This window comes from Phytomonospora sp. NPDC050363, from assembly GCF_040655735.1.
In the GTDB taxonomy this organism is placed as follows: Bacteria; Actinomycetota; Actinomycetes; order Mycobacteriales; family Micromonosporaceae; genus Phytomonospora.
On record NZ_JBFAKK010000014.1, the window covers coordinates 1 to 55720 of the forward strand.

The following is a 55720-nucleotide window of genomic DNA, read 5'->3' on the forward strand; positions in this document are numbered from 1 at the left end:
CCCCACCAGGAACTCCGTCCCTGGACCCGGTTCTCTCGCCTGGGTTGCGGGCCGTTTGGTCGGCTCTTGTGTGCGGCCGGCTTCGCCTCGGCCGCAGGCCCGCAGGCCGCAGGCCGCTGGCCGTCGGCCCGCCAACCCTCTGCCGGGCACCCGCCAGGGGGTCGTGCGGTGACGGTCGGGTGAGTTGCTCAAGCAAGAGGACCCGCGCATTTGCGCGGGTCCTCTTCAAACCTCTATCGAACCAGCCGCACGAGCGGGCGGGCGGGGGGAGCGAGGCGAACCGGTCAGGCCTCCCGGCCTGACCTTCGATCCGATCCCCGGCCGCTACTCCTCGTCATCCCTTAAAACCGCCGCGGCGTGGTGCTGCTGCGGTACCTCGGAACCGTTCCCCGCGAATCCCGCCTTCCCGAGCAGGTCCCCGCGCACGGCGTCGAGGAAGCCGTTGACGTACGTGCCCGGGAAGTCCCCGAGGTAGTACGTCTTCATGTCCCGGCGGCGGTCGGCGAGGGGGTCGAGCTTCAGGAGGCGATCCAGCACGTCGGGGACGTTGGAGGCGTTGGACTTCACCACGTAGGCGGCCTGCGAGAGCGGGAAGCTCTTGTGGAAGCGTTCGCCTTCGTCGAGCATGTCGGTGATCGCGAAGGGCTTCTCGGAGTACAGCCAGTCGGAGGCGACGGCGGTGACGTCGGAGACCATCGCGTCGCAGGCGTTCATGCACTCGAACAGCGACATGTCCTTGGTCGTCGTCTTCCCCCACTTGTGGGCGCGGCCGGTCTTGGCGGCGTCCTCGGCCAGCAGCTGCTCGACGCGCGCCATCTGGCGGGCCGAGGCGGGGTTGCGGGCCGTGTAGGGGTGGGGGCGGAAGACGATCGTCGCGCCGCGTTCGATGAGCCCGGTGAGGATCTTCTCGGCGATGGACAGGGAGCAGTAGTTGGTGTCGGTGAACCAGCCCGACCAGGTGGGGGCGTAGAACACCGTGGGCGAGGCGACGTCGGCGATCGGCGTGCGGACGATCTCCACTTCGGACACCTGAGGGCGCCCGACGATGGTGAACTTCTCCTCGGGGATGAGGACGTTGTTGTCCCTGTAGCGGTCGATGCCCGCCTGGCCGGCCACGTAGATCTTGTCGAACATGGCGGTGACCGGGTTGTAGCTGGAGGCCTTGTCGGAGTCGCCGTGCAGCAGCTGGATGTGCGTCAGGTGCGAGAAGCGGATCGACTGGACGTTCTTCATGCCGTTGTTGACGTAGAAGGCGGCCTTCAGCGAGGGCACGATGACCTGTTCGAGCTGGCCCATGCTGGGGGCGACGACGACGGGCGCCTTCGTCAGCCGGGCCATGGCGGCGATGCCGCGGTTCTCGCGCAGCACCACCATGTAGGGGACTTTCAGCGCTTCCAGGTACGGCAGCCACATGCCCACGTGGTACTCGGTGCCGGCGGGCGCGGAGTAGTGGACCATGAACTGCGGCGCGTGCTTCTCCAGCGCGTCCCAGACGGCCTGGTCGCCGTTGTGGCCGTGGGTGCTGGAGCGGCGTTCGCGCCAGGCGTTGAGGACGGCGCTGAAGTTGACGATCGCGACGACGGCCAGCCCGGCGATGACCGGCCACGCCGTTCCGCCGATGGCGACGCTGACGGCGTAGAGGACCAGCAGCCCGAGGTGGGCCAGGTATGGCCACTTCGGGGCGAGGAACTTCTCCCGCTTGGAGCGCGCGACCTTGAGGTTGCGCGACTCCAGGCGACCGACGTTGAGCGCTTCCCGCAGGAGCGGCTCATAGAGCGTGACCAGCAGCAGGAGGACGCCGCACAGAAGGTTGATGAGCTCACCGGCGCCGTTCTCCGACTTCACCGCCCAGACCATGAGCGCCGCGGTGATCAGCGCGCGGTCGGGGAGGGACTTCGCGAGTCCTTCGGAGCGGTGGTTGAACCACAGGTATCCCAGGGCGAGGGCGGTGACGCCGAAGCCGAGCCATGGCAGGTCGGTGAGCGCGAAGGCGGCGAGGGCGAAGACGCCCAGGCCGGCCGGGGCGAGTTTCCCGGTGACCTTCTTCAGTGTGGCTTTGTCCATTGTGGATTGTCCCGGTTGTCGTATCGGTCAACTGTCTTCGGGAGGGGGGGACGGCCCGTCTACATCCTGACGACGAGGTTGCGGCTGTCGACGAAGCGGCCGACGTCGGACTGCAGCATCTCGATGACGCCGGCGACGTGCTCCGGCTGCATGATCGTCGTCGGGTCCTCGTCCGGAGCCAGGGTCTTGCGCAGATCGGTGGCGCAGCGGCCGGGTGAGATGCAGACCACGCGGGTGCCGTAGATGGCCAGCTCCTCCTTCATCACCTCGCTCATGGTGATGACGGCGGCCTTCGACGCCGAGTAGGTCAGCCAGCCCGGGCGCCCGTTCATGCCGGCCGTCGAGGCGATGTTCACGATCAGCTCGAAGGTGTTGCCGTTGTGCAGCAGCTCCTGGACGATCGTGAACGGCGCGTACAGGTTGACGCCGATGGTCCGCTCGAAGTCGGCGAACTCGATCTGCTGGATCGACATGGGCGAGGTGTAGCCGGCGTTGTTGACCAGCAGGTCGACCTTGCCGTGCTCGGCCATGACGTCCTTCATCAGCCCGACGGTCCGCGCGCGGTCGGCCAGGTCGATGTTGTACGAGTGCACCTTCTTGCCGTGCGGGTTGTCGGCGGCCAGTTTGTCGAGGAACGCCGAGAACGCCTCCGATTCCCGCGCCAGCAGGATGAAGTCGTTGACGTCGTTGTCGCCGTAGAAGAAGCGCTCGATGGTGGCCGCCCCGATCCCCTTAGAGGCTCCGGTGACCAGTAGTGACTTACTCATCGTCGTCTTCTCCTCCCAGCAAGAAGCCGGCCAGTCGTACGTCGGTGGGGGTGGTGACCTTGAAGTTGCGGTCGGTGCCGTCGAGGAAGTACACGTCGTAACCGGCCTCGGTCGCCAGGGTGCCGTCCTCGTTGAAGACGACGCCCTCGCGCACGGCCCACTCGTGGGCACCGGCGAGGTCGGCCTTGCGGTACTTCTGCGGCAGCTGCACGTTGCGCAGCTTGTCGCGGTCGAGCGAACCGGTCACCTTGTTGGCGGCCGGGTCGACCGGCGCGACGGTGAACGGGATCGGCAGCATGTAGCTGACGTTGTCGTGCGGGTCGGCGATGAGCCGGCGGATGTCTCCGGCGCTGATCAGCGGCCGGGCCGTCTCGTGCAGGACGATGTGCTCGTTCTTGCAGTGCGGCAGGAGGTTGCGGACCGACTCGTGGCGGGTGGCGCCGGCCGGGACGTAGGTGACCGGCTTCTTGATCGCGTAGTCGATGACGAGCTTCTCGACGTCCTCGCGCCACCCCTCGGGGTAGTTGACGACGATCTCGTCGATCTCGGCGACCGCGTCGGCGGCGACGAGGGAGTAGACGATGATCGGGATCCCGTTGACCCGGATGAACTGCTTCGGCTGGCCCGCCGCGACCCGGCTGCCGATACCGCCATTGAGAAGAACCAGGCTATACATCAATTACCCCTTGTGAACAGCGTTACGGTCATTGAACTGCATATATACGTATACGGCGCGGTAAGCAGCATGTGACGGTAACGCTCTCCGGTGGTTGTGGTCGACGACGACACCCGCTCCGGAGCGGCCGAGGAGGTCTCGGCTGTCCGGGAGGTGAATGGCGAATGACGCCACGGTTAGCCTACGTCGTCGAGTTGGCCACGGATGTTACCCCATTACGACCTGCCCGCAGCCTGCGAGGTTACCTGGGGTTTCACCGCATCCGAGCGCAAGGTGGGACCTGGAAAGCCGCATCGGTAACATGTGCCACTGATTCCCCACCGCCCCGCCGAGGAGCCCGTGTGAGCAAGCCGATCATCGAGGCCAGAGACCTCGGTATCCGGTTCGTACGCAGTCGCAAGCGCAAGCTGAAACTGCGGGACATGATCATCCATCGCGGCGGCCGCCAGCCGAGCGCCGAATACTTCTGGCCCCTGCGCAACGTCACCTTCGGCATCGGTGAAGGCGAGGCCGTCGGCGTCATCGGTTCCAACGGCACCGGCAAGTCGACCCTCCTGAGGCTGATCTCCGGCGCCCTCGTCCCCGACGAGGGCAGCGTCCACTGCCGCGGCAAGGTCGCCCCCCTCCTACAGCTGTCGGCCGGCTTCTCCGGCGACCTCACCGGCCGCGAGAACGTGTACATGGTCGCCGGCATGCACGGCATGACCCGCAAGCAGATCCGGGCGAAGTTCGACGAGATCGTGGCCTTCTCGGAGATCGAGAAGTTCATCGACACCCCCGTCACGCACTACTCCTCGGGCATGAAGGTGCGCCTCGGCTTCTCCGTGGTCACCCAGCTCGGGCACCCGATCCTGCTCGTCGACGAGGCCCTGGCCGTCGGCGACAAGCGTTTCCGCGCCAAGTGCTACAAGAAGATGGAGTCGATGCTGGCCGAGGGCCGCACCCTCTTCCTCGTCTCCCACAGCGAAGGCGACCTCAAGCGCTTCTGCACCCGCGGCCTCTACCTGGACGCCGGGCAGCTGGAGGTCGACGGCACCCTCGACGAGGCCCTGGACGCCTACAACCTGGCGACCGGCTCATGACGCGGGTGGCCCTGCTCGCCACTACCCCAGGCGCCCTCGCGGTCGTCAACGGCGAGCTGCTAGCCGCCCGCCTCGACCGCCAGCTCTCCGCACTCGGCGCACGCATCGTCATCGTCGCGCGCCCGGCACTCGCCGGGCCGCTGCGCGACCTGGATCGCCGGGTGATCGTCTCGGAGGACGTCGACTCCGACCTCGCCGCCCTGGCCGACCTCGCCGCACACTCTGTGGCCGACGGCATACCTCTTGTTATATGTGCCGCCGACCTGTTGACCCCCGACTCGGCGCTGCGCGGCGTCCTGGGCGACTCGATTCCGCGCGTCGGGGCGCTCGTCGGCCCCTACGACGCGGGTGAGCACCTTCGCCTGGAACGCGGGCGCGTGGTCGCGGTCGCCACCTCCTTCCATGAGCTCGACGAGCCCAACGCCGGGCTGCGCGGACTCGTGCGCGTCGGCGAGCCGTTCTGCGCCGACTTCATCACCACCCTGGAGGCGCTGCGCGCCGAGGGCGTCCCCGCCCTGGCGCCCGACGCCGACGCGATCGTGCTGGCGGCTCTCGGCCTGGCGCGCTCCGGCGAGTCGGTCACGGCCTACCAGGTCAAGGGCCTGCCCTACCGGCGCGTCGACGGCGACGAGGACGCCGCCCAGGCGTGGGCGTACACGTCGAGCGTCGACGAGAAGGCGCTGCGCTACAAGCTCGCCCGCAAGGAGCACGACGACCTCTTCGCGACCTTCTTCGTGCTGCCGCTGGCGCCGAGGGTGATGCTGCTGGCCAAGCGGCTGAAGTTCACCCCGACCGGCGTCACCTGGCTGTCGATCCTGGTGGCCCTGGTCGGCGCGGGCCTGTTCGCGTGGGCGACGCGCCCGGCGCTGATCATCGGCGCGGTGCTGCTCTACGTGAGCTTCCTGCTCGACTGCGTCGACGGGGAGCTGGCCCGCTACACGCAGAAGTTCAGCCGCTTCGGCGGCTGGCTGGACATGATCGCCGACCGCTTCAAGGAGTTCCTGGTCTACGCCGGGCTGGCCGTCGGCGCGGTCGCCGCCGGGCACACCAACGCCTGGTGGCTGGCGATCGTGGCGCTGATGATGCTGTCCTGCCGCCACATGGTCGACACCTGGTACGGCACCATGCGCGACCACGACGTGCTGACCCGCGCCAAGGCGCCCTTCACGCAGGCGGCCGACCCCTTCCGGGTCGGCGAGAAGCGGCCGGAGCCGCAGGAGGGCCTGGCGAAGGCCGGCGGCGTCCTCGGCAAGGCCGCCACCGACTTCGGCGCGCGCAAGGGCAGCCTCAAGTACTGGTTCAAGCGGACCGCGGCCTTCCCGGTCGGCGACCGCTGGTTCGTGCTCGGTTTCTTCGCCGCCGTCTGGAACGGGCAGGTCGCCCTGGCGGCCTTCCTGGTCTGCGCGACCGGCTCGGCGCTCTACATCATGGCCGGGCGCGTCCTGCAGTCCTTCTCGGTGCGCGCGGCGGTCTTCGAGTCGGCCGACAAGTCCACGCACCGCGACGACGGGCCGATCGTGCGCCTGGTGTCGCTGTTCAAGTTCCCGGGCGCGGCGCCCCTGCTCTCGCTGGGCGGCGTGCTGCTCGTCCTGCTCGCCGGGGTGCTGACCACGCCGTGGACCGCGGGGGCGCGTCCGTGGACGATCCTCGCGGCCTTCGTCGTGCTGCTCCTGCTGGTCCCGACCGCTCGGCACGCCCATGGCGGCGCGCTCGACTGGCTGGTCCCGGCGGGGATGCGTGCCGCGGAGTACCTGTTCATCCTGTTCACGGGCCGTACCTACGGCGTGCCTCTGCCGTTGGTCTTCGCCACGCTGGGCGTGCTGGCCGTCTACCACTACGACCTCGCCGCGCGCATCGACAAGGCGGCCTCGCCGCTGTCGATCCGCTGGGCCGGACTGGGCTGGGAGGGCCGGGCGCTGCTGCTCACCCTCGGGGCGCTGTTCGACCTGGTGCCGCTGTTCATGTGGATCCTCCTGCTGGGGATCGGCGCGGTCTTCGTGGTGGGTTCGGTCACGGGAACCTTGGGTCAGCGGCGCCGTCCGGCCAATACTTGAGCCATGACAGCGGTGTTCCTGTACGACGGCGACTGCGCGTTCTGCTCCAGCTGTGCGCGCTTCGTCGAGAAGCGGATCCCGACCGGCGCCGACGTGGCCGCCTGGCAGCACCGTGACATCGCGGTCCTCGGTCTGACCGAGGCCGAGGTGGACGCGGCCGTCCAGTGGGTCGAGGTCGACGGTGCCGGGCGCCCCGGCGCGCCGCTGTCGGGTCCCGCCGCGATCGCCGCGCTGCTCAAGGACGCCGGCGGCGTGTGGCGGCCGATGGGCGCGGTGCTGGGGCTGCGGCCGGTGCTGGCCGTGGTCTGGCCGCTCTACCGGTGGGTCGCGCGCAACCGCGACAAGATGCCCGGCGGCACGGCCGCCTGCGCGCTGCCGCAGGCGCAGCGCGAAGCGGCTCGCAAGACGGAGTAGGGCGGACGCGCTTGCGCGTCCGCCCTACTTTTCAGGCCGGGGCCTCGACCGGTTCGCGGCGCCCGCGCAGGCGCTTGGCCCACTCCACCGGCCGTACCTTCTCCAGCGGCAGGAAGGCCGCCATGGCGACCAGGTGCGGGAGGAAGGAGATCGTGATCGTGCTGAACACGACCACGTGGAAGAGGTAGAAGCCGCCGATCGCCCACACTCGCCAGCGCTCCTTGAGGAAGAACACCGCCGGGCTGAGCAGCTCGAACATCACGATGCCCCACTGCGCGGCGACCAGCAGGCCCGGCACGTCGAGCAGCAGCCGCGCCGCCCAGGTGCCCCGGCGCAGGACCGCGCGGGTGAGGGTCGCGCCGCCCAGCCAGGCGAGCCCGCCGAAGCGGATCTTCGCCCACGAGGCCAGGAAGTAGGTCGCGATGACCGCGATCTGGGTGCAGCGCAGCGCCCAGCCGGCCGACTCCGAGCGGGTGGCGTCGCCGTGGCGGGCGCGGCCGACGGTCGGGAGCACGGCCAGCGCGACGAGGAAGCCGACGCGGTCGTGGTCGACCTTCCCGTAGCTCATCGCGATGATCATCCACTCCAGGTAGAGCAGGAAGACCGGCCAGCCGAGCAGGCGCGGCGCCCGGCCGGTCGCGGCGAGCAGCGCCAGCACGATCAGGGCCACGAAGATGCCGTTGACCAGCAGCGGCGTGGGCGTCGGCAGCGGCAGGATCCGCCCGATCGCCAGCGGCTGGTACAGCGCGCCGGGCACGGAGGCGTGGCTGCGGACCCAGTTGGTGAAGACCAGGAGGTCGGCGACGACGAAGAGATAACAGAGTGTGCGGAAGGCCGCGGCCCGCCCGAGCGGGACGGCCTCGTAGAACCAGCCGCCGACCTTGCCGGCGACGCGCCTCATCTGTCCCACGCCGTCACCACCTCGTCGACGACGACGCCGGTGGCGCTGCCGTCCTTGAGTTCGTGGTGTTCGACGATGATCTCGATCCGGACGAGCTCGGGCGCGTCGGGGCTGTGCTGCTCGTAGGCGGCGGCGATCGCGGCGACCAGGGCCGGGTCGGCCTTGAGCGCGGCCATCTGGCCCTCGACCTCGGCGCGGCGGACGCCGCTGTTGCGCTCGGTCAGCTCGAAGCGCGCACCGGTGACGTCGATGGCGTCGACGCGGGCGATGTCGACGGGCTTGTTGGGATCGTCGGTGGTGGAGAACATGCGGAAGGGGGCCAGGGGGAACCAGTCGTCCTGCCCGTACAAGGTCCCGGAGGCCAGGGCGGCCATCCCGACCAGCGCTATGAGGACCCGGACCAGCCGTCCCCTCGTCGTCAGACGCTCTATTGCCACCCGGGAAGGCTAGCGGCTGAGTGCATACCCGGTGTGGTGCGGGAGAGGGGAGGGCTCCCCTCGGAGCGTTTCCGCCCGCTGCGCGGGGGTATCCCCTGTTCATGGCAGAAGGAGCGGAGAGTTTCCTGCCCGAGGCGCGCGACGTCGAGTCGCTGCGCGAGGCCGCCGACGGCTGCCGCGGGTGCGGTCTCTACCGCGACGCGACGCAGACGGTGTTCGGCGCCGGGAAGCGCGACGCGCGGCTGCTGGTGATCGGGGAGCAGCCCGGCGACAGCGAGGACACGCGCGGCGAGCCCTTCGTCGGTCCGGCCGGCGGGTTGCTCGACCGCGCCCTGATCGCCGCGGGCGTCGACCGCGACGACGTGTGGCTGACCAACGCCGTCAAGCACTTCAAGTTCCGCCGCGCCGCCGGTGGCAAGCGGCGCCTGCATCAAAAGCCCGAGCGCTCGGAGGTCCTGGCCTGCCGCCCCTGGCTGCTGGCCGAGATCGCCGCCGTCGACCCCGAGCTGGTCGTGTGCCTCGGCGCGACCGCCGCGCAGGACCTGTTCGGCCCCTCGTTTCGGGTCACCCGGAGCAGGGGCGAGATCCTGGTCGCCGAGGAGCCCGAGGGCTTGCGCGTGCTGATCACGGTCCACCCCTCGTCGGTGCTGCGCACCCCCGGCGATTACCGCGACGCGGCCTTCGACGCGCTGGTCAGCGACCTCTCCAAGGCCGCCGAGGCGCTCGGCGCGCGGTAACACCCCCATCCCCCATCCCCTGTTCATCCCGGCCGCGAGTCGGGAGCCCGACCGAAACGCTGTCTTCGCGCCCCGCGTGGTGCATCGTCTCTTGCGTATCCCGGTGCCCCCTCCACCGTGGACGCCGTCGCGCACGGGGAGTGGGACCGCCGAGCGAGGGTAAGGACAGTGACATGACCGGCGTCTACCCGAACGTGCACGCGAGGATCCGCTGGACCCGGCGCGCGCCCGGTGCGCCCCCGTCCATCACGACGACCGCCATCTGGCTGCACGGCGACCGCTTCCACATCCGCGACGAGGCCGGCCGGGCCTACTCCGAGATCGTCGGCGACGTCACCGAACCGCGAGGCTTCGGGCTGATGCCGCAGACGGTGGAGGACTTCCTGGAGACCTGGACCGACCCGTCCGCCGGGCCGGGCGAGACCACCGACCTCTACGGCGACCTCACCACCGGGGAGGGCCTGGTGCGCGAGCCGGGCCGCAGCTGGGAGACCGCCGCGGCGATGATCGCGCCGGTCGCCGCCCAGTTGCTCAGCATCGGCCGCGACCAGGGTCTCGAACCCGTCGGCGAGCGCTATCATCTGGGCCGTGACTGCCTGGAGTTCGAGACCTTCCGGGAGGGCGCCGACAACGGCAGGGGGTTTCGCACCTCCGTGCGCTGGCTGTCGTGCGGTCCGTTCGTGTTGCTGCACGAGGTCAGTGACGCCGAGAACGCCGGGTTGTGCACTCGGCGTGAGGTGATCGAGCTGGCGGAGGGCGTCGTCGACGACTGTGAGGTGCGGCCGCCGTCGCGGTGAGCACCTCTCAGTCGACGCTGATGCGGTAGCCGCGTTTGATGACGGTGCTCACCGATCCTTTCAGGCCGAGGCCTTCGCGCAGGCGGTTGACGGCCATCTCGACGGCGTGGCCGTCGGATCCGCGGGGTAGCACCGCCAGCAGCTTGTCGCGGGAGAGGACCCGGCCGCCGGCCGCGGCGAGTTCGCGCAGGACCGCCATGGGCGCCGGTGCCAGGGCGCGCGGTTCGCCGTCGACGAGTACGAGGTGGCCGCGCACGTCGAGGCGCTCGCCGGTGGACAGGCGCACGACGACGGCTCGTTCGGGGAGCATGGCCGCGACGGTGCGGACCAGTGCGCCCAGGCGCGGCCGGTCGGGCTGTACGACGGGGATGCCCAGCTTCTCCAGGGGAGCGGCGGTGACGGGCCCGACGGCGGCGGCCAGGACGGTGCCTTCGCGCAGGACCGCGACGAGTTCGTCGGCGTGCCGTCCGGCGATGCGCAGCAGCGACTTCGCGGCCGGGGCGCTGGTGAAGGTGACCGCGTCGACGCGTCCGCCGCGGATCTGCTCGGCGAGCTGGCGGGCGGCGGGCAGGTCGGTCGGGGGAGCGCAGCGGTAGACCGGGATCGTCACGCCGGTCCCGCCGCCGGCCTCGATGACCGGGAGGAAGTCGTTGACGGGGTCGCCGTGGATCTGCACGGCGACGCGCAGGCCCGTGATGTCCTGCGCGGCGAGCCTTTCGACGATCTCGGAGCCGAGTTCACCGGGCGCCGACCACTCCTCGTCGAGCCCGGCGGCGCGGATCGCGCCGAGCGCCTTGGGGCCGCGCGCCCACAGCCGGCCCCGGCCGAGCGCCTCGCGCAGGCGCTCGCCGAGCCCCCAGCCCTCGGCGGTCTCCAGCCAGCCGCGGAAGCCGATGCCGGTGGTGGCGACGGTGATGTCGGGCGGGTCGCGGAGCAGGTCCTCGGTCGCGGCGCGCAGGTCGCGGTCGTCGGACAGGGGCACGATCCGCACGGTCGGCGCGGCGACGACCCTGGCGCCGCGCCGGACCAGCATCGCGGTCTGCTCGTCGCTGCGGCGCTGAGCGGTGACCGCGACGGTGTAGCCGGTCAGGGGCCCGGTCACGCCGCCGCTCCGGTGAGCAGTTCGACGTAGCCGTCCCGCAGCCGGACCGGATGGGTGGCGACCATGACGTTCTCGTCGTCGAGGCAGCGGCCGCTGTCGAGGGCGAAGACCTGCTTGTGCATCGGGGAGGCGACCGTGGCCACGCCGCCGCGGTCGCCGAGCACCCCGCGCGAGAGGACCTGCGCGCCGCTGAAGGGATCGAGGTTGTCCAGCGCGTACAGGCGGCCGTCGGCCAGCGGGAACAGCGCGACCTGCGACCCGTCGGGGAGGAGGGCGGCGGTGCCGCGCTCGGGTAGCAGCGCCGTCGGCGGGCAGATCCGCACCCAGCTCATGACCGCACCGCCGGGATCCCCAGCGCCACCGGCGCCGTCCGCGTCTCGGGGACCGGTTGCCGGCGCTCGCGGGTGAAGCGGATCGACGGGTCGGGGGTGCCGGGGGCGTTGACGAAGGACACGAAGCGCGAGAGCTTCACCGGGTCGTCGAGGACGCCGGCCCACTCGTCGGCGTAGCCCTCGACATGGCGGGCCATCGCCTCGTCGAGTTCGGCGCAGACGCCGAGGCTGTCGTCGACGATGACCTCGCGCAGGTAGTCGAGGCCGCCCTCCAGGCTCTCGATCCACGGCGCCGTGCGCTGGAGGCGGTCGGCGGTGCGGACGTAGAACATCAGGAAGCGGTCGATGTAGCGGACCAGGCTCTCGGTGTCCACATCGGACAGGAAGAGTTCGGCGTGCCGGGGCGTGAAGCCGCCGTTGCCGCCCAGGTAGAGGTTCCAGCCGTTCTCGGTGGCGATCACACCGAAGTCCTTTCCGCGCGCCTCGGCGCACTCGCGGGCGCATCCGGAGACCGCCGCCTTGATCTTGTGCGGGGAGCGCAGGCCCCGGTAGCGCAGTTCGAGGTCGATGGCCAGGCGCACCGAGTCCTGCACGCCGTAGCGGCACCAGGTCGTCCCGACGCAGGACTTCACCGTCCGCAGGGCCTTGCCGTAGGCGTGGCCGGACTCGAAACCGGCGTCGACCAGCCGCCGCCAGATCAGCGGCAGCTGCTCGACGCGCGCGCCGAACAGGTCGATGCGCTGCCCGCCGGTGATCTTGGTGTACAGGTCGAAGTCGCGGGCGACCTCGCCGATCACGATCAGCTTCTCCGGGGTGATCTCACCGCCGGGGATGCGCGGCACGACCGAGTAGCTGCCGTCGCGCTGGAGGTTGGCCAGGAAGTGGTCGTTGGTGTCCTGCAGCGAGGCCCGCTCCGACTCCAGCACGTGTCCGTTGTGGAGGGACGCCAGGATCGAGGCCACCACCGGCTTGCACACGTCGCACCCGCGCCCGGTGCCGTGCTCGGCGACCAGCGCGCTGAAGGTCGCGATACCGCGCACCCGCACGATGTCGAAGAGTTCGGCGCGCGAGTGCGCGAAGTGCTCGCACAGCGCCTTGCTCTGCGCCACACCGGACTCGGCCAGCAGCCGCTTCAGCAGCGGCACGCACGAACCGCACGTCGTACCGGCCCTCGTGCACGACTTCAAGGAGGGCACATCGTCGTGCCCGGCGGCGATCGCGGCGGTGACGGTGTCCTTGGTGACCGCGTTGCACGAGCAGATCTGCGCCGCACCGGGCAGCTCGCGCTCACCGGCCTCCTTCGACAGCAGGTCGGCCAGGCGCCCCGGAACCGGACCGCCGACCGCCGCGCGCAGCACCGGATAGGCCTCGGCGTCGCCGACGAGGATCCCGCCCAGCAGCGTCGCGGCGTCGTCGGAGAGCACCAGCTTGGCGTAGACGCCCTCCGCCGGTTCCAGGTACGTCGCCTCCAGCGGCCCCTCACGGACACCGAAGGAGGCCACGTCGACACCGAGGAGCTTGAGCTTCGTCGCGGTGTCGGCGCCCGGGAAGGTCGCCGCGCCACCGGCGACACGGTCGGCGGCCACCTCGGCCATCGTGTAACCCGGCGCCACCAGCCCGAAGCACACGCCCTCCATCGCCGCGCACTCGCCGATCGCCGAGATCGCCGGATCGCTCGTCCGGCAGGCGGAGTCGACCAGGACGCCGCCGCGCTCGCCGAGGGCGAGCCCGGCCTCGCGGGCGAGCGCGTCGCGGGGGCGGATGCCTGCGGCGAAGACGACGAGGTCGGTGGTGATGGAGTCGCCGGCCGCGGTGGCCAGCGTCAGGCGGGGGCCGTCGTGGACGGCAATGACGGCTGTTCCACAGTGGACGCCGATGCCGAGCCGGGTGATGTGGTCGCGCAGGACCGCGCCGCCGGCGGGGTCGAGCTGGGCGGGCATGAGGTGCGGCGCGAACTCGACGACCTCGGCGTCGAGGCCGAGCAGGAGCAGGGCGTTGGCGGCCTCCAGGCCGAGCAGCCCGCCGCCGACGACCACGCCGTGCCGCTTCCCGGCGGCGAAGGAGCGCAGGGCCTCCAGGTCGTCGAGTGTGCGGTAGACGAAGCAGCCGGGGGTGTCGGTGCCCGGGATCGGCGGCACGAAGGGGAAGGAGCCGGTGGCCAGCACCAGGTGGTCGTAGGCGTAGGAGCCTTGAGCACTGTGGACGGTCCGGTTCTCCCGGTCGATGCGCAGCGCGGGTTCGCCGAGCCGCAGGTCGACGGCCGGATCGGGCTTGCCGACGCTCAGGTCCTCGGCGGTGGCGCCGTCGAAGAAGGCCGACAGCCGGACCCGGTCGTAGGCGGGCCGGTTCTCCTCGGCCAGCACGGTGAGGCGGGCCTCGGGGTCGCGCTGCCGCATCGCCTCGGTGAACCGGCGGCCGACCATGCCGTCGCCGAGTACCACGATCCGCTTCACGCGTTCACCTCCGTGAGTTCGCCGGCGGGCGCGGTCTCGCGCAGCCAGCCGCAGATGGCGGCCACGTCGCCGGCGCAGCCGCCGCAGCCGGTCGCGGCCATGGTGGCCTTCGACAGTTCGTTCGGTGTGCGCGATCCCTTGGCGTAGGCGCGGACGAGCGCGCCCTTGTGGACGGTGTTGCAGCGGCACACGACGGCGTCGTCGGGCTGCGCGGCGGGTGTCGCCGGCCGCGGCGGCTCGCCGAAGGCCCTGCCGAGCAGCAGCGTCCGGCGGTCGCGGGGGACCGGGTCGCCGTGGTCGAAGAGCTGGGTGACCTGGCCGGTGGTCGGGTTGTCGCCGAGCAGGACCGCGCCGGCCAGTCGGTCGGCCTCGATCACCAGCCGCACATAGGTTCCGCGCGCGGCATCCACATAGGACACGACCTCCTCGCCGTCGAGGCTGCCCATGGCGGCCAGGTCGATCCCGCCGGCCTTGAGCCGGGTGACGGGACGAACCCCCTGGTAGCTCGCGGGGGTGCCGGTCAGGACGCGGGCGACGACGTCGGCCTGTTCCCAGGCGGGGGCGACGAGCCCGAAGTTCTGGCCGAGGTACTCGGCGCAGTCGCCGATGGCGTAGACGGCCGGATCGCCGGTGCGGCACTGGTCGTCGATGACGACGCCCCGGCCCACGGTGATGCCGGCGGACTCGGCCAGCGCGGTGCGCGGCTTCACCCCGCAGGAGACGACCAGCAGGTCGCCTTCGAGGACGCGGCCGTCGCCGAGGCCGAGCCGCACGCCGTCGGCGTCGCCTTCGACGCCGGAGACGGCGACATTGGTGAGCACCGAGACGCCCAGCGCGGCGAGTGTTCCGGCGAGCAGGTCGCCGGCGACGGTGTCGAGCTGGCGTTCCATGAGGTGCCCGGCGGCGTGGACGACGGTGACGTCCATGCCCCGGCCCGCCAGCCCTCGGGCGGCTTCCAGGCCCAGCAGTCCGCCGCCGAGGACGAGCGCGCGGCGGCGGCCCTCCGCGGCGGCGAGGATCGCGCGGCAGTCGGCCATCGAGCGGAACACCGTCACGTTGCGCGGCAGTGGATCCAGGCCCGGGACGGGCGGGAGCGCGGCCTCGGCGCCGGTGGCCAGGACGAAGGCGTCGTAGCCGACTCCGTTGACCTCGCGGGCGTGCGTGTCGAGGCTGGTGACGGCCTCGCCGAGGCGCAGGTCGACGTGCGCGGGCGGCGCGGGCAGGCTCAGGTCGGCCTCGGCGTGCGTTCCGGCCAGGATCCCGGGAAGCAGCACGCGGTTGTACGCGGGTTCGTGCTCGGCTCCGAAGACGGTGACCTCGGCGCCGCGCAGTCCCAGCTCGCGGGCGAGGCGTGCGCCGGCCATGCCGTATCCGGCGATGACGACCTTCATGGTGTCTCCTCCTGCGGGTGGATGCGGACCGCGCAGACCTTGAACTCGGGCATGCGCGATATCGGGTCGAGGGCGTCGTTGACCGCGTTGTTGGCGCCCGGCCAGTGGAAGGGCGCGAAGATCGTGTCGGTGCGCATGCCGTCGTCGAGGCGGGCGGGGGCGGTGAAGTCCCCGCGCCTGCTGGTGACGCGGACCGTCGCGCCCTCGGCGATCCCGTGCCGGGCGGCGGTGTCGGGGTGGATCTGGACGAAGGGCTCGCCGGGAAGCGAGGTGCGGCGGGTCTGCGTGCCCGACTGGTACTGCGTCAGGACGCGCCCGGTGGTCAGGTGCAGCGGGTACTCGCCGTCGCGGGGCTCGTCGGGTGCGCGGTGCTCGACGGGGACGAAGCGCGCGCGGCCGTCGGGGGTGGCGAAGCGGCCGTCGGTGAACAGCCGGGGCGTCCCGGCGTGCTCGGTGTCGGGGCAGGGCCAGTGCACGGCCTCCCCGGCGTCGAGGCGCTCGTAGGTGACGCCGTGGTAGTCGGCGGTGCCGCCCCGGCTGGCTCGCCGCAGTTCCTCGAAGACCTTGCGCGGCACCGGATCGAAGCCCTCGGTGACGCCGAGGCGCCCGGCGAGCCCGGACAGCACGTGCAGGTCGGAGCGCGCCTGCCCGGGCGGTGCCAGGAGGGCACGGCGCCGGATGACCTTGCCTTCGAGGTCGGTCATGGTGCCCTCCTCCTCGGCCCACTGGGTGACGGGGAGGACGACGTCGGCCAGCCGCGCGGTCTCCGAGGGCAGGAAGTCGCAGACGACGAGTGCGTCCAGAACGGACAGTCGCTTGTGGACACTGAGCGAGCGCGGCGCCGACACCGCCGGGTTGGAGCCGAAGACCAGCAGTACCTTGACCTCGTCGCCGAGCATCCCGAGCAGCTCCACCGCCGAGGGCCCGGCCCCCGGCAGCGAGTCGGGGTCGACGCCCCAGACGCCCGCGACGTGCTCGCGCGCGGCGGGGTCGTCGATGCGCCGGTACCCGGGGAGCTGGTCGGCCTTCTGGCCGTGCTCGCGGCCGCCCTGCCCGTTGCCCTGCCCGGTGAGCGTCCCGAAACCGCTGGACGGGCGGCCGGGCAGGCCGAGCGCCAGGGCCAGGTTGATCCAGGCGTTGACGGTGTCGACGCCCTTGCCGTGCTGCTCGGCGCCGCGCGCGGTCAGGATCGCGCGGGGTCCGGTGGCCAGCATGTCCACGGCCCGGTACAGGTCGGCGGCGGCGACGCCGGTGATCCGCTCCACGCGGGCCGGCCAGTAGGCCGCGACAGTCCGCGCGACCTCGGCGAAACCCGTGGTGCGGCCGACGATGTAGGCCTGGTCGAGCAGTCCGCGCTCGACGGCGATGTGCAGCAGCCCGTTGGCCAGCGCCAGGTCCGTGCCCGGCGCGGCCGCCAGGTGCAGTTCGGCCTGGCGCGCGGTGGCCGTCGCGCGCGGGTCGACGACGATGAGCCGCCGCCCGGCCAGGTGCCGCATGAACGGCGGCATCGTCTCGGCGGGGTTGGCGCCGGCCAGCAGGACGGTGTCGGCGCCGGCCAGATCGGCCGCGGGGAAAGGCATCCCGCGGTCGACGCCGAAGGCCCTGATCCCCGCCGCGGCCGCCGAGGACATGCAGAAACGGCCGTTGTAGTCGATGTTGGGCGTGCGCAGCGCGACACGTGCGAACTTGCCCAGCAGGTAGGCCTTCTCGTTGGTGAGGCCGCCGCCGCCGAAGACCGCGACCGCGCCGGGGCCGAACTGCGCCTGCGCCGAGCGGATCCGGTCGGCGATCAGGTCCAGCGCCTCGTCCCACCCGGCGGGCTCGCCGCCGACGAGGGGAGTGGTGATCCGCTCGGGGTGGCCGAGCAGTTCCGGCGCGGTCCAGCCCTTCTGGCACAGGCCGCCGCCGCGCGGGGACGCCGCGACGGTGCCCGCCGCGTCGCGGGTGAGCGTCATCCCGCACTGGAGCGCGCAGTACGGGCAGTGGGTGTCCACCGCCCGTGCCCGCGCGTTCCGAGTGCTTTGCTCCATGTGCACACCGTCTGCCCTGGGCGTTTCACTTCGGCGACCCGAATGTTTCCGGCGGGAAAAGTCGCCCGCACACGCCCGGCCGCCAGAGGGAAGATCAGACCGGGATCGCGCGCGGTGCCCGCTGGTAGGACCACCAGGTCAGCGCCAGGCAGCAGGCGTAGCCGGCCAGGAACACCCACAGCGCGGTGTCGATGGACCCGGTCGCGGCCAGCGAGGAGCCGAAGCCGCGCGGGATGAGGAAGCCGCCGACCGCGCCGACCGCCGACGCGAAGCCGATCACCGCCGCCGCCCGCCCCCGCGAGCGCGCCAGGGCCTCCTCCGTCGGCGCCGAACCCGCCTCGGCGCGAAACACCGCGGGGATCATGCGGAAGGTCGAGCCGTTGCCGACCCCGCTGAACACGAACAGCACGAGGAAGGCGCCGAAGAACAGCGCGAAGGAGCCGGCCGCGATGCCGAACATCGCCGCGACCGTGCCAAGGCCCATGAACGCGAAGGACGCGCTGGTCACCCGCGCGCCGCCGATCCGGTCGGACAGCCAGCCGCCGACCGGCCGCGCCGCCGAGCCGACCAGCGGTCCCACTGCGGCGATCCACATCGCGGCCATGTCGGGGAAGGCGGCCTTGATGACCAGCGGGAAGGCCGCCGAATAGCCGATGAAGGAACCGAAGGTGCCGATGTAGAGGACCGCGATGATCCAGGCGTGGCGGCTGCGCAGGGCCTCGATCTGGCGCCGCAGCGGGGTTCTGGCCACCGAGAGGTTGTCCATGAACGCCCACGCGCACACCGTCGCCGCGACCACCGGCAGCACCCACAGCAGCGGCGCGTTGTGCAGCCACAGCCCCTCGCCCTGCGCGGCGCCGATGACGCCGACGCCGATCACGGCGGGCACGGCGAACTGGACGACCGCGACCCCGACGTTGCCGCCGGCGGCGTTGAGGCCGAGCGCCAGGCCCTTGCCGCGCTCGGGGAAGAAGTAGGAGATGGAGGCCATCGAGGAGGCGAAGTTCCCGCCGCCCAGCCCCGCCGTGACCGCCGCCGCCATGAACACCCAGTACGGCGTCCCCGGCGTCGTCAGCGCGTGGATCATCAAGGTCAAGGGGATGAGCAGCAGCGCGCTCGACACGATCGTCCACTGTCGACCGCCGAAGCGCGCGACGGCGACGGTGTAAGGGATCCGCGTGAACCCGCCGACCAGGTTCGGCACCGCGACCAGCCAGAACAGCTGGTCGACGGAGAAGGCGAACCCGGCGGCGGGCAGGCTCACCGCGACGACCGACATAAGCAGCCACACCGAGAAGGCCAGGTGCTCGGAGAAGATGGAGAAGACGAGGTTGCGCCGCGCGACGGCCCGCCCTCCGGCGCGCCAGAAGTCGGGGTCGTCGGGACGCCAGTCGCCTATCCAGCGACGGCCGGTGCGGGTGGTCGTGACAGTCGTGCCAGTCGTGGTCATCCCACGACGGTGGGCCGGGGCCGTTGCGGACGCGTTCGGCCCCGGTACCCGCCCGGTGACAAAGGGATCACGGCCGCCGCCGGCCGCCGTGAGGCTACTGGCCGACGCGCCCGTCGATGCGCTCGCGGAGGAGGTCGGCGTGTCCGTTGTGGCGCGCGTACTCCTCGATCATGTGGACCATGACCTCGCGCAGCGCGACGCGGGTCTGCTCGGACTTGCTCATGACGCCCATGTCGGTCGCGGCGTCGACGAAGCGCTCGGAGTTCTCGACCTGCGCCCGCCAGTCGTCCCACGCCTCGGCGACGGACGCGTCGTCGGAGTCGGTGGCCTCGAACGCCTCCTCGCCCGGGTAGCGGGCCGGGGCGTCCTCGGCGGCCAGGATGCGGCGGAACCAGGCGCGCTCCACGTCGGCCAGGTGCCGCAGCAGGCCGAGCAGGGAGAGGTTGGACGGCGGAATCGGGCGGCGGGCCATCTGCTCGGCGTCGAGGCCGGCGCACTTGAGCTGGAAGGTGAGTCGCCGGTCGCGCAGGGAGCCGGCGAGCGTCGCGTGCTCCCCCTCCCAGCCGCCGTCCTCGCGGGGGTCCTCGTCGGGGGCCACGAACATGTCCGACCATCCGAAGGTGCGGGTGGTCTCCTGCGTTGTGTCTGACATGTCCTCGACCATTGCGCATGGAAGTGTTGTGCGCCACAGGTTTTAGCGAGGGGTCAACCGCCCCCGAAGACCCCCCGCAGCCCCGCCGCCGCCGCGTCGACGGCCTCGCGCGGTACCCCCGCGAAGACCTTCTCGTGCGCGGCGGTGTTGGCCAGCACGGCCCGCTCGGCGAGGGCCACGCCGTCGGCGGTCAACTCGATCCAGGTGCTGCGGGCGTCCGCGGGGTCGGCGACGCGGCGGACGAGGCCGCCGGCCTCCAGCTGGTTGACGGCGTTGCTGGTGCCGCCGGTCGACAGCAGCAGTGAGCGGGCCAGCTCGTTGGGCTTGAGCCGGTACGGCTTTCCCGCCCGGCGAAGGCCGATGAGGATGTCGAACCCGGCGATGGTCAGCCCCAGCGACGGCAGGAGTTCGCGGGTGGCGCGTTCGAGCCGGGCGCCGAGCACCATGATCCGCTTGCTCAGTTCGGAGGCGGGGCCGAGCGCCTGGGGCATTTCGGCGCGCCAGGTCGCGATGAGTGCGTCGACGGGATCCACGGCCGCATTCTAGTTAGCTTTTCTGATACCTTTCTCGAAAGCTTTCTAGTGAAGGAGTTTGTCGTGCGCACCCTCATCCGCAACGGCACCGTCATCGACACCGCGCCCCTCGCGGTCCACCCCGCCACCGACGTCCTCATCACCGACGGCCGCATCACCGCCCTCGGCCCCGCGCTGACCGCCGACGACGCCGAGACCGTCGACGCCACCGGCCGCTACGTCCTCCCCGGCTTCGTCGACACCCACCGCCACACCTGGCAGACCGCCCTGCGCGGCATCGCCGCCGACGCCGACCTCGGCGAATACCTCCACCGTGTCCTCGGCGACATCGCACCCCGCGTCCAGCCCGCCGACATCCACGCGGGCACCCTCGCCGGAGCGCTCGACGCCATCGACGGCGGCGTCACCACCCTCCAGGACTTCTCCCACGCCCTCTACACCCCCGACCACGCCGACGCCGCCGTCTCGGCGCTGCGCGCCTCGGGCATCCGTGCCCTCTTCGGTTACGGCCGCCCGGTCTTCGGCGGCACCGCCGACCACGCCGACGTCCGCCGCGTCCACGCATCCATGGGCGGGCCGCTCACCATGGCGCTCGCCCCGCACGGCCCCTCGTACTCGCCCATCGAGACCGTCGAGGAGGACTGGGCGCTGGCCCGCGAACTGGGCGTGCCGCTGGTCGTGCACGTCGGCGCCGGCCCGGTCGCCGAGCGCCCGGTGGAGGCGCTGCGCGCTCGCGGTCTCCTCGGTCCCGGCATCCTCTACGTGCACGGCAACTCGCTGCCCGACGCCGAGCTGAAGCTCATCGCCGACTCGGGTGGCACCGCGTCGGTGGCGCCCGCCGTCGAGGCCCGCATGGGGCACGGCGCCCCGGTCGCGGCACGCTTTCGGGCCGCCGGGGTCGTCACGGGGCTCGGCGTCGACGTCGTCACGACCGTCGCCGGTGACATGTTCGCGCTGATGCGCGCGGCGATGCTGAGCCTCGACGCCTCCGGTGGCCCGCGCCTCGACGTCGGCGACACCCTGCGCATGGCCACCATCGACGGCGCCCGCGCGCTGGGGATGGCGAACCTGGTCGGGTCGCTGGCCCCGGGCAAGCGGGCCGACCTGATGCTCATCCGCGCCGGCGACGTCAACCTGCTCGGCGCGGTGGACCCCGTCGCGGCCGTGGTGACCTCGGCGCACCCGGGCAACGTCGAGGCGGTCATGGTCGACGGGCGCTTCGTCAAGCGCGACGGCCGCCTGGAAGGCGTCGACCTCGCTCGGCTGGCGGGGGAGCTGCGGGAGTCGGCGGGGCGGCTGGGGCTGTAGTCGGGGAGCCCGGACACGCCGAAGGCCGCCCTCGTGCGGGCGGCCTTCGGCGTGTGCGTCAGGCGGAGGTCTTCGCCGCCGCGAGGTGAGGTTCCAGCTCGCGCAGGAGCGCCCCGCGCGGCCGGATGCCCATCACGCGCGCGACGATCTCGCCGCCGACGAACAGCGCCATCGTCGGCATGCCCAGGACCTGGTACTTCAGCGTGGTCTCGGGGTTGGTGTCGACGTCGAGGGCGACCACGCGGAGGCGGTCCTTCTCGTCCTGGGCGATCTGCGCCAGGACGGGGGCGATCTTCTTGCAGGGCGGGCACCACTCGGCGGTGAACTCGACGAGGACCGGCAGCGGGCTGGCGAGGACGTCGTCGGCGAACGCGGCGTCGGTGGTCATGGTCAAAGACATCGAAGCTCCTTGAAGGATGGTGGGCCTCAGCGGCGGTTCTCGGCGATGACGCGCCCGTGCGGGTCGGCCGGTTCGCCGCACTCGCACTGGAGGGTCGCCGACACCCGGCCGCCGCACATGCTGTGGCGGTAGACGATCTCGGGCAGCGCGCCCTCGGCGAGGTGCCGCTGCGCCCAGTCGGACAGGCCCGACAAGACGGGGAGGAGGTCGATGCCCGAGTCGGTGAGCATGTACTCGTTGCGCGACCGGCGGCCCGGCACCTGGTAGGGGCGGGTGACGAGCAGGCCCGCTGCGGACAGGCGGCGGAGCCGGTCGGACAGCACCTGACGCGGCGCGCCGGTGCCGGCCTGGAGCTCGTCGAAGCGGCGCACCCCGACGGCCACTTCGCGCACGATCAGCAGCGCCCAGCGGTCGCCGACGACGGCGAGGAGTTCGGCGAGTTTGTCGGTCACGGTGCAGAGTCTAGACCATGGACTCAGGGTGGGGCGTCGGTGTTCGCGCCACTCTCCCCCGAACCCTCCATATCCCCGCAAAATCTCCCCTAAGGTGCACTCAACCGAGGCTTCCGCCCTCGCCGCACCCAGGGGGCAGTGATGACGCAGACCATTCCCACCGCCGACTACCCCTTCGTCGACGGCTACCCGCTCCCCATCTCCGCCGCCCAGGCCCGCGACGACGCGCTCTTCCAGCGCGCCGTCACCGCCTACCGCTTCTGGTACCCGACCGTCTCGGCCGAAGGCGTCTTCCAGGGCAACCGCGACGTGGGCATCGCCGACGGGGAGGGCATGGGCCTGGTCGCGGCGGGCCCCCGGCAGGTCGGCTTCACCCTCAACTCCGACACGCCCTACGGCGCCACCGCCATCGACCTCACCGACGGCCCGGTCGTCGTCGACATACCACCGGGCCCCTACATAGGCCTGGTCGACGACCGCCACCAGCGCTGGATCCTCGACCTCGGCATACCCGGCCCCGACCAGGGTAAAGGCGGCCGGCACCTGATCCTGCCGCCGGGCTACGAGGGCGAACCGCCGCCCGGCTTCCACGTCGGCCGCTCCGCCACGAACCTCGTCCTGCTCGCGATCCGCGCGCTGCCCCTCGACGGCGACATGCCCAAGGCCCTCGCCGCGCTCCGCGCGGTGAAGGTCCACCCGCTCGACGCCCCCGACCGCCTCCTCGAATACACCGACAACACCGCCCGCGCCGTCGACGCCTCCTGCCTGCGCTGGGAGAACGGCCTCGACTTCTGGCGCGTCCTGCACACCGTCCTCGACGCCGAACCGGTCACCGAGGAGTTCCGCCCCATGCACGGCCTCCTGACCGCCCTCGGCATCGGCAAGGGCCGCCCCTTCGCGCCCGACGACCGCACCGCCGCCATCCTCGAACGCGCCGCCGTCGCCGCCAAGGCCCAGATGCTCATCTCCGCCTTCGCCTCCGACCGCCCCGACCGCCTCGCCTGGCCCGACCGCCGCTGGGAGTGGGTCGGCCTCGTCCCCGACGACGCCGACTTCGAGACCCCCGCCGGCCTCGACCTCGAAGCCCGCGACCGCTGGTTCATCCAGGCGATCGTGGCCTCCCCGGCCATGTTCCGGCGCTCACAGGGCGCCGGCTCCCTCTACTGGCTCGGCCTGCGCGACACCGACGGCGCCTACCTCGACGGCGGCGCCGGCTACCGCCTCACCGTCCCGGCACCGGTGCCCGCCGAGCTCTTCTGGTCGGTGACCGTCTACGACGCGCAGACGCGCTCTGAGGTCACCACCGCACAGGACAAGGCCGCGCTGCGGTCCCTCGTCGAACTCGCCGACATCACCCCGGGCGTCCCCATCGACCTCTACTTCGGGCCCTCCGCGCCGCCCCAGCACGCCGGCACCCGATGGATCCAGACCGAACCCGGCCGCGGCTGGTTCGCCTACTTCCGCATCTACGGACCCCAGCCGGCCGCCTTCGACGGCGGCTGGAAACCCGGCGACTTCGAGAGGCTCTGACATGGGCGAGGTAATCGGGGAACTGCTGCCACTTGCCGTCGGGATCGCCATCAGCCCGGTCCCCATCATCGCGGTGATCCTCATGCTGTTCGCCCCGGACGCCAAGGGGGCCAGCGCCGGCTTCCTCGTCGGCTGGATCGCCGGGATCATGATCGCCACAGCGCTGTTCGTCTGGCTCGCCGCGGTTGCCGACCTCGGCGGATCCGGCGAACCCTCGGCCCTGCTGTCCTGGGTCAAACTGATCCTCGGCGTCCTGCTGGTCGTCCTGGCGGTCAAGCAGTGGCGCGGCCGCCCGGCACCCGGCGCGCAGGCCGACCTGCCCGGCTGGATGACCGCCATCGACCGCTTCACCACCGGCAAGGCGCTCACCCTCGGTTTCGCCCTGTCGGCGGTCAACCCGAAGAACCTGGCGATGTGCGTCGCCGCCGGTATCGCCGTCGGCACCGCGGGACTCGACGGGGGAGGGATCTTCGTGACCGTGCTGATCTTCACCGTCCTCGCCGCCTGCACCGTCGCGGTGCCCGTCATCGCCTACGCGGTGGCCGCCGACCGCATGCGCGGCCCTCTCCAGGACCTCAAGGAATGGCTCCAGGCGAACAACGCGACCGTCATGGCCGTCCTGCTGCTCGTGATCGGCGCGCTGCTGGTCGGCAAAGGGTTCGGCGGGCTCCTGTGAGCCGGGCTGCGACGAGCCGCCCCGGCGTGACCGTCACAGCGTGCGGGTCGTCCTTCATCGCCTCGGCATGCCACCGTGCGGGCTGTTGACGATCAACGGCAGCGATCCCTCCACCAGGTAGGGGTGGTCGGGGAAGTAGTCCACGTGGAGATGACCGCCGTCCTCGGCGACGGCCATGCCGTGCAGATTGTCGGCCAGGACGGCCCTGGCCTCGGCATCGCCGCTGATCATGAGCACCCTCCGCCGGGCGTCCAGGTCGATGCGGACGCCAGGGCCTGCTGTTGCCCCGACCTCGACGCCCGCGAGCGCGCCGTCGTCGCGCGACGACACGGCGTCGATGAAGCCGGCGCCCTCGGCCACCGCTTCGGCCAGGGCGGCCAGTTCCGCCCCGGTCGCCTTGAGGTCCACCTCGCCGTAGTGGGGATCGGCCACGATTTTCACCGGCGTCGCTGCCTGGTCGACAACGAACGAGTCCGCGCATGGCCACGGCCCCAGGCGCCGGCCGCTCCGCCGACATCGCGCCGATCGCCGCCACCGTGCCGGGCGATGCGTGCCGTCGAGTTCGGACACTCCGAGTGGCGATAAGAGGTAGATTCATCCGACGAGGAATGGTATGCGAGATTCATACGATATGTTCACCTTCTATTGATCCCGGGCAGACCTACCGGAGACGCGAGGGCATCTATGAGCGCGATGCGCGCATCCACTGGCAGTGGCGGTGAACCGGAGAACGACGGCTCGCGCCTGGCCGCCCCGAAGACCCCGGCGATCGCCTATATCTCCTGGGTGGCGCTCGCCTTCATGATCACCTCTTCGGTCGCCAGCCTCCGGGCGGCACCGTCGATGGCCGTGTACGGATTGGCCGCGGTCTTCTTGTACCTGCTGCCGGCCATCGTGTTCCTGCTGCCGACCTCGCTGGTCTCGGCCGAGCTCGCCTCCGGCTGGAAAGGCGGCGTCTACAACTGGGTGTCGAAGGGCCTCTCCCCGAAGCTGGGCTTCCTCGCGGTGTGGTGCCAGTTCGCGATGACGATCTTCTACTACCCGAGCCTGCTCGGGTACGTCGCGAGCACGCTCGCCTACGTCTTCGACCCCTCGTTGGCGTCGAGCGGCGTGTGGACGGCCCTGGTCATCGTGGTGTTCTTCTGGACCGGTGTCTGGGTCTCCTCGCAGGGCACCAAGTCCGTCGCCGGGCTGTCCAGTGCGGGTCTGATCATCGGGACGCTGATCCCCGGGGCCCTGCTGATCACCCTCGGCGTGATCTTCCTCGGCGAGGGCAACACCTCGGCGGCTCCGATGAACGCGGCGCACCTGCTGCCCGAGTGGGCCGGCCTCGCCAGCCTCGTGCTGATCGTCAACAACTTCCTCTCCTACTCGGGGATGGAGATGAACGCCGTTCACGTCTCCTCGCTGCGCAAGCCCGGCCGCGAGTTCCCGCGCGCGATGTTCCTGTCGATGGGGCTCGTCCTGCTCATCTTCATCCTGCCGGCGCTGGTCATCTCGTGGATCGTGCCCGCCGAGCAGATCAGCCTCACCTCCGGCGTCATGCAGGCCTTCGACGCGGTTTTCGCCACGTTCGACATGTCCTGGATGACCCCGGTCCTCGGCATCATGCTCGTCGTCGCCTCCCTCGGCGGCATGCTCACCTGGCTCGCCGGACCCTCCAAGGGCCTGCTGCTGGTGTCGCGCCGCTTCGGATACCTGCCGCCCTTCCTCCAGAAGCTCAACAAGCACGGGATCCAGCAGAACATCCTCGTCACCCAGGGCCTGGTCACCACCGTCATCGCCTTGCTGTACGCGTTCATCCCCGACGTGTCCAGCGCCTACTGGATCCTGTCGGTCATCACCACACAGGTCTACCTCGTGGTCTACCTCCTGATGTTCGTCGCCGCGGTGCGCCTGCGCCGCAATCAGCCCGACCACCCGCGCGGCTACCGCGCGCCCGCGCTGGTGCTCCTGTGCGTGGTCGGCCTGCTGTCCTCGCTCGCCGCGATGGCCATCGGTTTCGTCCCGTCCTCCCAGTTCGGCGGCGGCAGCGCGGTCACCTACGTCGCCATCGTCGCCGGCGGGCTGATCATCGTCGGCCTGCTGATCCCCTTCTTGTTCCTCAAGCTGCGCAAACCCTCGTGGCAGACGGTCGCCGACGACGCGACCACCAACGCCATCGAATGACACGGAGGCAGGAATGAGCGAGCAAGGCTTCGTCGACTCCAACCGAAAGCGAGTCCTCACCTACGTCCTGCTGGCCGTGGTCGCCGTCGTCCTCCTGGTCCTCGGCATCGTCCGCTACGACCACGCCCGGGACAACGCCGAGGCCCGCGCCAAGGCCGACCAGCTCATCTTGGCCCTCGAACAGACCGGTCTGCCAACACCCGACCGCGACCAGATCATCGGCTATCTCGGCAACGACGGAGGCGCCGTCTGCGCCGACCCGGGCAGCGCCCTCAGCCAAGGCATCGCCAACTGGGCGGGCGGCAACGGCGCGGCAGGGCCCGGCATGCGCCCCGGTCCGATCGCCGAACGCGCCGTCAAGGGCGAGGTGCTCGTCTTGACCATCTACTGCCCCGAGGAACTGCCCGCCTTCATGAACTACGTCGACGGGCTCGACCTCGCCGACACCGCCTGACACGGGAGATGACCGCCATGGACACCAGCGCCCTGCGTGAGAAGGTCGCCGCCCTGATGCCGCGCGCCAAGTCCGAGCTCGCCGAACTCGTCGCCATGAAGTCGGTCGCCGACGCCCGGCAGTTCCCGCCCGAGGAGTGCCAGAAGGCCGCCGAGTGGGTCCGCGACCGCTTCGCCGAGCTCGGCTTCACCGGGATGCGCCTGGCCGAGACGAGCGACGGCAGTCTGGCCGTCTACGGTGAGCGGCCCGGGCCTAAGGGCGCGCCGACGGTCCTGTTGTACGCGCACTATGACGTGCAGCCGCCGCTCGACGACAGCGCCTGGCGGACTCCGCCCTTCGAACTGACCGAAGTCGACGGACGCTGGTTCGGGCGCGGCACGGCCGACTGCAAGGGCAACATCCTCATGCATCTGACCGCGTTGCGCGCACTCGGTGACGACGTCGCGGTCAACCTCAAGCTGATCGTCGAGGGCTCCGAGGAACAGGGGACCGGCGGACTGGAGGACTTCGTCCCGCGCAACGCCGACCTGTTGCGCGCCGACACCATCCTCGTGTGCGACACCGGCGGCGCGGCCGTCGGTGTTCCGGCGGTCACCATCAGCCTGCGCGGGCTGGCCAACGTCGTCGTCACCGTCGAGACCGCCGCCACCGAGCTGCACTCGGGAATGTTCGGGGGTCCGGCGCCGGACGCGCTGGCCGCCCTGATCCGGATGCTCGGCACGCTGCGCGACGAGAACGGCAACACCACCGTCAGCGGCCTCGACAACGCCGCGAAGTGGAACGGGCAGTCCTACGATGCCGGGCGGTTCCGCTCCGACGCCGGTGTCGCCGACGGCGTCTCGCTGCTCGGCGACGGCACGCCTTCCGACATGCTGTGGGCGCGCCCGGCCGCGACCGTGCTCGGGATCGACTGCCCGCCGGTGGTCGGCTCGGCCGCGGCGATCCAGCCGAAGGCGGCCGCCCGCATCAACCTTCGGGTGCCTCCCGGCACTGACGCAGGAAAGGCGCAGGACGCCCTCGTCGCGCAGCTCGAACAGGCCGCCCCCTGGGGCGCGAAGGTGACCGTGGAGCGCGAGTCATCCGGCCAGCCGTTCCGCGCCGCCACCGCCGGAGCGGCCTTCACCGCGCTCACCGAGGCCATGAGCGAGGCCTATGGGACGCCCTGCACCACGCTCGGACAGGGCGGATCGATCCCCCTGTGCAACGTCTTCGCCGACACCTACCCTGAGGCCGAGATCGTCCTCATCGGTGTCGAGGAACCGCAGTGCCTCATCCACGCCCCGAACGAAAGCGTCGACCCGTCCGAGATCGCCAACATGGCATTGTCGGAGGCGTTGTTCCTCTCCCGCTTCGGAGGCTCCCGTTGAGCTCGGTTCCTTTCACCACCGCCGATTACACCGCCCGCATGTCCCGCGCCGCCGACGCGGCCGCCGAGGCCGGACTCGCCGGGTTGCTCATCACGCCGGGCCCGGACCTGACCTACTTCACCGGCTACCGGCCGACGGCGATCACCGAGCGCCTGACCGTCCTGGTCCTCGCGCCCGGACGCGAGCCGGTGATGATCGTCCCGAAGCTGGAGCGGCCCGACGCGGAGAAGGCGGCCAAGGACGCCGTGGCGTTCACCGACTGGACCGACGGCCAGGACCCCTACGAAGCGGCGCGCGAGCACCTGTCGCCCGACGGCCGCTACGGGATCTCCGACGCGGCCTGGGCGATGCACCTCCTCGGCCTCCAGGCGGCGCTGCCCGCCAGCGGCTACGTCTCCTTGTCCGGCGGCATGCCGATGCTGCGCGCGGTCAAGGACGAGCACGAACTGGCCCGGCTCGAAGCCGCCGGAGCCGCCGCCGACGAGGCCTACCACGGGATCCTCAAGGTCCCCTTCGCCGGACGCCGTGAGATCGACGTGGCCGCCGACCTCGCCGCCCTGCTCATCGAGCACGGACACAGCCAGGTCGACTTCACGGTCGTCGGCTCGGGTCCCAACGGCGCCAATCCGCACCACGAGGCCGGCGAACGGGTCATCGCCGAAGGCGACACCGTCGTCCTCGACTTCGGGGGCCTCAAGGACGGCTACGGGTCGGACACCACCCGAACCGTCAACGTCGGAGGTGCCCCCTCCGATGAGGTCCGCGCGGTCCACGATCTCGTCCTTCGCGCGCAGCAGGCCGGCTTCGAGGCCGTACGGCCGGGCGCGACCTGCCAGGACATCGACCGCGCCGCCCGCAAGGTGATCGACGACGGCGGCTACGGCGAGTACTTCATCCACCGCACCGGGCACGGCATCGGCCTGACCACGCACGAACCGCCCTACATGGTCGAGGGTGAGGCACAGGAACTCGTTGCCGGCATGTGCTTCTCGATCGAGCCGGGTGTCTACCTGCCGGGCAGGTTCGGCGTGCGCATCGAAGACATCGTCACGGTCACCGACTCGGGCGGGCGACGTTTCAACAACACGCCGCACGAACTGGGCACCGTCCACTGAGGAGGAGCCGGCGTCCACGGCCGTGTCTGTCGACGTGTCGTCTTGTCAACGGGGAGTTTCGCGGTGGCCCACCCGGTTCTCGCCGCTGCCGATTGGCTACGAGTGACAGGCGCGCGCAGATGCGGGCGAGGTTGCTGATGCTTCCTGGGCATCTGGCGACTGTCCTACGACTGGTCATGCGACACGTGCGGCGGGCAACGTGACCGGACATGCAGCCTGATCAGGTCACTTGGTCCTACGTCGTCAGGGGGCGCTGGAAGTTCTTCGGCAGGAAGGTGCGCGGGCGTGTCCGTTCTCCGTTGATCCCGACCTGCTTGTGGTCGCCGGTGTATTCGCGGACCTCAAGGTAGGTCCATCCGCGCGCGATCACGCCGTCACATCGCCGGCGTCGGCCGCGTCTTGAAGTGCCGGCATGAAGCCGCTCCAACACCGAGTGGTACAGGCCGGGATCGCGCATGCCCGGTTCCTCGCCGAGCAGGTAGCGGGCCTCGCGGAACAGCGAACCCATGAACGACATCGCCGATCCGCACAGGAGCGGCCGGGCTCGCGAGCGGACACGTTCCGGGCGCCGGGGTGCGAGTGCGGCCTGGATGATTGCTGCACCGCCGCTCGGTCTTCGGGTCGCGTTCGCCCTCGGTGGCGACGAGCGGCGTCTGCTCTGTGCGGTCCACAAGCGACTACCCCTGGGCGGTCAGCTCGCTCGCTCGTCGAGTTCCCTTGCCCATTCGCTGAAGTAGGCGCGGATCGTGGCGACCTCATCGGCCTCGACGGGGATCTCGGCGTCGGTGAACCGGTCGAGGCTGCGCATCATCGAGGCCATGACACCGAGGTCGAATCCACCGTCGACTTCGGCGGCCCGGTCAAGCAGTGCCTGTCGGCCGAAGCGGTGTACGAGCCGGTTGCTCTCGGGGAGGCTGGTGCAGAGTCTCGATCTGGAGCGGGGTGAGTACGGACATGGACGGCTACCTCACGTCCGCGTTGATCAGTGGTGCCCATGCCGCTCGGACGTCCCGGGGCAGCACAAGGTCGTGCCAGAGGTCCATCAGGAGGGCGCCGTCAATGTAGGTGCACACGTCGGCGGGTGTGCCTTCGCGCAGGACTATCTCGTAGACGCGGGCCCGCTGGCGCCGGTCGGCGAGTTCGAAGCTCCGGCCCGGTGCGGACCAGTTCAGATGGACGGGAAGAACGACGGTCGCGAAAGCGGCCCGTACCGGCAGTCGCGGGAGCCGGTTCGGTACATGGATCAGGTGGCCCCGGGGGATCGGTACGGCTGTGAACCGGATGCGTGGTTCGAGTGCGAGTTCGAACCCGGCGGCTTCGATGATCCGTTGCGCGGTGGCCAGCGTCGGTGACTTCTGTCCGTGCTCGTACGCCGACAACGTCGGGCGTGAGGTGCCCGCGAGTGCGGCGAGTTCCGTTTGGCTCAGACCTGCGGCCATTCGTGCGCGGAGGACGAGATCGTTCGGCATGACTAGCTCCAGGGTGTATCCGATCGGATACACCCTGGAGGTGGTGTCCTCGGAGGCGGCCGAGCAGGCTGCCGCCTACCTCGACGAGATCGGCGTCGGCCCCTGGCCGGGCCCCCACCCGTACCACGTCGCCATCGAGAAGTCGGGGGACGGAGCTCATGGAACCCGTCCCGCGGTGCTCCGTTGCTGGAATCGGGATGGCGAGAGGTCAGGCCCTGTGCGTGCCTCTGTAGAGCTCGTCCGGGCCGATCAGGAGCACCTCGCCATTCTCGGCGGCCTGGTGAAGTGCCGGCATGAATCCCGCGCCGCTGTAGCAGGCGAGGATCGTCCGTGAGGTGTCGTGACGACCGGCCGCACCGAGGAGCGCGCGGATGTTTCGGAGCCGTTCGAGATGGCCGACTCCCATGACGTCGTTCCACTTGACCTCACCGATGGACAGGAGCTGCTCGCGGTCGTCGTCACGTTCGCCGAAGACGGCGATGTCGACCTCGTGAGTCGTACGGTTCGCCGCGTCGTTGACGGTTCCGCTCCCGACCCGGCCGACGTGACCGCCGTAGGTGCCGTCCGGTGCGTATCTGCTTACCCAGGTCCGGCAGATTTCTTCGAAGTGTGGACCTACGACGTTGCTGACGAATCGGTGCTGACGGCGGCTCCACAGTCGTTCCGGCGAGTGTCCGTGCTCCCAGTCGGCCCAGTCGGGCCGCAGGATCGACTGGTAGAAGGTGACCAGCGGTTCGGCGATGCGATAGATCATTCGGTTGCCACGGAACATGTCGATCTCACGGCGCAGTAGCCCGCAGTCTTCGAGTACGGAGAGGTGATGAGTGATGTCGCTGGCCTTTCGGCCCACGTACGTGGCGATGCCACCGCTGGTGGCGTTCCCGAAGGCCACGGCGGCGAGGACCGAGTGGTAGAGCCCGAGGTCACGGAGGCCCGGCTCTTCATTGAGGAGGTAGCGCGCCTCGCGGAACAGTGGACTGGACGGATTGAGCGCGGTGCGCAGTACCCAGGGGTCGAAGTCGTCGAGGTCGGCCGGAGTGTCCCCTTCCACGAACTCTCGCCGGTAGGCGGGTGTGCCGCCGACGATCGCGTTGACGCGCACCGCGAGCCGAGGATCGCCGATACCCCAGAAGTCGGCCGCGAGTCGGTAGTCAAGAGTCGAAACGATCAGTTCGAGTCCGGCGCGACCGCGGAGTGGGGCGCTACCGGACAACAGTGAACCCATGAACGACATCGCCGATCCGCACAGGAGAAGTCGCGCCCGGGAGGCGAGCCGTTCCGCCCGCCGTGGCGCCAGCGCCGCCTGCACGATCGACGGCAGTGCGGGGCTGGCTCTGGCCAGGTAGGGGAACTCGTCGAGAACGACCGGAATCTCCCGGTTGATCGCCAGGGCGAGGAGCGCATCGACCGCCTCGTGCCAGTCGCCGAGCCGGATCGGCAGCGCGGAATCGAGAAACCTCGTCACCGCTGCGGAGAGGTAGCGCAACGACTCGGCCTCGGTGGCTTGATCAGCGGCGAAGTAGAACCCTCCGGTGGCCTCGCACAGAGCTTCCAGGAGGAAGGTCTTGCCTTGCCTGCGGCGACCTGAGACGACGCCGAGTGTGGCGTGCTCTTGACCGCTGGACACGAACCGGGTCAATGCGCGCCACTCGCGATCGCGGTCGAACATGTCAACGGGCTTGCCGACCAGGGGACTCAGCTCCAAGATTAGGAGGAAGCATGTTTAGGCTAAGTGTACTTCCTGAAATGACCTCGGGTGCGGTGTCCGTCTCGGTCAGGCGACGGGACGCCAATTCTCGGCAGTGGCCACCGCCTACGCTCTTCTGCGTGACCGAGTACCTCGAAGAGATCGGCGTCGGCCCCTGGCCGGGCCCCCACCCGACCGACGCCAAGTACGACCCCGAACTCCTGGCCCAAGGCGACCGCCGCAACGTCCGCGACGAGTACCGCTACTGGACCCGCGAGGCTATCGTCGCCGACCTCGACACCAAGCGCTTCCCGTACCACGTCGCCATCGAGAACTGGCAGCACGACTTCAACATCGGCACCGTCGTCCGCAACGCCAACGCGTTCCTCGCCGAGTCCGTCCACATTGTCGGCCGCCGTCGGTGGAACCGCCGGGGAGCGATGGTCACCGACCGCTACCAGCACGTGGAGCACCACGCGACGATCGAGGAGTTCTGCGCCTGGGCCGCCGACCGGGACCTCGCAATAGTCGGCATCGACAACCTGCCCGGCTCGGTGCCGCTGGAGACGGCCGAGCTGCCGCGCCGCTGCGTCCTCCTCTTCGGACAGGAAGGGCCGGGCCTTTCCGAACCCGCGCGCGAGGCGGCCGGCATGGTCTGCTCGATCGCGCAGTACGGGTCGACACGCTCGATCAACGCGGGCGTGGCCAGCGGAATCGCGATGCACGCGTGGATCCGCAGACACGTCTGGGCGTGACAACATGCCGACACTTCAGGCACGTCCGACCGGCAGGTTAGGCGCACTGTGCGTGCGGAGAAGCCAACGTCCGGTAGCGTGACTCTTGGCCGTGACCAGGGAAGTCGAGGGTGCTCGCGAGGGCAGCGGAGACCGAGGCGGAAACGGACTAAGGGGATACCGGCGACATCGGTACTCCTTGGGAACACAGCGTCAAGAGTTTCACCAACAAGCTAAAAGTTGTACGCTCTAAGTGCCCGAGGCCGGTGCGACGCGCAGCCGCAGACTGCGTGGGCAACGAGCCGAAGCGCGGCACCGTGGGAGGGGGCTCGCCCGACATGATCAAGAAGATTCTGACCTGGGGTGGATTGGCATTCCTGGTCTTCTTCATCGCATACCGCCCGAAGGAAGCATCCGGCATCGTCGGTCAGATAGCCAGTGGCATCGGCGACGCGGCCATGGGCCTCGGCGACTTCATCTCCGGCGTGGTCATGTGATCGGTCCTGATGAGCCCCGCTGAGTTCGGCCGATCGGGCGATCGGGAGGACCGGCACGAGGAGCCCCTGGACGACACGCTTCTCGACGCCGACCTTTTCGACTCGCCCGATCTGGACCCTCCTTCACCCCGCCGCCCTGTCGACGCCTCAGCTCCTCCCCTTGAGGTGGCCGACGAGGACCTCGACGGTCTTCGCTATGACGCGGCGGGCATGCCGGTCGGCCCGCGCAGGGTTCTGCCCATGCCGGACGAACCGAGCCCCTTGGCGGCCCGGTATCTGTTCCCGACCGAGAAGTACCGCGGCGAGTGGCGGCGGCACTGGATCCATCTGATGCCCGAGTTCGTCATCGGCGTCGCGGCCACGTTCATCATGGGCTACGTATCCGGTCTGCTCGCGCGCAACGAGTCCTCGGCGGCCATGGGCGCCGTGGTGCTCGGCTGGCTGCTGGTGCTGGGCTGGGTCGGCTGGCGGGTCATGGACTGGTTCTTCGACCGCTTCATCCTCACCAACAAGCGCGTCATGGTCGTCTCCGGCGTCGTGACGCGCAAGGTCGCGATGATGCCGCTCCTGCGGGTCACCGACATGAAGTACGAGCAGTCCCCGATGGGCCGCATGCTCAACTACGGGACCTTCGTGCTGGAGTCGGCCGGTCAGGACCAGGCGCTGCGCGAGATCAAGCACCTCCCCGACCCCAACGAGCTCTACCTCCAGGTCGTGGAGGAGATGTACGAGCCCGACGCCGTCCAGGCGCGCGTCGAGGGCGAGGAGGAGACGGCCTCGTCGCCGAGCGCCGTCAACGACGCCTAGGCCCCTGCTTTCGACGAACCCCGCGCCTGAAGGTGCGGGGTTCGTCGTGTGCCGGGCAGGGCGCGGGGATGGCGGCGGCCCTCGTGCGCGCCGGTCGGGAAGCCGAGTAGCGCGGGTGGGACAGCTGAGCAGGGCGCGATCCCAAGCGGGAGGCGCGGCGCGGTGAGGGCGACCGCGCGATCCCATGCGGACAGCGCGGTCGTTTCGGCGGCGGTCGAGGCGTTGGGCCGCTCGCTCCTCCCTCCACGGTCGACCGTGGCGCGACCCCGTGGCGAGGACGGCCTGGCCCTCGGGGCCGATGGTGTCCCCGACGGCGACGGTGTCGCCGTGCGGAAAGCCTGATTCCGCTCGCGCCGAGGCCCGCCGAGCCGCGACCGGTTCCCACCGTCGGCGCCAACGGCGGCGGAATCGCCGAAGCGGTCCGAAACCGGCAGCTTCCCTCCCGGCCCCACGCCGCCACAGACCAGCCCACGCCGCCACAGACCAGGTGGCGCGGTACCCGCCACCGGCCCGGGCCCCTCGGACATCCGGCGGACGCGACGCCCCGCGAACACGTGACCCACCCCGCAGAATTTTCCCGCCTCCGCGGCAACCCCCGCCACCCTCCACCGCGTTTACCTCCATGGACCCCCGGGAGACGAGTGGAATCGAAGACGAAGATCGAGGCCGACTTCCGTGACTTCGTCACGGCGCGGTCGGCGGCCCTGCACCGTTCGGCGTTCCTGCTGACCGGTAACTGGGCCACGGCCGAAGACCTGGTGCAGACCGCCCTGACGAAGACCTACCTCGCCTGGCGGCGCATCGGCGACATCGGCTCGGTCGAGGCCTACGCCAGACGAGTCCTGTTCACGACCAACGTCAGCTGGTGGCGGCGGATGTGGCGCAACGAGCATCCGACCGAGCAGCTCCCGGAGTCACCGGGCACCGACCACACCGACGCCCACGTCGAGCGGGACCTCATGTGGCGCTTCGTGCTCAAGCTCCCGCCGAAGCAGCGGGCCGTGCTCGTCCTGCGGTACTACGAGGACATGTCGGAGGCGGAGACGGCGAGCATGCTGGGCGTCGCCGCCGGCACGGTGAAGAGCCAGTGCTCGCGGGCGCTGGCGAACCTGCGCACCCAGCTCGCGGAGGCGGGCATAGAGATGGCGGCGACGAATCGACACGGAAGGAGGCCGGCGACGTGACAAGGGAACTGGAACGAGTACTTCGCGCGACGTTCGAGGACCGCACGCAACCGGTCCCCCCGCAGTCGGAGGATCTCGCCGACTCCGTCATCGGCCGCGCCAGGGGAGTCCGGCGCCGCCGGGCCATGACCGGCGCCGCCTCGGCGCTGGCGGTGGTGGTGCTGGCCGGGTTCGGGCTGGTGTTCGGGCGGGAGTTCCTCCAGCCCGAGGAGGCGGTGCCCTCGGGCGACCAGCTGACCGTTCCCGTCATCCAGGGCCTGGACGTCGCGGTGCCCAAGCCCGCCGACGGCAAGGACCCCTACCTCCAGACCGGCGACGGCGTCCGCGTGGCGCTGCCCGGGGGCGAGAGTCTCGACAAGGCCGTCCGCCTCCCTGAGGGCTACCTCGCCATCACGACCAAGGACGACAGCGCCCGCCTTGTCTACTACCCGTTGTCGGGTCCCGCCGTGCCGATCACCGACGGCAAGAACCTGTCGATGGCCGTCGACATGACGGCCGAGAACGTCGCCGTCAGCCGCACCGAAGGCGTCGCGGTCCGCCTGGACGTCTACGACCTCAACGGGCTGCTCACGGCGACTCGGCAGGTCGCCCCCGAGAGCGTCCTCGAAGGCTGGAGCGCGGGCCTGGTCATGTACCGGGAACCGACCGGTCTGCACGCCTGGGATCCGCCCGCCGACGCCGTCATGTCCGCGCCGGAGGACCAGAACCTGCGCTTCATGGGCTCCAGCGTCGACTGGAAGACCTATGCCCTGTTCGAGACGCCGACCCAGACCTGCCTGGTCACGGTGGTGCCCACCGAGGGCTTCGACATCGACCTCGACTACTGCTACGACGGGGTCATCCCGTCGGAGGTGATCGGCGTTTCGCCCAACGGCGACTGGTTCGTCGGCCGCGGAATGTCGGAGCCGACCGGCGAGTCGGAGTTCATCAGCACCTACCTGGCGCAGGACCTGATCTCGGACAACGCCGGCAGCATGGCCAACCTCGGCGTCACCGACGTCTCGGACTGGGTGTGGGAGTCGGAGAGCTCGATCCTCTACCGAACCCCCAACGGCTGGTACCGCATGGATCTCTACAGTCGGTCGAGCGAGGCGCTGGCGATTCCGCCGGGTTCCTCGGCCTACCCGATACCGCGCGCGTTCACGGGGTGACGCCCGTCGCCCCGGATGACCGTTCGCTCACCTGAACCCGGCGTCGGTGCTATCCATATGTCGTGAATGGAATCGGACTCGTCGGCGAGGCGTTCGTGACGCTCTTCGTCATCATGGACCCTCCCGGCGTCGTGCCGATCTTCCTCGCCCTCACCGGTGCGATGGACGCCAAGGCGCGCAACAAGGCGGCCTTCCAGGCGACCCTGCTCTCGCTGGGCGTGATCAGCCTGTTCGCCTTGGCGGGCAAGCAGATCCTGCACTACCTCGGCGTCGACCTGCCCGCGCTCCAGGGCGCCGGCGGGCTGCTGCTCCTGCTGGTCGCGCTTGAGCTGCTGACCGGCAAGGCCGACGACCCCGGGTCGAGCGGGGCGTCCAATGTGGCCCTGGTGCCGTTGGGCACGCCGCTGCTGGCCGGGCCGGGTGCGATCGTCGCGGTCATCCTCTTCGTGCAGGACGCCGACAACGCCGGGGGCTACGGCGGGTACATCGCGGTGGCGCTGGCGATCCTGGGCGTGCACATCGGGATCTACCTGGCGATGCGCTTCTCGTCAGTGATCGTGCGCGTCATCAAGCGCGGGGGCATCGAGGTCCTGACCCGCATCGCGGGTCTTCTTCTCGCGGCCATCGCGGTGCAGCTCATCGCCGCCTCGATCTTCGGCTACATCGAGCTTTTCAAGAGTTGAGGTCTTGCGGCGGTAGATGACCGCGACGCCCGACTCCAGGTCGATGCGGTCCATCTGCATGCCGTTGCCGATGTCCTCCCGCATGTTCTCCTGCTCTTGAATGAGCTCGGTCTGCTTGCGGCGTGCGGGCTGCACGAAACCTTCGAGCTCAGCGAGGCCGGCCGACATCGCCGCCACACTCGAATCGTTGTCGTCGCCTCCGCGCAACCAGCGCAGTAGACCCATCGGTTCGCTCCTCCCAGCAGGTACAGATCGATTGTGACACCTGAGGGGGTCGCTTGTCGCCACCCGAAGCAGCGGTCCTGTAACGACCGGCTGTTCTGGCAGTTGGGGCACAGGCCCCAGTAGGTCACTTCCGCCTCTTCGATCTTGAAGCCGCGGGCGAGGGCCGGTTCGAGGCACGGGGCGTCCTCGTCGGCGAGTTCGACGTCGCAGACCTCGCCGCACTGGCGGCACACGAGGTGGTGGTGGCTGTCGCCGGCCCGGGCCTCGTACCGGGTGTGGCTCCCCGCGGGTTCCAGGCGGCGGGCGAGCCCGACGTCGGTGAGCGCGTTGAGCACGTCGTAGGCGGCCTGGGTGGACAGGGAGCTAACCCTGCGCCGGGCCCTGGTGATGATCTCGTCGACCTCGGGGTGCCCGCCCTCTTGGAGCACGTCGAGCACCGCGAGTCTCTGCCGGGTGACTCGCAATCCATGGGATCGCAGTAGACGCTCGCTCTGCACGTGATCAAACTTTCCACGCGCGGTGGAAGGGGTCAAATGGAAATGGGACCTTACCGGCGTGATCAAGGACACCGAAACGTCGCCGATCGGCCGCAAAGCGCAGATGGTGTTGAATGGGGCGATGCCCGATACCGTCGACGGTCTGCCTCTTCATCCCCTTCTCGTACACCTCCCGCTCGTGCTCGTGCCCATGCTCGTTCTTCTTCTGCTGGCCTATGTCCTGATTCCTCCGCTGCGCAGACGCGTCGGGTGGGCCGTGGTGATCCTCGCCGTACTGGCGCCGGTCGCGGTCTTCTTCACGCGGTGGACCGGGAAGTCATTCGCTGATTCGATCATCGCCGGGACTTCCGGCGCGGCACCGGCGACGCCCGAGAAGGCCGAACAGATCGCCGAGCACGGGATGTTCGGCGACTGGCTGCTGTGGCTGACGATCGCCGTGCTGCCGCTCACGCTGCTGTTCGGCGGCCTCGAACGCGGCCGCCGCAGCGCCCGGGCCCGCGCCGACCGCCCCTTCGCGAAGAAGGAGGGCGAGGACGCACCGCCCAAGCCGATCGACGATCCGGCGGCGGGCGGGCGCAAGCTCTTCATGGTCGTCATCGGCGTCCTGCTCATCGCCACGGCCGCCGCGGCCGGCTACGTCGCCTTCAAATCCGGGCACACCGGGGCGAAGACGCACTGGTGACAGTGTTGTTCACGGTGCGGTGAACGGCGGTGAGTAGCTTTGAGCCGTGAAGCCGACCCCAGCCGAGGGAATCCGCGCCGTGAACAGCTCCGCCCCTCCTGACGGCGCGCGCGTCAAACGCCCGACCATGGTCGACGTCGCCCGCCACGCCGGGGTGAGCCTGAAGACCGTTTCCCGCGTGGTCAACGCCGAGCCGACCGTCAACGCCGAACTCGTCGACCGGGTCCTGGCCGCCGTCGCCGCGCTGGGCTTCCAGCGCAACCAGCTCGCCAGCACGCTGCGCGCCGGGCGGCGCACGGCGACCGTCGGGCTGGTCATCGAGGAGCTGGCCAACCCCTTCTACTCGACGATCGCCTCGGTCGCCGCCGAGGTCGCCGCGCAGCACGACACGATGCTGATCACGGCCAGCTCCGAGGAGGACGCCGAAGCGGAGCGGCGGCTGGTGTTCGACCTGTGCTCCCGTCGCGTCGACGGGCTGCTCGTGGTCCCGGCCGGCGCCGACCACTCCTTCCTGCGGCCCGAGGTCGAGATGGGCGTGCAGGTGGTGTTCCTCGACCGGCCCAGCGGCGGCCTGCCCGCCGACACCGTCCTCATCGACAACCGGGGCGGGGCCAGGGAGGCCGTGGACGCGCTGCTGGCGGCCGGGCACCGGCGTATCGCGGTCCTGCTCGACTCGGTGTCGGTCTACACGATGAGAGAGCGCCTGGGCGGGTTCCACGACGCCATCGCCGACGCGGGACTGCCCGCCGACGTGGTGCGCATCGCCGAGGGCGTCGCCGACCCGGCGGGAGCCGCCGCGGCGGTCGCCGAACTGCTCGACGGCCCGAACCCGCCGACGGCGTTCTTCGCGGTCAACAACCGCATCACCGTGGGGGCCGTGCAGGAGCTGTGGCGGCGGGGGAGCGAGGCCGAACTGGTCGGCTTCGACGACTTCGAGTTGTCGCACCTGATGCCCCGGCCGCTGACGGTCGTCGCCTACGACACCGCCGCGATGGCCAGGCGGGCGACGGAGATGCTCTTCGACCGGATCCGGGGCGACCGCTCGTCGCCGCGCACCGAGATCATCGGCACGCGGCTCGTGTCGCGCGGGGTCCGGCGCTAGGGCACCGTCAGCTGATCGCCCGGACGATCACGACCAGGAGCAGGATCAGCATCACGGCGCCGAAGAGGATGCCCAGCCCGACACTGAACGTGCGGGCCGAGCGTTCGGCCGCGTCGGCGGCCGCGTGGTCCTGCGCGGGCATCGTCCGCGGCGGGGCCGCGTTGACGACGACCGGCACGCGCCAGCCACGTGGTGGAGGCGTGGCGCGTGGAGGACCGTCGTAGCGGGGTGACGGCGCCGCGGGCGGCACCACCACCTCCATGTTCCCGGCGTCGCCGCCTTCAGCGGGGCGACGCCATACCGCGTCTGAATCGGTCACGGTGTCGATGGTATTACTCGGACGCGCCCTCACCGGCGGGACGACGGCGACGACGGCGACGCGGACGCGCCGAACCCTCTGCCGCCGCGGGCGCCGCCTGCGCCTGCGAATCCGTGGCGGTACCCGTCGACTCGCCCGTCACCTTGCGGCGCGTGCGGTTGCGGCGGGGCTTCTGCTCGGCGTCGCCGTCGGCCGACGAGGTCGACTCCGGCGACTGCGGACGGTCTCCCGCCGCACGCTCGCGCGAGGGCTTCTCGCCCGCGGGCTTGCGTCCACCGCCGCCACCGGGCGTGCGTCGGCGCTTGTTGCGGCCGCCGGCGCTCTTTCCACCCTCGACGTCGATGTTCTCCTCGGCGAGGAGTCCTTCGCGCTGCCGCTCCTTGGTGGGCAGCTCTCCGGTGATGTCGGTCGGGATGTCCAGATCGGTGTAGAGGTGATCCGAGGTGTGGTAGGTCTCGGCCGGCGAGGGCAGGTCGAGGTTGAGCGTCTTGTCGATGATCTTCCAGCGCGGAGTGTCCTCCCAGCTCACGAAGGTCACCGCGACGCCGGTCGCGCCGGCCCGGCCGGTGCGCCCGATGCGGTGCACGTAGGTGTCGGCGTCCTCGGGGCTGTCGTAGTTGATCACGTGCGTGACGTCGGTGACGTCGAGACCGCGCGCGGCGACGTCGGTGGCGACCAGCACGTCGATCTTGCCGCTGCGGAAGGCCCGCAGGGCACGCTCGCGAGCGCTCTGCCCGAGGTCTCCGTGGACCGCGGCGACCGCGAAGCCGCGGAATTCGAGGTCGTCGGCGACGCGCTGGGTGTGGCGCTTCGTACGCGAGAACACGATGGTCAGACCGCGGCCGTTCGCCTGGAGGATCCGGGCGAGCACCTCGATCTTGTTGAGCGAGTGCGTCAGGTACGCGAGCTGCTTGACCTGCCCGCTGGGGGCGGTGTCCACGGCCACGTCGGCGTGGATCGTCACCGGCTGGTGCTGGTAGCGGCGCGCGAGGGCCACGATGGCGTCGGGCATCGTCGCGGAGAACAGCATCGTCTGACGCTGCTCGGGAAGCTGCTTGAGCAGCTTCTCCACGTCGTCGGCGAAGCCGAGGTCGAGCATCCGGTCGGCCTCGTCGAGGACGACCGCGCCGACGCCGTCGAGGCGCAGGTGCTTGGACTTCATCAGGTCGATGAGGCGCCCGGGCGTGCCGACCACGATCTCCACACCGCGGCGCAGGGCCTCGATCTGGGGCTCGTAGGCGCGACCGCCGTAAACGGGGAGGACGCGGATGCCGCGAAGGCTGCCGGCGATCTCGATGTCACGCGAGACCTGGAGACCCAGCTCACGCGTGGGGACCACGACGAGCGCCTGGGGGCGTCCGTCGGTGCCCTCGTCGGGTCCGAGCACGCGCTCAAGGAGCGGGATGCCGAAGCCGAGGGTCTTGCCGGTGCCGGTGGGCGCGCGGCCGATGACGTCGGCGCCGCGCATCGCGATCGGGATCGCGTACTCCTGGATGGCGAACGCGCGGTTGATGCCGACGGCGCTCAGTGCCTCGACGGTCTCGGCGCGCACGCCGAGCTCCGCGAGGGTCGGGCTGTCTTCACGAACCGGGGCGACCGGCTTGAGCTCGCCGATCACGGTGTCGGTCTCGCCCGGGGGTTGGTTTTCTGTATCGCTGTACAGTGCAGAATTCCTAACTGATTCTCGGCTTGCCTTCGCCGACGCGGACCGAGCATCGGTTCCCTCGGCGTCACAGGCCGTTTGACCCCCGGGGGCACCCCGGGCGGCTGGTGATCCGGCGTTCACGCGGATCTAAACTCCTCCATGGTACGTCCTCCGGAGGAAATAGCCACCTTGAGCAGGTGTGGGGGGTAATGAGCTTCACCCTCGTCTCGGCCCGGCCGTCCGCCGGCCACGCCTGAGGGCCCCCGAATTAGCCTCCCGCACAGGGCCGCGCGGCGCCCGGGAACCGATAATCTTCCCGACGTGTCCGCCGATTCTTCATTTCCCGCGTCCGAGTCATCCGGACCGTCCGCACAGGCCGTCACCGACCTCCTCGGGGCACTCGCCTACGGCTCGCTGGTCGCCTTCGACCGCATGGCCGCCGACGCCAGACTCGCGCCCGACCTGAACCGCCGGGCCGCGCTGTCGACGATGGCCGGCGCCGAGATCGCCAACTACCGGCGGCTGTCGGAGCGCATCGGAGACCTGGGCGCCGACCCGGCCGAGGCCATGGGCCCCTTCGTCGCCGCGCTCGACGACTTCCACGAGGCCACCGCCCCGCGCGACTGGCTCGAAGGGCTGGTCAAGGCCTACGTCGGCGACGGCATCGCCGACGACTTCTACCGGGAGATCGCCAACTTCCTCGACGAGGGCGACCGCGCGCTCGTCCTGGAGGTCCTGCACGACTCGGCCTACACCGACTTCGCCGTCCGCGAGATCCGCGCGGCCATCGAGGCCGACCCGAAGCTCGCCAACCGCCTCGCGCTGTGGGCGCGCAGGCTCGTCGGGGAGGCCCTCACGCAGGCGCAGCGGGTCGCCGCCGAGCGCGACGCGCTCACCGATCTCGTCGTCACCGGCAGCGGCGACCTGGCCGGCATCGGCACCCTGTTCCGGCGCCTCACACAGGCGCACGCCGACCGGATGGAAACCGTCGGGCTGAGCAACTAGCGGACACCGTCACGGCCGGGAAGCGGCGCTCCCCGGCCGTGTTCTTCGCGTACCTAGCTGACGGTGAAGCCGACCCGGCGCTGGCTCTGCTCGGCGATCTCCACGTAGGCGATCTTGCCGACGGCGACGAAGACCTGCTTGCCGCTCTTGTCGGTCAGGCTGAGCACGCCGTTGTCCTGTCCGAGGGCCTGCGAGACGGCCTTGGCCACCTCGTCGGCCGACTGGTCGCTGTCGAGAACCAGTTCACGCGGCGCGTATTGCACGCCGATCTTGACCTCCACGGGCCCCTCCTTCGATCGTCCGGGACAAAGGCTATCCGCCCGCGGGTGTCACCGGCCTCACCGGCCGGTGTTGTCCTCATCGCGCGTGTCATCGGGAATTTGCAGCGGGAAGCGCGAAATGCCCCGCCAGGACAAGGTCGCCAGCAGGTCGACGGCCTCCTCCTTGGGCACGGCCCGCTTCGAGGCCAGCCAGTAGCGGGCGGCGATCTCGGCGGCGCCGGTCAGCCCCACGGCCAGGAGTTCGGCGCGCTGCCGGGTGGCGCCGGTGTCGGCCATGATCGTCTCGGCTATCGCCGTGCTGCACCCGCGCTCGACGGCCTCCATGCGCTCGGCGACCGCGGGGTCGTTGCGCAGATCGGACTCGAACACCAGGCGGAACGCCTCACCCTGGGCGTCGACGAAGTCGAAGTAGGCCTGCATGGCACGGCGAACGCGCTCCTTGTTCTCGGAGGTCGCGGCCATCGCCTCCCGCACGGTCGACACCAGGGCCTCGCCGTGCACGTCGAGCAGCGCGAGGTACAGATCGAGCTTGCTGGGGAAGTGCTGGTAGAGAACGGGCTTGCTGACCCCGGCGCGTTCGGCGATGTCGTCCATCGCGGCGGCGTGATAGCCGCGCGCCACGAACACCTCCTGCGCCGCCTCCAGCAGCTGGCGTCGCCGCTCCGGTCGGGGCATACGGACACTGCGGCCGTCTGTGAGCGCCATGTCTATTCGGCGGTCCCGGTCCTCGGCGGGATGCGCCTCCTCCTCTCCGGTCCTAACGGTAGCCCCAAGGCCCGATTCGGGGGAGGGTCGTAGGGTCGCCGAAGCGCGCCCCGACGCGGCGAACCCCGCCACGCTCGGTTAGCGCGGGGGGCACGTTGGCGGTAGCCTGCTGACAGACCGGGCGAGGAGTGCGTCGTGTACGAACAGGATCGGCGCGATACCGACATGGGTCGCGACCTGGACGAGAAGACCGCTGTGGCACCACGGCGACGGTACGAGGCGTCGCGGCGTGCCGCGGAACCCGACCAGGCCGAGGAAACCCCGCGCGCCCCGGTGCCCGAACCCGTCTCCCCGAGACCCCCGCGGCGGCACCGCTACGCCGAGGAGACCACACCCGTCACGCCCAAGATCGCCGAGGCCGTCACGGCCGCCGCCCAGGCACCCGTCCCGCAGCTCGCGCCCGAACCCGAGGTGGACCGCGCCCAGCTCAACCGGATAGCGCAGTTCTTCCGCGGCGCCGAGGACGAGAAGGCCAAGGACAAGCCCCGCAAGCCCGACCCGGCGCCCACACCACCCGCCCGCGAGGGCTCCTCGGTGTGGAACACCCAGGCCACCCAGGAACTCAAGCCCTACATGGCCGAACGCACCGGAGAGACCCGCGTCAACGGCAGCGGCCAGGTCGAAGACGACGAGGCCGTCCTCATCGCCGTCCGCGAACTCTCCGGCGTCCACGACGCCGAGCTCTACACCGACCCCACCGGCGCCCGCCGCCTGCGCCTCGACCTCGACACCGCCGCCGACCCCGACGCCGTCTCGGCCAAGGCCACCCGCCTGCTCGCCGACCGGCTCGGCGTGCGCGCCCAGCCGCGCACCACGCAGGCCTACGCCTTCCCCCGCCCGCCCAGCGGCGTCCAGACGCGCGCGGTCGTCGAGCAGGTGCAGGTGTCCACCTCCGGGTTCGAGACCACCGTCGAGGTCGGCCTCAACGTCGAAGGCCACCGCGCCATCGGGCGCGCCACCGGCCCCGCCGTCGACTGGCACGTGCTGCGCACCGCCGCCGACGCCACCATCGACGCCGTCGCGACCCTCCTGGGCGACCGCGGGCGCTGCGTCGTCGAACACGCCTCCGTCGTCCCCGCCGGAGCCCTGCGCGTCGCCGTGGTCGTCGTTCTCATGCTCACCGAGGCCGGAGCCGAGCAACTCGCCGGCGCGGCGCCCGTCGCGGGAGATAATCGGCAGGCGATGGTGCACGCCACGATGTCGGCGCTCAATCGCAGACTGGAGGTGCTCCTACCGTGAAGCGAGCCGTCATCGCGCCCGACGACGCGATTCCGGCCATGGAGGTGCAGCACGAGGCGTGGCCCGGCCGCGACCACCTCATCAACGGCATGCACACCTACGTCCGCGAGACGCCCGGCCGCCACCCCGGCGCCGAACCGGCCCTCTACGTCCACGGCCTCGGCGGCTCCGCGCAGAACTGGACCGACCTCGCCGACGTGCTCGCCGACCGCCTCGACGGCCAGGCCATCGACCTGCCCGGCTTCGGCCGCAGCGAGCCCAGCCGCCGCTACACGATCCCCGCGATGGCCGACCGCGTCATCAGCTGGATCGAGTTCGCCGGACGCGGACCGGTGCACCTGTTCGGCAACTCTCTCGGCGGGGCCGTCTCGGTCTACGTCGCCGGCAGGCGCCCCGAACTGGTCCGCACCCTCACCCTCATCTCCCCGGCCATGCCCTTCGTCGACCCGCGCCGCTCCCGCCACGGCCGCCTCGTGCCGCTCCTGGCCATCCCGCGCGCCGACCGCCTCGCCGTGCGCGCGCTGGCGCGGATGACGCCGAGCCAGCTCGTCGACCAGGTCATCGAGAACTGCTGGGCCGACCCGAGCACCATCACCGACATGCGCCGCGCCGAGGCCGTCGCCGAACTCGAATACCGGCTGAGCCTCCCCTGGCACGCCGACGCCTACGTGCGCAGCTTCCGCGGCCTGGTGTCCAGCTTCATCCGCGCCTACCTCCCCGGCGCGGGATCCCTGTGGCGCCTGGCCGCGCACGTCACCGCGCCCACCCTCGTCGTGTGGGGCAAGCACGACAAACTCGTCGACGTGCGGCTCGCGCCGCAGGTCGCGCGGACCATCGCCGACTCCCGCCTGCTCATTCTCGACAAGGTCGGACACCTGGGGCAGATGGAGGCGCCGCGTGCCGTGGCTCGCGCGGTAGTCGGCATGCTCGACGAGATCGCCCCCTATATTGGAGGCGATGCCGACGACACGACGAGCAGTGCGCCCGCGACAGCGGCCGAACCGCAGCCAGGTTAGGCGCGCCCGTCGAAGGCGCGCGCGACTCCGGCGTACCGCGCTGCTCGCCATCACGCTCGCCAGCGTGCTGCTGCTGACGATCGCGGTGCTCCGCTCGGGAAACGACGAGCCCGCCACCGACGACGCCGGATCTTTCCCCGCACCCGTCGAGTCCGCCTCGTCGGCGCCCCCCTCGGTGGAGCCGTCGGCGGCGCCCCCGGCGCCCCTCGCGCCGCCGGACGTCGTCGAGAAGGGCAACGGCAAGTGGACCTATGCGCCCGGTGGCGGTGAACGCCACGGCAAGGCCGGGCAGCTGATGCGGTACCGCGTCGCCGTCGAAGGCGAGATCGACCAGGACATCGACGCCTTCACCACCGAGGTCGAGGCCGTGTTCGCCGACCCGCGAGGGTGGACCGCGGGGAAGCAGTGGAAGCTCCAGCGGGTCGGGAAGGGCGAGCAGTACGACTTCACGGTGTACCTGGCCTCGCCCGAGACGCGGACCGAGCTGTGCGCGTCGGACGACACCTTCACGTCGTGCAGGAACGGCGAGAAGGTCGTGATCAACCTGGCGCGGTGGCTGCTGGGCGTGCCGGACTACGGTGCGGCGATGGACGTGTACCGGCAGTACGTGATCAACCACGAGAGCGGGCACGCGCTGGGGCACGGGCACGAGTTGTGCCCGAAGAAGGGGGAGCCCGCGCCGGTGATGCAGCAGCAGACGCTGGGGATGCACGGGTGCGAGGCGAACGCTTGGCCGTTCCCGGACGGCGAGGAGTACTACGGGGGGCCGGCGGGGGAGTACTGACCTTTCCTGCTCGCTGCGCTCGCAACTGGGGGGAGACTCCGTCTCCACCCCAGACCCCCCTCTGGGCTCGATTGCGGGTGGTGGGGTGCCCTGGCGGGGCTGAGGGTTGGCGGGGGTGTTCCTCGTCGCTCGTGTGGGTATGCCTTGCCGTTTCCAGCCAACTAGTTGGTTGCTCGGTTGCTCGGTTGCTCGGTTGCTCGGTTGCTCGGTTGCTCGGTTGCTCGGTTGCGCTGAGCCGCTGAGCCCAACCCTGTCCCGTGGGTGCGTCTTTGTCTGGCCCCGCCCGCCCCGCCCCTCCCGCTCGATGTTCGTCGTGCGATGGGTCGCTCTCGCGTTCCTCTGGTGCCCGCACGCCTCGCCCAGGCAACCAACTAGTTGGTTGCTCCCGGGGTGAGTGCCCCCGCAGCCCGCTCTCGCCTGCCCTAGGCTCGCCAGATGCCCGACGCCCGCCGCGCCGACCTCGACGCCGCCCTCGACCGCCTCGACCTCGTGTTCACCGACCCGCCGCCGCTGCCGGAGCCCGTCCGCGGGTGCGGCTACTGCTGGCGCGACGGCGAACTCGCCGCCCTGGGGCTTCCGCCCGGCAAGGTGCCCGAGGAAATCCTGCGCCAGTTCGTCGACGAGGTCGTCGACCACCTCGACTTCGACGACCAGTACCCGATCCTCTGGCGGCGGCTGGCGCCGCGCATCCTGCGGCGGATCGCGGCGGGGGAGCACAGGTGGTCGACCCGGTACGGGATCAAGCTCGGGGAATACGGCGCGAAGCTGTCGACCTGGCCAGCGCCCGAGCGGGAAGCCGTCGTCGACGTGCTTCACGCCCTGTTGGCCGAGCACGCCGGCCGCTATCCCCACGGCGGCTTCTCCGACGTGCTCGACGGTTTGATCAACGCTTCCGGGGAGGCGGCGAGCTGGCTCGACCGGCTCGACCAGGTCGCCGGTATCGAGTCCGAGCTGATCATGTTCGGGCTCGATTTCGCCGACCAGAAGCTGTGGGGTCATGGCTCCAACGGGCCTGCCGCCTTCTCCGCGCCGGAGGAGGAGCTGGTCGCGGAGTGGCTGGTCGGGGCGGGGTTCGGGCGACGGTTGGAGGGGCACCTCGCGGCGTATCCGGACTGCGTCAACGCGCGTTTCGCGGCGGCGGCGGTCGCGGAGCTGCGGGCGCCGGAGGAGGCGGTCGAAGGGGTGAGGTGGTACGCGGTGGAGTACTGCTGCGTGCATGTGTGAGGGGCCGGGTGAGGGCTCGCTTGTGTCGCGACGGCGTCGGACCGCTGGTTCGAGGGACTGGTAGCTGGGGTGGCCGGGCCTGGCAGCTGGCCCCTGCCGACCACTCGGCGACCTGCTCGCGGTGCCGTGCGCTTCGCGGTGGTTCGGCAGCTCGCCTCGCGGGCAATACGCTGCCTGCTACTCGACGGAAACGCTGCCACCATGTGCGTCCGACCCGGGTCACCGTTCACCCGGCTGGGTGGCTCCGCCCCCAGCACCCCCGCTGGGAGGCTTCGCCCCCAGACCCCCACCAAGGACTCCGTCCCTGGACCCTGCCGGGGCTCCGCCCCAAACCCCGCCAGGAACTCCGTCCCTGGACCCGGTCCTTACGCCTGGGCTGCGGGCCGCGATCCCGCCGCATGCGCGGCACTGGCCGCGTCGTCTTGTTTCGTGGGGGCGCTGCCCTCCTCCGCCCCGCTTCGCGGCGTATCCCGCTTCTGCCTGGCTCGCTTCGCGGCCAGTCCCTCCTCCGCCCGCCTCGCGAGGCGCGTCCCGCTCCCGCCCGCCCCACCGCTAACGCGGCGCAGCGCCCCCACGCCTGCCTCCGCCGCCAGGCCGCCGCTACCGCGACGCCGCAGCGCCCGTCCCCGCCCGCCAGGGCGGTGCGCCCCACCCCGCCGTCCCACCTGCCAAGATCCGGCCAACATCACACCCACCCCCCTCCCAATCCCTACCGCTACGGACGACAATGGTCCCCATGCCACTACCGCCGCTTGTGGAACCCGCAGAGTCACTGTCCGTCGAAGAGGTCCGCCGCTACTCGCGGCACCTGATCATTCCCGACTTCGCGATGGACGGCCAGAAACGGCTCAAGAACGCCCGCGTCCTGTGCGTCGGCGCCGGAGGCCTCGGCTCGCCCGCCCTCCTGTACCTGGCCGCGGCCGGGGTCGGGACGCTCGGCGTGGTCGACTTCGACGTCGTCGACGAGTCGAACCTCCAGCGTCAGGTCATTCACGGTGTCTCCGACATCGGGCGCCCGAAGACCGAGTCGGCCGCCGCGAGCATCCGCGAGATCAACCCGCTGATCCAGGTGAACGTGCACACCGACGCCCTGGACAACGACAACGTGATGGAGCTGTTCGGCCAGTACGACCTCATCGTCGACGGCACCGACAACTTCGCCACCCGCTACATGGTCAACGACGCCTGTGTGCTGCTCGGCAAGCCGTACATCTGGGGCTCGATCTTCCGCTTCGACGGGCAGGCCTCGGTGTTCTGGGCCGAGCACGGCCCCTGCTACCGCTGCCTCTACCCCGAGCCGCCCCCGCCCGGGATGGTCCCCAGCTGCGCCGAGGGCGGCGTCCTCGGTGTCCTGTGCGCCTCGATCGGCTCGGTCCAGGTCAACGAGGCCATCAAGGTCCTCACGGGCGTCGGCGAATCCCTCGTCGGGCGACTCATGGTCTACGACGCGCTCGAAATGACCTGGCGCGACATCAAAGTGCGCAAGGATCCCAACTGCGCCATCTGTGGCGAGAACGCGACCATCACTGAACTGATCGACTACGACGACTTCTGCGGCGTGGTCTCCGAGGAGGCGAGCATGGCTGCGGCCGGATCCACCATCACCGCGAGTGAACTGAAGGAATGGCAGGACGCGGGTAAGGACCTCGCGCTGATCGACGTGCGCGAGCCCGCCGAGTACGCGATCGTCAAGATCCCCGGCTCGACGCTGATCCCGAAGGGCGACATCGTCTCCGGCGAGGCGCTTTCGCAGATCCCCAACGACAAGCAGGTCGTCTTGTACTGCAAGGCCGGCGTTCGCTCGGCCGAGGCGCTGGCGGCCGTGCACGCCGCGGGCATCACCAACGCGGTGCACGTCCAGGGCGGGGTCCTGGCGTGGATCAACCAGATCGACCCGGCGCTGCCGACGTACTAGGCGCACCGACAAAGGCCCGCACCCGAGCGAGGGTGCGGGCCTTTGTCGCGTCTCAGGCGCCCTGTGCCTCGGCCGACAGCTCCTGCCAGTCCGCCCAGTTCTCCAGGCGGTCGGCGTAGGCCTTCTGGAGCATCGGGTAGAAGCCCAGGCCGAACAGGATCCGCAGGGGCGGGTTGTCCGCGTCGACGATCTTCAGCAGCGCCCGCGCGGCGGCGGCGGGGTCGCCGGCGGGCTGCTTGCCGGCCATCGCGCCCAGGCGTGCGCGCAGCTCGGCGTAGGCGGGGTCGGCCTTCGACATGTGCCCGTTGTCGAGCGGGTCGGGGTTCTTGCCCTTGCGGGTGGCGAAGCCGCCGGGCTCGACGATGGTGACCTTGATGCCGAAGGGCGCTACCTCGCCCGCCAGCGCCTCGTTCAGGCCCTCCAGGGCCCACTTGGAGGCGTGGTAGGCGCCGCCGAGGGGCATCGCGATCAGCCCGGCCGCCGACGACAGCTGGATGATGTGCCCCGACCTCTGCTCGCGCAGGTGCGGCAGGGCGGCCTGCACGACCCACACCGCGCCGAAGAGGTTGGTCTCCATCTGCGCGCGCAGGTCCTGCTCGGTCAGCTCCTCGACCGCGCCGACCTGGGCATAGCCGGCGTTGTTGACGATCACGTCGAGGCCGCCGAAGTGCTCCTTGGCCCGCGCGACGCATGCGAACACCGCGTCCTTGTCGGTCACGTCGAGCTCCAGCGGGAGCACCGCGTCGCCGTGGGCGGCGGCCAGGTCGGCGAGGTCGGCGGCCTTGCGGGCGGCCGCGGCGACCTTGTCGCCACGGGACAGCGCCGCCTGCGCGAACTCGCGGCCCAGGCCGCGCGACGAACCGGTGATGAACCAGACCTTGCTCATGATGTCTTCCCGTCCTCGTGGTTTCTTGGACTGTCGACACCTAGACCGCGCGGCCGCACGGTTCCTGACAACCTCGCGGTATGGCCTGCGTCACGAGGACGCGAAAAGGCCGCCCCCGCGAACGCGGAGGCGGCCTTCGAGAACCTGTTCGTGCCTGTTCAGCGCCCTTCGAGCACCGCGCGGAGGAACTTCTGCGTCCGCTCCTCACGCGGCTCGGTGAACAGCTGCTCCGGCGGACCCTCCTCGATGATCTTGCCCTTGTCGAACATCAGGACCCGCTGCGACACATCGCGCGCGAAGTGCATCTCGTGCGTGACGATCAGCATCGTGATGTCGGTCGACGAGGCGATGTCGCGCAGCACGTTCTGCACGTCGGCGACCAGCTCGGGGTCGAGCGCCGAGGTCACCTCGTCGAGGAGCAGGATGTCGGGCCGCATGGCCAGCGCCCGCGCGATCGCGACCCGCTGCTGCTGCCCACCCGAAAGCTGGGACGGGTGCGCGTTGGCCTTGTCGGACAGCCCGACCAGCTCCAGCAGCTCACTCGCCCGCTCGTTCGCCTCGTCGCGCGACAGGCCCAGCACGTGCACCGGGGCCTCCGTGACGTTGCGGATCACGTTCATGTTCGGGAAGAGGTTGAACTGCTGGAACACCATCCCGATCCGCTTGCGCATCTCCCGCAGGTACGACTCGTTGGCGCGCACCAGCTCGCCCGAGGAGTTGCGCATGTGCGACAGCGGCTCGCCCTCGACCCAGATGACGCCGTCGGTGACCTTCTCCAAGGTCATCAGCAGCCGCAGGATCGTGGTCTTGCCCGAACCGGACGGACCGATCAGGGTGACGCGCTCGCCGGCCTCGACCGAGAAGTCGAGCTCGTCGAGGACGGTGAGGTCGCCGTAGCGCTTGACCACCTCGTCGAATTTGATGACCGGGCCGTTGACCAGTGTGTCGGCCTCGACCGGCGCGGCCGTGGTGTCAGTTGCCAAAGCGCACCTCCAGTTTTCGCATGAGCAGTGAGGTCGGGTAACTCGCCGCCAGGTAGATGAGCCCGGCGATGGTGAAGGCCTCGATGTAGTAGGCGAAGTGTTGGGAGGTGAACTCCTTGCCGACGCGGACCATCTCGGTCACCGCGATCGCCGACAGGACCGGCACTTCTTTGAACATGATGATCACGTTGTTGCCCAGCGAGGGCATCACGCGACGGAACGCCTGCGGAAGGATCACACCGAACCAGGCGCGGTTGCGGGGCAGCGACAGGGCGGTGATCGCCTCCCACTGTCCCTTCGGCACGCCGTCGATGCCGGCGCGGTAGATCTCGGCGTTGTAGGTCGCGTAGTGCACGCCGAGGACGATGATGCCGACGGTGAGCGCGTCGAGCTTGAGCCCGAGACTCGGCCGGATCACGTAGAACGCGAAGAACAGCTGCGCGATCGGCGGGGTGAAGCGGATGAACTGCAGCACCCACCCGACCGGTCGGCGGACGTACTCCGGGGCGGTCCGCTCGATGAACGCGAAGACCAGTCCGAGGCTCAGTGCGACCAGCGAGCCCAGCAGGGTCGCCAGCAGCGTGATCCGGAAGCCTTCGAGCAGCAGCGGCAGGAGTTCGAGTGCCGCCTCGTTGTTCCACCAGCTCACGCGACACCTCCTTCATCGGCGCCGACCGGCTGGAGCAGGCGCTTGCGGGGGACGCGCCGGCCGAGCTTGGCCTTGGCGTGTCCCTCCCAGGCCCGCATGCCCGTGTTGAGCAGCCAGGCGAGCACGAAGTAGAGGACGAGGCTGATGGAGAAGGCCGCGGTCGCCTCGGTGGCGTTGTTGAGCCTGATCTTCTCGGCCTCGAAGGACAGGTCGGCGATGCCCACCAGCACGACCAGCGAGCTGGCCTTGAGCAGCTGGATGAGCAGGTTGCCGAAGGGCGGGATCATCTCGGCCATGGCCTGCGGGACGATGACCAGCCGCAGCCGCTGGAGCGGCTTCATGTTGAGCGCGATGGTCGCCTCCCACTGGGCCTGCGGGACGGCGTTGAGGCCGCCGCGGACGACTTCGGAGCCGTAGGCGCCGTAGTTGAGGCCGAGGGCGATGATGCCGGCGTAGACCGGGTCGTCGAGCTGGAAGCCGGTGATGACCGGCATCGCGTAGACGAACCAGAACAGCTGCACGACCAGCGAGGTCCCGCGGAAGAACTCGACGACGACACGCGAGCTCCCGCGCACGAACATCGAGCGCGAACGCGACGCGAACCCGAACGCGAAGGACAGCGCCAGTGCCAGCACCGCCCCGCTGACGGTCAGGATCAGGGTGATCTTGATGCCGCTGAGCAGCTGGGGGAGTGCGTCGGCGAACGTCTCGAAGAAGTCAGCCATGTTCGTCAGCCCTTGCACAGCTCCGCGGTGGTGAGGTCCGCCGGTGGGATCTCGGCCTGGGTGAACCCGAAGGGCTCGATGAGGGAGAGGTACTTGGCCTGGTCGCCCTTGAGCTTGGCCAGTTCGGCGTTGAACGCGTCCCGCAGGGACGTGTCGGCCGGGCGGAACACCGCGGCGCCGGCGCCGGTCTGGGGTACGCCCTTGAGAGTCGGGACGAAGCCCTCGGTGACCTCGACGTCGGCGCTGTCCTTGGCCATCCAGCGCAGCGACGGCGTGGTCAGCGTGAAGGCGTCGGCGTCGCCGGCGAGGATCGCGGCGAGGCCGTCGGGCTGCTTGTCGACGGTGACGAGGTTGTCCTCCGACACGCCGGCGTCCTGGGCGTTGGCGGCCTCGGCCGCGCCGCTCATGACGGCGAGCTTGATGCCGGCCGCGGCGACCGAGGCGTAGTCGGTGAGGCCCTTCGGGTTGCCCTTGGGGACCAGCAGGCCGGCGGTGGAGATGTACTCCGGCTCGGCGAAGACGGCCTGGCCGCAGCGCTCGGGCGTGATGAACATGCCCGCGGCGACCGCGTCGAACTGGCCGGAGTTGAGGGCCGGAATGAGCTGGCCGAACTCGACGAGGACGCCCTCCATGTTCGGCACGCCGAGGGCCTTGTAGATCTCGGCGGCGATGGCGGGTGCCTCACCTGCGAGTTTGCCGTCCTGCTCGAAGCCGTAGGGGGCCTCGGCGGCGAAGCCGACCTTGATGGTCCCGGCCTTCTTGATGCGATCGAGGGTGTCGCCGGACGAGGTGTCGGGCGTCTTGCTGCACGCGGCCAGCAGGCCGGGCACGGCCAGCGCGCTTCCCGCGAAAAGCGTTCCGCGAAGGATGTCGCGGCGGGACCAGTTCTTCTGGGCGGTCATCTTGCCGTCCTTCCGTCTTCCGAGCCCTGTCCCGGGGGATCTGGCAGGGCCCTTCCCAATCAGATGGGTCGTTGTGTCTGGCGACCGTATCAGGCATCGTATGTTTGTCGACAATACGATGATCTAACTTTGGTAACAACTGGCCCCCGGTTCTCCGACCTTGGAAAACCATCCCCATAACTGGGCCGACGGAAACGCGCGGCGGGAGTCGCGCAGGGTAAATTCTCGGCTCGGGACGCGCCCGCGCCCCCGACCGTCCCGCGTTCAATGGAGGTGCTGGTGTGATCCGGCCATCACTGCCGAGCCTGGCCTCGGCCGAGCGTTCGGCGCCCAACCGGCTGGCCCCGGTCAGCCGATACTCGACGGTCGATCTCATCGCGGAGCGGATCCGCGAGGCCATCGTGCAAGGCGATCTGCCGCCCGGCTCCCCGCTCGGGGAGGCCGAAATGGCCGAACAACTCGGCGTCAGTCGCGGCCCCCTTCGAGAAGGAATGCAGCGACTCGTCCAGGAAGGACTCCTCACCACCGTCCGACGCCGAGGGCTTGGTGTGGCGAGCATGAGCGCCGCCGACGTCGCCGACGTGTACTCGATGCGCGCGGCCGTCGAGCGCGCCGCCTGCCTGCGCCTCCTCCGGTTGGGCGGGCCCGCGCTCGCGGCGACCGTGCGGGGCCTGACCGCGGAGGTGCGCAAGATGTCGCGCGCCGCGAAGAAGGGCGCGGCCAGGCAACTGGGCGACGCCGACCTGGCGTTCCACCGCCTGCTGGTGGACTCCGCCGGCAGCCACCGGCTCAGCCGGACGATGCGGACGCTGCTGATCGAGACGCGGTTGTCGACGTTCTCGATGCAGCACGACTTCGTGGTCCGCGCCGACCTCGCCGACGATCACGAGGCCATCGTCGAGGCGCTGCGCGTGCGCGACGAGGCGAAGCTGCTCGGGCTGATCGAGTCGCATATGGACGGGGCCGTGCGGCGGTTGACGGGGCAGAGCGTGCACGGGTCGGACGTCGAGACGCTCCAGGCGCCGGTGCCCGACGAGCCGAGGGAACTGGACCCGCTGGAGCTTCCGGCGGGGGCGGAGTAGCGCCCCGGGCCGGCGGCGTCGGGTACCGGCGTCGGGTAGGGGTTGGTGCGGGCTGCGGTCCGCGAGATCGGCGTCGCCCACCGGCGTCGGGTGGAGGTTCGGGTTCGGCGGCGTCGCCCACCGGCGTCGGGTAGAGCATCGGGTTCGGCGGCGTCGCCCACCGGCGTCACGAGAGCTTGTGCGGGCTGCGGCTCGCGGGATCGGCGAGGACGGCGCTGCCCACCGGCGCTGCGGTTGGC

Annotated in this window: 56 protein-coding genes and 1 pseudogene; 27 read left to right on the forward strand and 30 right to left on the reverse strand. The window is 70.5% G+C overall.

Annotation, left to right across the window (positions count from 1 at the left end):
* Positions 1–324: 324 nt before the first annotated feature.
* The 3 genes from AB0I28_RS30840 to AB0I28_RS30850 are packed head-to-tail and all read right to left on the reverse strand — an operon-like array spanning position 325 to position 3507.
* Positions 325–2064: a CDP-glycerol glycerophosphotransferase family protein gene (locus AB0I28_RS30840; protein WP_357499209.1), complete on the reverse strand. Its 1740-nt coding sequence runs from the start codon at positions 2062–2064 to the stop codon at positions 325–327.
* Positions 2065–2123: 59 nt separating this feature from the next.
* On the reverse strand, positions 2124–2831 hold the full coding sequence (locus tag AB0I28_RS30845) for an SDR family oxidoreductase (protein WP_357499210.1): 708 nt from the start codon (positions 2829–2831) through the stop codon (positions 2124–2126).
* A complete protein-coding gene (locus AB0I28_RS30850; RefSeq protein WP_357499211.1) occupies positions 2824–3507 on the reverse strand; it encodes a 2-C-methyl-D-erythritol 4-phosphate cytidylyltransferase in 684 nt (227 codons plus the stop codon). Before AB0I28_RS30850 ends, AB0I28_RS30845 begins: the two co-directional genes overlap by 8 nt.
* Positions 3508–3848: 341 nt before the next feature.
* Between AB0I28_RS30850 and AB0I28_RS30855 the strand changes: the two genes are divergently transcribed.
* Genes AB0I28_RS30855 through AB0I28_RS30865 form a run of 3 tightly spaced genes read left to right on the forward strand, consistent with a single transcriptional unit; the run spans position 3849 to position 7057 of the window.
* Positions 3849–4589 (forward strand): ABC transporter ATP-binding protein, encoded by a 741-nt coding sequence (locus AB0I28_RS30855; protein ID WP_357499212.1) that lies wholly within the window; start codon positions 3849–3851, stop codon positions 4587–4589.
* On the forward strand, positions 4586–6643 hold the full coding sequence (locus tag AB0I28_RS30860) for a DUF5941 domain-containing protein (RefSeq protein WP_357499213.1): 2058 nt from the start codon (positions 4586–4588) through the stop codon (positions 6641–6643). The genes AB0I28_RS30855 and AB0I28_RS30860 overlap by 4 nt, the downstream gene beginning before the upstream one ends.
* A gap of 3 nt (positions 6644–6646) precedes the next feature.
* Positions 6647–7057: a DCC1-like thiol-disulfide oxidoreductase family protein gene (locus tag AB0I28_RS30865; RefSeq protein WP_357499214.1), complete on the forward strand. Its 411-nt coding sequence runs from the start codon at positions 6647–6649 to the stop codon at positions 7055–7057.
* 31 nt (positions 7058–7088) lie between these two features.
* Here the strand turns inward: AB0I28_RS30865 and AB0I28_RS30870 are convergent, their stop codons facing one another.
* The gene (locus AB0I28_RS30870; RefSeq protein WP_357499412.1) at positions 7089–7958 is read right to left on the reverse strand and encodes an MFS transporter permease; all 870 of its coding nucleotides are present in this window, start codon (positions 7956–7958) and stop codon (positions 7089–7091) included.
* Positions 7955–8395 (reverse strand): hypothetical protein, encoded by a 441-nt coding sequence (locus AB0I28_RS30875; RefSeq protein WP_357499215.1) that lies wholly within the window; start codon positions 8393–8395, stop codon positions 7955–7957. The genes AB0I28_RS30870 and AB0I28_RS30875 overlap by 4 nt, the downstream gene beginning before the upstream one ends.
* Before the next feature lie 101 nt (positions 8396–8496).
* On the opposite strand from AB0I28_RS30875, the gene AB0I28_RS30880 reads away from it, so the two are divergent.
* Both AB0I28_RS30880 and AB0I28_RS30885 read left to right on the forward strand, forming a co-directional pair.
* On the forward strand, positions 8497–9132 hold the full coding sequence (locus AB0I28_RS30880; protein ID WP_357499216.1) for a UdgX family uracil-DNA binding protein: 636 nt from the start codon (positions 8497–8499) through the stop codon (positions 9130–9132).
* Positions 9133–9305: 173 nt separating this feature from the next.
* Complete coding sequence (locus tag AB0I28_RS30885; RefSeq protein WP_357499217.1) at positions 9306–9929, forward strand: hypothetical protein; 624 nt, start codon at positions 9306–9308, stop codon at positions 9927–9929.
* Between the two features lie 7 nt (positions 9930–9936).
* Here AB0I28_RS30885 and AB0I28_RS30890 read toward each other — a convergent pair whose 3' ends face one another.
* The 8 genes from AB0I28_RS30890 to AB0I28_RS30925 form a co-directional block, all read right to left on the reverse strand.
* Positions 9937–11031: a uroporphyrinogen-III synthase gene (locus tag AB0I28_RS30890; RefSeq protein ID WP_357499218.1), complete on the reverse strand. Its 1095-nt coding sequence runs from the start codon at positions 11029–11031 to the stop codon at positions 9937–9939.
* On the reverse strand, positions 11028–11363 hold the full coding sequence (gene nirD / locus AB0I28_RS30895) for a nitrite reductase small subunit NirD (protein WP_357499219.1): 336 nt from the start codon (positions 11361–11363) through the stop codon (positions 11028–11030). The genes AB0I28_RS30890 and nirD overlap by 4 nt, the downstream gene beginning before the upstream one ends.
* A complete protein-coding gene (gene nirB / locus AB0I28_RS30900; protein ID WP_357499220.1) occupies positions 11360–13816 on the reverse strand; it encodes a nitrite reductase large subunit NirB in 2457 nt (818 codons plus the stop codon). The genes nirD and nirB overlap by 4 nt, the downstream gene beginning before the upstream one ends.
* Entirely contained in the window at positions 13813–15207 is a 1395-nt protein-coding gene (locus AB0I28_RS30905) for an FAD-dependent oxidoreductase (protein WP_357499221.1), read from the reverse strand. Before AB0I28_RS30905 ends, nirB begins: the two co-directional genes overlap by 4 nt.
* A complete protein-coding gene (locus AB0I28_RS30910) occupies positions 15204–17237 on the reverse strand; it encodes a molybdopterin oxidoreductase family protein (protein ID WP_357499222.1) in 2034 nt (677 codons plus the stop codon). Before AB0I28_RS30910 ends, AB0I28_RS30905 begins: the two co-directional genes overlap by 4 nt.
* Before the next feature lie 94 nt (positions 17238–17331).
* Entirely contained in the window at positions 17332–18687 is a 1356-nt protein-coding gene (locus AB0I28_RS30915; RefSeq protein WP_357499223.1) for an MFS transporter, read from the reverse strand.
* A 94-nt stretch (positions 18688–18781) separates the two neighbouring features.
* Entirely contained in the window at positions 18782–19339 is a 558-nt protein-coding gene (locus AB0I28_RS30920; protein WP_357499224.1) for a DinB family protein, read from the reverse strand.
* Between the two features lie 53 nt (positions 19340–19392).
* Positions 19393–19872: a MarR family transcriptional regulator gene (locus AB0I28_RS30925; RefSeq protein WP_357499225.1), complete on the reverse strand. Its 480-nt coding sequence runs from the start codon at positions 19870–19872 to the stop codon at positions 19393–19395.
* A gap of 63 nt (positions 19873–19935) precedes the next feature.
* Between AB0I28_RS30925 and AB0I28_RS30930 the strand changes: the two genes are divergently transcribed.
* Entirely contained in the window at positions 19936–21180 is a 1245-nt protein-coding gene (locus AB0I28_RS30930; protein ID WP_357499226.1) for an amidohydrolase family protein, read from the forward strand.
* Positions 21181–21238: 58 nt separating this feature from the next.
* Here the strand turns inward: AB0I28_RS30930 and AB0I28_RS30935 are convergent, their stop codons facing one another.
* Positions 21239–21580 carry a thioredoxin domain-containing protein gene (locus AB0I28_RS30935; RefSeq protein ID WP_357499227.1) on the reverse strand — a complete coding sequence of 114 codons (342 nt, stop codon included), beginning with the start codon at positions 21578–21580 and terminating at the stop codon, positions 21239–21241.
* A 26-nt stretch (positions 21581–21606) separates the two neighbouring features.
* On the reverse strand, positions 21607–22032 hold the full coding sequence (locus AB0I28_RS30940; protein ID WP_357499228.1) for a helix-turn-helix domain-containing protein: 426 nt from the start codon (positions 22030–22032) through the stop codon (positions 21607–21609).
* A gap of 141 nt (positions 22033–22173) precedes the next feature.
* Here AB0I28_RS30940 and AB0I28_RS30945 point away from each other — a divergent pair, with 141 nt between their 5' ends.
* Together AB0I28_RS30945 and AB0I28_RS30950 are read left to right on the forward strand one after the other, a co-directional pair.
* Complete coding sequence (locus tag AB0I28_RS30945; protein ID WP_357499229.1) at positions 22174–23562, forward strand: DUF1214 domain-containing protein; 1389 nt, start codon at positions 22174–22176, stop codon at positions 23560–23562.
* A 1-nt stretch (position 23563) separates the two neighbouring features.
* Positions 23564–24238 carry a GAP family protein gene (locus AB0I28_RS30950; RefSeq protein ID WP_357499230.1) on the forward strand — a complete coding sequence of 225 codons (675 nt, stop codon included), beginning with the start codon at positions 23564–23566 and terminating at the stop codon, positions 24236–24238.
* 54 nt (positions 24239–24292) lie between these two features.
* Here AB0I28_RS30950 and AB0I28_RS30955 read toward each other — a convergent pair whose 3' ends face one another.
* Positions 24293–24670, reverse strand: a complete 378-nt coding sequence (locus AB0I28_RS30955; protein WP_357499231.1) for a hypothetical protein — start codon at positions 24668–24670, stop codon at positions 24293–24295.
* 261 nt (positions 24671–24931) lie between these two features.
* On the opposite strand from AB0I28_RS30955, the gene AB0I28_RS30960 reads away from it, so the two are divergent.
* From AB0I28_RS30960 to AB0I28_RS30975, 4 genes are read left to right on the forward strand one after another with little or no spacing between them, the layout of a single operon-like run.
* Positions 24932–26407 carry an APC family permease gene (locus tag AB0I28_RS30960; RefSeq protein ID WP_357499232.1) on the forward strand — a complete coding sequence of 492 codons (1476 nt, stop codon included), beginning with the start codon at positions 24932–24934 and terminating at the stop codon, positions 26405–26407.
* Positions 26408–26420: 13 nt separating this feature from the next.
* Positions 26421–26861 carry a hypothetical protein gene (locus AB0I28_RS30965; RefSeq protein WP_357499233.1) on the forward strand — a complete coding sequence of 147 codons (441 nt, stop codon included), beginning with the start codon at positions 26421–26423 and terminating at the stop codon, positions 26859–26861.
* Positions 26862–26878: 17 nt separating this feature from the next.
* A complete protein-coding gene (locus tag AB0I28_RS30970) occupies positions 26879–28228 on the forward strand; it encodes a dipeptidase (protein WP_357499234.1) in 1350 nt (449 codons plus the stop codon).
* Positions 28225–29343: an aminopeptidase P family protein gene (locus AB0I28_RS30975; RefSeq protein ID WP_357499235.1), complete on the forward strand. Its 1119-nt coding sequence runs from the start codon at positions 28225–28227 to the stop codon at positions 29341–29343. The genes AB0I28_RS30970 and AB0I28_RS30975 overlap by 4 nt, the downstream gene beginning before the upstream one ends.
* Positions 29344–29578: 235 nt before the next feature.
* On the opposite strand, the gene AB0I28_RS30980 is transcribed toward AB0I28_RS30975, so the two are convergent.
* The 4 genes from AB0I28_RS30980 to AB0I28_RS30995 form a co-directional block, all read right to left on the reverse strand.
* Positions 29579–29860: a hypothetical protein gene (locus AB0I28_RS30980; protein ID WP_357499236.1), complete on the reverse strand. Its 282-nt coding sequence runs from the start codon at positions 29858–29860 to the stop codon at positions 29579–29581.
* A gap of 174 nt (positions 29861–30034) precedes the next feature.
* Positions 30035–30163, reverse strand: a complete 129-nt coding sequence (locus AB0I28_RS30985) for a hypothetical protein (RefSeq protein WP_357499237.1) — start codon at positions 30161–30163, stop codon at positions 30035–30037.
* Positions 30164–30305: 142 nt separating this feature from the next.
* Positions 30306–30812: a helix-turn-helix transcriptional regulator gene (locus tag AB0I28_RS30990; protein ID WP_357499238.1), complete on the reverse strand. Its 507-nt coding sequence runs from the start codon at positions 30810–30812 to the stop codon at positions 30306–30308.
* 208 nt (positions 30813–31020) lie between these two features.
* Entirely contained in the window at positions 31021–32517 is a 1497-nt protein-coding gene (locus AB0I28_RS30995) for an ATP-binding protein (RefSeq protein WP_357499239.1), read from the reverse strand.
* Between the two features lie 122 nt (positions 32518–32639).
* On the opposite strand from AB0I28_RS30995, the gene AB0I28_RS31000 reads away from it, so the two are divergent.
* From AB0I28_RS31000 to AB0I28_RS31025, 6 genes are all read left to right on the forward strand, one after another.
* Positions 32640–33254 carry an RNA methyltransferase gene (locus AB0I28_RS31000; protein WP_357499240.1) on the forward strand — a complete coding sequence of 205 codons (615 nt, stop codon included), beginning with the start codon at positions 32640–32642 and terminating at the stop codon, positions 33252–33254.
* Positions 33255–33523: 269 nt separating this feature from the next.
* The gene (locus AB0I28_RS31005; protein ID WP_357499241.1) at positions 33524–33730 is read left to right on the forward strand and encodes a hypothetical protein; all 207 of its coding nucleotides are present in this window, start codon (positions 33524–33526) and stop codon (positions 33728–33730) included.
* A gap of 9 nt (positions 33731–33739) precedes the next feature.
* On the forward strand, positions 33740–34537 hold the full coding sequence (locus AB0I28_RS31010; RefSeq protein ID WP_357499242.1) for a PH domain-containing protein: 798 nt from the start codon (positions 33740–33742) through the stop codon (positions 34535–34537).
* Positions 34538–35178: 641 nt separating this feature from the next.
* A complete protein-coding gene (locus tag AB0I28_RS31015) occupies positions 35179–35721 on the forward strand; it encodes a SigE family RNA polymerase sigma factor (RefSeq protein WP_357499243.1) in 543 nt (180 codons plus the stop codon).
* A complete protein-coding gene (locus tag AB0I28_RS31020; protein WP_357499244.1) occupies positions 35718–36872 on the forward strand; it encodes a hypothetical protein in 1155 nt (384 codons plus the stop codon). The genes AB0I28_RS31015 and AB0I28_RS31020 overlap by 4 nt, the downstream gene beginning before the upstream one ends.
* Before the next feature lie 113 nt (positions 36873–36985).
* Positions 36986–37555, forward strand: a complete 570-nt coding sequence (locus AB0I28_RS31025) for a MarC family protein (protein WP_357499413.1) — start codon at positions 36986–36988, stop codon at positions 37553–37555.
* 320 nt (positions 37556–37875) lie between these two features.
* Here the strand turns inward: AB0I28_RS31025 and AB0I28_RS31030 are convergent.
* Positions 37876–38277: pseudogene (locus AB0I28_RS31030) on the reverse strand (Fur family transcriptional regulator); the annotation flags it as partial.
* 121 nt (positions 38278–38398) lie between these two features.
* On the opposite strand from AB0I28_RS31030, the gene AB0I28_RS31035 reads away from it, so the two are divergent.
* Both AB0I28_RS31035 and AB0I28_RS31040 read left to right on the forward strand, forming a co-directional pair.
* Positions 38399–38959 carry a hypothetical protein gene (locus AB0I28_RS31035; protein ID WP_357499245.1) on the forward strand — a complete coding sequence of 187 codons (561 nt, stop codon included), beginning with the start codon at positions 38399–38401 and terminating at the stop codon, positions 38957–38959.
* A 127-nt stretch (positions 38960–39086) separates the two neighbouring features.
* On the forward strand, positions 39087–40061 hold the full coding sequence (locus AB0I28_RS31040) for a LacI family DNA-binding transcriptional regulator (protein WP_357499414.1): 975 nt from the start codon (positions 39087–39089) through the stop codon (positions 40059–40061).
* A gap of 7 nt (positions 40062–40068) precedes the next feature.
* Here the strand turns inward: AB0I28_RS31040 and AB0I28_RS31045 are convergent, their stop codons facing one another.
* Both AB0I28_RS31045 and AB0I28_RS31050 read right to left on the reverse strand, forming a co-directional pair.
* Positions 40069–40380: a translation initiation factor 2 gene (locus AB0I28_RS31045; RefSeq protein WP_357499246.1), complete on the reverse strand. Its 312-nt coding sequence runs from the start codon at positions 40378–40380 to the stop codon at positions 40069–40071.
* Between the two features lie 13 nt (positions 40381–40393).
* The gene (locus AB0I28_RS31050; protein WP_357499247.1) at positions 40394–41998 is read right to left on the reverse strand and encodes a DEAD/DEAH box helicase; all 1605 of its coding nucleotides are present in this window, start codon (positions 41996–41998) and stop codon (positions 40394–40396) included.
* Between the two features lie 348 nt (positions 41999–42346).
* Between AB0I28_RS31050 and AB0I28_RS31055 the strand changes: the two genes are divergently transcribed.
* The gene (locus AB0I28_RS31055) at positions 42347–43030 is read left to right on the forward strand and encodes a ferritin-like fold-containing protein (RefSeq protein ID WP_357499248.1); all 684 of its coding nucleotides are present in this window, start codon (positions 42347–42349) and stop codon (positions 43028–43030) included.
* A 53-nt stretch (positions 43031–43083) separates the two neighbouring features.
* Here AB0I28_RS31055 and AB0I28_RS31060 read toward each other — a convergent pair whose 3' ends face one another.
* A complete protein-coding gene (locus AB0I28_RS31060) occupies positions 43084–43311 on the reverse strand; it encodes a DUF3107 domain-containing protein (protein ID WP_357499249.1) in 228 nt (75 codons plus the stop codon).
* 57 nt (positions 43312–43368) lie between these two features.
* Positions 43369–44016 (reverse strand): helix-turn-helix domain-containing protein, encoded by a 648-nt coding sequence (locus AB0I28_RS31065; protein WP_357499250.1) that lies wholly within the window; start codon positions 44014–44016, stop codon positions 43369–43371.
* A 195-nt stretch (positions 44017–44211) separates the two neighbouring features.
* Here AB0I28_RS31065 and AB0I28_RS31070 point away from each other — a divergent pair, with 195 nt between their 5' ends.
* The 5 genes from AB0I28_RS31070 to moeZ all read left to right on the forward strand — a co-directional run bounded on the left by AB0I28_RS31070 (position 44212) and on the right by moeZ (position 50254).
* On the forward strand, positions 44212–45315 hold the full coding sequence (locus AB0I28_RS31070; protein WP_357499251.1) for a hypothetical protein: 1104 nt from the start codon (positions 44212–44214) through the stop codon (positions 45313–45315).
* On the forward strand, positions 45312–46331 hold the full coding sequence (locus AB0I28_RS31075; protein ID WP_357499252.1) for an alpha/beta hydrolase: 1020 nt from the start codon (positions 45312–45314) through the stop codon (positions 46329–46331). The genes AB0I28_RS31070 and AB0I28_RS31075 overlap by 4 nt, the downstream gene beginning before the upstream one ends.
* Before the next feature lie 64 nt (positions 46332–46395).
* Entirely contained in the window at positions 46396–47115 is a 720-nt protein-coding gene (locus tag AB0I28_RS31080; protein ID WP_357499253.1) for a DUF3152 domain-containing protein, read from the forward strand.
* 435 nt (positions 47116–47550) lie between these two features.
* Entirely contained in the window at positions 47551–48339 is a 789-nt protein-coding gene (locus AB0I28_RS31085) for a hypothetical protein (RefSeq protein WP_357499254.1), read from the forward strand.
* Between the two features lie 736 nt (positions 48340–49075).
* Positions 49076–50254 carry an adenylyltransferase/sulfurtransferase MoeZ gene (gene moeZ / locus AB0I28_RS31090; RefSeq protein ID WP_357499255.1) on the forward strand — a complete coding sequence of 393 codons (1179 nt, stop codon included), beginning with the start codon at positions 49076–49078 and terminating at the stop codon, positions 50252–50254.
* A gap of 52 nt (positions 50255–50306) precedes the next feature.
* Here moeZ and AB0I28_RS31095 read toward each other — a convergent pair whose 3' ends face one another.
* The 5 genes from AB0I28_RS31095 to ehuB all read right to left on the reverse strand — a co-directional run bounded on the left by AB0I28_RS31095 (position 50307) and on the right by ehuB (position 54399).
* Positions 50307–51140 carry an SDR family NAD(P)-dependent oxidoreductase gene (locus tag AB0I28_RS31095; protein WP_357499256.1) on the reverse strand — a complete coding sequence of 278 codons (834 nt, stop codon included), beginning with the start codon at positions 51138–51140 and terminating at the stop codon, positions 50307–50309.
* A 158-nt stretch (positions 51141–51298) separates the two neighbouring features.
* A complete protein-coding gene (gene ehuA / locus AB0I28_RS31100) occupies positions 51299–52123 on the reverse strand; it encodes an ectoine/hydroxyectoine ABC transporter ATP-binding protein EhuA (protein ID WP_357499257.1) in 825 nt (274 codons plus the stop codon).
* Complete coding sequence (gene ehuD, locus AB0I28_RS31105) at positions 52113–52772, reverse strand: ectoine/hydroxyectoine ABC transporter permease subunit EhuD (protein WP_357499258.1); 660 nt, start codon at positions 52770–52772, stop codon at positions 52113–52115. The genes ehuA and ehuD overlap by 11 nt, the downstream gene beginning before the upstream one ends.
* On the reverse strand, positions 52769–53497 hold the full coding sequence (ehuC, locus tag AB0I28_RS31110; protein WP_357499259.1) for an ectoine/hydroxyectoine ABC transporter permease subunit EhuC: 729 nt from the start codon (positions 53495–53497) through the stop codon (positions 52769–52771). Before ehuC ends, ehuD begins: the two co-directional genes overlap by 4 nt.
* A gap of 5 nt (positions 53498–53502) precedes the next feature.
* The gene (ehuB, locus tag AB0I28_RS31115; protein ID WP_357499260.1) at positions 53503–54399 is read right to left on the reverse strand and encodes an ectoine/hydroxyectoine ABC transporter substrate-binding protein EhuB; all 897 of its coding nucleotides are present in this window, start codon (positions 54397–54399) and stop codon (positions 53503–53505) included.
* Positions 54400–54680: 281 nt separating this feature from the next.
* Here ehuB and AB0I28_RS31120 point away from each other — a divergent pair, with 281 nt between their 5' ends.
* Positions 54681–55481 (forward strand): GntR family transcriptional regulator, encoded by an 801-nt coding sequence (locus AB0I28_RS31120; protein WP_357499261.1) that lies wholly within the window; start codon positions 54681–54683, stop codon positions 55479–55481.
* Positions 55482–55720: the final 239 nt, after the last annotated feature.

Excerpts from the sequence above, each read along its gene's own strand:
- AB0I28_RS30965 (WP_357499233.1), top strand. The coding sequence starts at position 26,421 with ATGAGCGAGCAAGGCTTCGTCGACTCCAACCGAAAGCGAGTCCTCACC.
- AB0I28_RS30880 (WP_357499216.1), top strand. The coding sequence starts at position 8,497 with ATGGCAGAAGGAGCGGAGAGTTTCCTGCCCGAGGCGCGCGACGTCGAG.
- AB0I28_RS30990 (WP_357499238.1), bottom strand. The coding sequence starts at position 30,812 with ATGCCGAACGATCTCGTCCTCCGCGCACGAATGGCCGCAGGTCTGAGC.
- AB0I28_RS30865 (WP_357499214.1), top strand. The coding sequence starts at position 6,647 with ATGACAGCGGTGTTCCTGTACGACGGCGACTGCGCGTTCTGCTCCAGC.
- AB0I28_RS30910 (WP_357499222.1), bottom strand. The coding sequence starts at position 17,237 with ATGGAGCAAAGCACTCGGAACGCGCGGGCACGGGCGGTGGACACCCAC.
- AB0I28_RS30885 (WP_357499217.1), top strand. The coding sequence starts at position 9,306 with ATGACCGGCGTCTACCCGAACGTGCACGCGAGGATCCGCTGGACCCGG.
- AB0I28_RS31025 (WP_357499413.1), top strand. The coding sequence starts at position 36,986 with ATGGACCCTCCCGGCGTCGTGCCGATCTTCCTCGCCCTCACCGGTGCG.
- AB0I28_RS31095 (WP_357499256.1), bottom strand. The coding sequence starts at position 51,140 with ATGAGCAAGGTCTGGTTCATCACCGGTTCGTCGCGCGGCCTGGGCCGC.
- AB0I28_RS31085 (WP_357499254.1), top strand. The coding sequence starts at position 47,551 with ATGCCCGACGCCCGCCGCGCCGACCTCGACGCCGCCCTCGACCGCCTC.
- AB0I28_RS30840 (WP_357499209.1), bottom strand. The coding sequence starts at position 2,064 with ATGGACAAAGCCACACTGAAGAAGGTCACCGGGAAACTCGCCCCGGCC.
- AB0I28_RS31065 (WP_357499250.1), bottom strand. The coding sequence starts at position 44,016 with ATGGCGCTCACAGACGGCCGCAGTGTCCGTATGCCCCGACCGGAGCGG.
- AB0I28_RS31035 (WP_357499245.1), top strand. The coding sequence starts at position 38,399 with ATGCCCGATACCGTCGACGGTCTGCCTCTTCATCCCCTTCTCGTACAC.
- AB0I28_RS30845 (WP_357499210.1), bottom strand. The coding sequence starts at position 2,831 with ATGAGTAAGTCACTACTGGTCACCGGAGCCTCTAAGGGGATCGGGGCG.
- AB0I28_RS30970 (WP_357499234.1), top strand. The coding sequence starts at position 26,879 with ATGGACACCAGCGCCCTGCGTGAGAAGGTCGCCGCCCTGATGCCGCGC.
- nirD (WP_357499219.1), bottom strand. The coding sequence starts at position 11,363 with ATGAGCTGGGTGCGGATCTGCCCGCCGACGGCGCTGCTACCCGAGCGC.
- AB0I28_RS30935 (WP_357499227.1), bottom strand. The coding sequence starts at position 21,580 with ATGTCTTTGACCATGACCACCGACGCCGCGTTCGCCGACGACGTCCTC.
- moeZ (WP_357499255.1), top strand. The coding sequence starts at position 49,076 with ATGCCACTACCGCCGCTTGTGGAACCCGCAGAGTCACTGTCCGTCGAA.
- AB0I28_RS30950 (WP_357499230.1), top strand. The coding sequence starts at position 23,564 with ATGGGCGAGGTAATCGGGGAACTGCTGCCACTTGCCGTCGGGATCGCC.
- AB0I28_RS30905 (WP_357499221.1), bottom strand. The coding sequence starts at position 15,207 with ATGAAGGTCGTCATCGCCGGATACGGCATGGCCGGCGCACGCCTCGCC.
- AB0I28_RS30920 (WP_357499224.1), bottom strand. The coding sequence starts at position 19,339 with ATGTCAGACACAACGCAGGAGACCACCCGCACCTTCGGATGGTCGGAC.
- AB0I28_RS30960 (WP_357499232.1), top strand. The coding sequence starts at position 24,932 with ATGCGCGCATCCACTGGCAGTGGCGGTGAACCGGAGAACGACGGCTCG.
- AB0I28_RS30915 (WP_357499223.1), bottom strand. The coding sequence starts at position 18,687 with ATGACCACGACTGGCACGACTGTCACGACCACCCGCACCGGCCGTCGC.
- AB0I28_RS31010 (WP_357499242.1), top strand. The coding sequence starts at position 33,740 with ATGAGCCCCGCTGAGTTCGGCCGATCGGGCGATCGGGAGGACCGGCAC.
- AB0I28_RS30870 (WP_357499412.1), bottom strand. The coding sequence starts at position 7,958 with ATGAGGCGCGTCGCCGGCAAGGTCGGCGGCTGGTTCTACGAGGCCGTC.
- AB0I28_RS30985 (WP_357499237.1), bottom strand. The coding sequence starts at position 30,163 with ATGGCCTCGATGATGCGCAGCCTCGACCGGTTCACCGACGCCGAGATC.
- AB0I28_RS30945 (WP_357499229.1), top strand. The coding sequence starts at position 22,174 with ATGACGCAGACCATTCCCACCGCCGACTACCCCTTCGTCGACGGCTAC.
- AB0I28_RS30980 (WP_357499236.1), bottom strand. The coding sequence starts at position 29,860 with ATGTCGTTCATGGGTTCGCTGTTCCGCGAGGCCCGCTACCTGCTCGGC.
- ehuC (WP_357499259.1), bottom strand. The coding sequence starts at position 53,497 with ATGGCTGACTTCTTCGAGACGTTCGCCGACGCACTCCCCCAGCTGCTC.
- AB0I28_RS31040 (WP_357499414.1), top strand. The coding sequence starts at position 39,087 with ATGGTCGACGTCGCCCGCCACGCCGGGGTGAGCCTGAAGACCGTTTCC.
- ehuB (WP_357499260.1), bottom strand. The coding sequence starts at position 54,399 with ATGACCGCCCAGAAGAACTGGTCCCGCCGCGACATCCTTCGCGGAACG.
- AB0I28_RS30850 (WP_357499211.1), bottom strand. The coding sequence starts at position 3,507 with ATGTATAGCCTGGTTCTTCTCAATGGCGGTATCGGCAGCCGGGTCGCG.
- AB0I28_RS30860 (WP_357499213.1), top strand. The coding sequence starts at position 4,586 with ATGACGCGGGTGGCCCTGCTCGCCACTACCCCAGGCGCCCTCGCGGTC.